Origin of the sequence: Nocardia sp. MH4 (assembly GCF_019266065.1) — a bacterium.
In the GTDB taxonomy this organism is placed as follows: Bacteria; Actinomycetota; Actinomycetes; order Mycobacteriales; family Mycobacteriaceae; genus Nocardia; species Nocardia canadensis.
The window spans coordinates 1-54764 of the sequence record NZ_LPNR01000113.1 but is presented as its reverse complement, the minus strand read 5'-3'; the positions used below and the strand labels follow the sequence as shown (position 1 = coordinate 54764).

The window sequence follows — 54764 nt, the reverse complement described above, 5'->3', positions numbered from 1 at the left end:
TCTTCAAGCTCACCGAGGAGGAGACCACCCGTCTGCTCCGCATGGAGGACGAGCTGCACAAGCGGATCATCGGCCAGGAGGATGCCGTCAAGGCCGTCTCCAAGGCGATCCGCCGCACTCGCGCCGGCCTGAAGGATCCGAAGCGCCCCTCGGGCTCGTTCATCTTCGCCGGTCCGTCCGGTGTCGGTAAGACCGAGCTGTCCAAGGCGCTGGCGAACTTCCTGTTCGGCGACGACGACGCGCTCATCCAGATCGACATGGGCGAGTTCCACGACCGCTTCACCGCGTCGCGGCTCTTCGGTGCCCCTCCCGGGTACGTGGGCTACGAAGAGGGCGGCCAGCTCACCGAGAAGGTGCGCCGCAAGCCGTTCTCCGTGGTTCTGTTCGACGAGATCGAAAAGGCGCACCAGGAGATCTACAACACCCTCCTGCAGGTGCTCGAGGACGGCCGTCTCACCGACGGTCAGGGTCGTACGGTCGACTTCAAGAACACCGTGCTGATCTTCACCTCGAACCTGGGCACCTCCGACATCTCCAAGGCCGTCGGCCTGGGCTTCACCCAGTCCAACGCCGAGGGGTCGAACTACGAGCGGATGAAGCTCAAGGTCAACGACGAGCTGAAGAAGCACTTCCGCCCCGAGTTCCTCAACCGCATCGACGACGTGATCGTGTTCCACCAGCTCACCAGCGAGCAGATCGTGATGATGGTGGACCTGATGATCAACCGCGTCGCCAAGCAGCTGAAGAACAAGGACATGGCGATCGAGCTGACCGACCAGGCCAAGAGCCTGCTCGCCAAGCGCGGTTTCGACCCGGTCCTGGGTGCGCGTCCGCTGCGTCGCACGATCCAGCGCGAGATCGAGGACCAGCTGTCGGAGAAGATCCTCTTCGGCGAGATCGGCGCGGGCCAGACCATCGTGGTCGACGTCGAGGGCTGGAACGGCGAGGGCCAGGGCGAGGACGCCAAGTTCACCTTCGCCGGCAAGGCGAAGCTGACCAAGGCTCCCGCGGGCGACGACAAGCCCGAGGTCGTCCTGACCGGCGCTGCCGAGGGCACCGCGCCCGAGGCCGCCGCCTCCGGCGAGTAACCAGCTGAACCGAACGAAGCCCGCTCCTGGATTTCCAGGGGCGGGCTTCGTCGTTCGATCGGTCAGCCGAAATGCTGGAGGAAGCCGGACCCGCGCTCGGCGGCGTATCGGAACACGTGCTCGAGGCCGTCGTAGTGGTGGCGCAGGTAGTGCAGTCCGCTCTCGCCGTCGCGGACCCAGATGTTCGGGTACACCTCCGCCGCGTCCATCGCCGCAGGATCGAAGAACAGGGCCAGCTCGTCGAACGGGTAGCGGCCGAGGACCTTCGCCGTGGCGGACACGTCGTCCGGGTGCCAGGCGAAATAGTTGTCATCGGCCAGCGGACGGCCGGTCTCGATCAGATCGATCCCGATATTCGCCTGGGCCAGCAGGTATTCCAAGCCGGCCCACGCCTTGTCGAGGTAGCCGCTCGGTCCGCCGTCCTGGACCCGCAGGCCGTCGAGAAAATCGTCCGGCCACTCGGTCGTCGTGGCCAGCCGCTCCAGCTCCACGGCACTCACCCTGGTGAACGACATGATCACCCCCATGGAGAACTCCTTTTCCGCCCGGTGATGTCCGCCGAAGCTAGCAGTGGTCACCGACACCGCGCGCACGGTATCGAATCCGGCTGGGCGCCGCGATCTTTCGCTCGGGCCGATTGCTAGGTTCGTCGATGTGTTCGGGTGGGTAAAGGCGCGTGGCGCCGCAGTGATCGTGCGAGCGCGCCGACGCGAGCCGGGTGCTGCGCGCCGCGGCGCCGACGCTGCGCGCCCAGCCGTTCGAGGCGCCCTTCTTCACCTACACCGCCAACAGCCAGCAGTACCTGAACGGCGACGGCATGAAGCTCGACCTGTCCAAGGCGACCGTCACGGTGACCGACGATCCGCAGAATCCGCGCTACATCGTCGGTCTCGTCGTCGAGGCCTACTGGAGCGCCATCTACTGACGCCCGAGCGCGAGGTCGAGGATCGGCGCGAACGCCTCGGTCAGTTCGCCGGGGACGATCAGTTCGTCGATTCCGTAGCGCGCGCTGCGGGATTCGAGGATGTCCACAGCCGCCTGGGGATCGCTGGGGAGAAGTCCGGCGGCGCCCGCGTCGCGGAGCTTGTCCGCGGTGTGGCCGAGGCGGGCGCTGAGCCAGTGCGGCAATCGCTCACCGACACCGACCAATTGGAGGGTGCACCGCACGTCGCGGTCGGTGTGTTCGGCGATCGCGGCGACCATGTCGGCCAGTTCGTCCTCGGTGGCATCCGGGGCGGCGGCCAGCAGGATCCGGTCGGCGTGAGCGGCCGCGGTGGCGAGCATGCGCGGGCCGTTCGCGGCGATCACGAGCGGCGGGGCCGGGTCGACCTGCGCCCGTATCGCGGTCGCGGTGTCGATCAGATGCCGTCGTCGTTCGCTCGCCGAACCCCAGGGCATGCCGAGCCTTTCGGCCTCGCCGCGGGCGTCGGGGCGGCCGGTGCCGAGGCCCAGCTCGAATCGGCCGTCCGAAAGCAGTTGTAGCGCGGTGACTTCCCGCACGGTCGCTCCGATGGTGCGCAAGGGCGCCGCGAGGACGTTGGGCCGCAGTCGCAGCTGCGTCGTCACCGCGGCCGCAGCGGCCAGCGGGGGCAGTGGTGAGGGGGTGGAGAGCGTGTCCGGCAGCAGGACGGTGGCATAGCCCCGCTGCTCGGCGTCGACCACCGCGCGCGTCCACTGGGCCCCGGACCGGGGCGTCAGCACGATCCCGAATCGCATCGCGATCTCCTACTTCTGCTCGCGACGGCGAGGTTCGCTGAGCACGGCGAGCCTGCTGCGGTACTCGGACTCGCTGATCTCGCCCCGGGCGAACCCGGTGCGTAGCGCCCCGATCCCGCCGCCGCGCCCCGCGCACCGCCTGCGTGCGAAGAACAGCACGGCGATCACGGTGATCCAGAACAGCAGCGGGAAGATCCAGAAGAAGGGCCAGGGATGCCAGCCCCCGGCGTAGTGGTCGGCCAGGAGGGTCAGCGTCGTCGCGCTGTCGAAGGTGTTCATGACTTCAGCCTGCTCGCGACGGCCGCCGCGGGCATCGGCCGCGCGACCCGATCCCGGCTACGTCCACGGGCGTAGTGCCGGGCGCTGTTTCGCGGCCGCACCGGCTCCGAGCTGCCTTGGTACCGTGAATCCGTCGGAGATCCCCCCCGGAGGATGTGCACGGTGACGCTGATCGAATCTGGTGCGAGCGGCCTCGACAATGTGCTCGCCGGCCTGCAATGGCGCTTCGCGGGCCGGGACGAATTCGCGCTCACCGCGGGCGGTGGGGAGTTCATCGCCGGTGAGCCGAGCGCGCTCGTGGTGACGGAGGGCCTGGTCCGGGTCGAAGGTCTGGGCACGGCAGAGGATCTGGCCTGCGGTGACTTCCTGTTCGTTCCGCGTGCGGACCGCTTCGCGATCACCGCCCTGTCGGAGGGCACCGTGCTGCGGGTGCGGCTCGCATCGGCCGCGACCAGTGGCGCGATGGACGCGCTGCCGCAGCGGGTGCTGCTCACCGAGTTCGTGCGACACGCGCCACTGGCCGCGACCATGTTCGAGCATCTGGTGCGCGAATGCCCAGATCCGTTCGGTGTGCAGGGCGACCGGGTCGCGACCCTGATCGCGTCGATGGCGATCGAGTCCTGGCATGCGCGCGGGTGCGCGCCCAAGCGCTGGTTGTTGCGGGTGAACGAGCCGGGAGTGGCACGCGCGGTGGCCGCCATGCACGCCGATCCCGGGCAGGAGTGGACGGTCGAGGCGTTGGCGCGGGTCGCGCTGGCCTCGCGGTCCGGGTTCGCGGCGCGGTTCCAGGCGGCCACCGGGCTCACGCCGGGGCGGTATCTGACGAAGCTGCGGGTCGAGCGGGCCCAGGTGTACCTGGCCGAGCACAACGTGTCGGTCGGCGCGGTGGCGCGGCGGCTGGGTTACCGCTCCGAGACCGCGTTCGGCCGGGCCTTCCGCAGGCATACGGGCCACACGCCGTCGCAGTGGCGGCGCGTGGCCCGCTCGGCCTGAGCTAGGACCGCGCGGCGCGGCTGAGCGAGACCCGCACCAGCACGCCGCCGAGCACCGCCGCCAGCGCCGCGAGCCCGTAGGTCGCCGCCAGGCCGATGCTGTCGACCCCGCGTCCGCCGACCGCGGAACCGAGGATGATCGCCAGCTGGAAACCGCCGACCACCAGCCCGCTGCCCGCCTCCATCCGCTCGGGCAGCACCCGCGACACCCACACCTGCACCAGGTTGAGGATGCCGCCGAACGCGCCGCCCCACACCACCACCGCGACATAGCCGAGCACCGGCACCGCGCCGGAGACGACGATCGCCAGCAGCGACAGCCCGATCGCCGTCGGCACCGCGACCAGCAGGACACCGAGCTTGCGGTCGGCCAGCGAGCCGAGCAGGAAATTCCCGAGCAGGCCGCCGACACCGAACAGCGCGAGCAACACCGGAATCGCCGACGGTCCCGCCTCGAGCAATTCGGCCAGCGCGGGCCGGATGTAGGTGAACCCGGCGAAATGCCCGCCGATCACCGCGACCACGCTGACCAGCCCCAACGCGACCCCCGGCGCCCGCAGCGCCGCGCCCATCGCCGCGAACCCGATGCCCTTGCTCGGCGCGATCGGCGGCAACATCACCCGCACCGCCACCGCGGCCACGACGGTCAGTCCCGCCGTCACGACGAACACGGTCCGCCAGCCCGCGTACGTGCTCAGCAGCACGCCCAGCGGCACCCCGGCCACGGTCGCCACGGTGGTGCCCGAGTTCACGATCATCATCGCCTTGCCCAGACGGTGGGCCGGCACCAACTGCGCGGCGATCACCAGCGCCATCGACCAGTACCCGCCGACGGCCACGCCGAGCAGCAGCCGCGCGAGCAGCAGCAGCGCGATATTCGGCGCCACCGCCACCAGCACGTTCGACACCGCGGCGCCGATGGTGAGCACCAGCAGCAGCGTGCGCCGGTCGGCCTTCGGAAACAGCGAGCCCAAACCCAGCGCGGCGAGCAGCGCGGTGAGCGCGGTTGCGCTCACCGCGAGCCCGACCACCCCCTCCGGTACCCGCAGGTCCTCGGCCAGCGCGGTCAGTACTCCCGGTGGCAGGAACTCCGCGGTCACCAGCGTGAAGCTGCCCAGGAACATGGTGAGCAGCGCGGGCCATGCGCGGCGGCCGGTCTCCGGCGCCGCCTCGATGGTCGATGTCGTCGTCATGCCCGGTGCAACAACGTTTCTCGCCCCCGCTCGCGACCCAAACGCCACGGGAACCGACTCGAACGCCAGGCTTCACGCGAAGCTCTGCTGTAGCCCTTCGCCTCGATATCCAGGGGCGCCCGGTGAAGAACAGATCGACACCGGCGGGGACCGTCCGCCGTGCCCGCTTCCCGGCCTCCGGCCTAGCACGTAGTGGGGAGGACCCGGGCTATTGCCAGCCCGGGCGGACCAAACCGGATTCGTAGGCGAGGACGACCAGTTGGGTGCGGTCTCGGGCGTCGAGTTTGGTGAGGATGCGGCTGACGTGGGTGCGGGCGGTGGCGGGGCTGAGATAGAGGCGGGCGCCGATCTCGGCGTTGGTGAGGCCCTCGGCGACCAGGGTCATCACCTCGCGTTCGCGGTCGGTGAGGTCGGCGAGGGCGGCGGGCGGGGGTTGTTTGGCGTGGGTGGAGAACTCGGCGAGCAGGCGACGGGTGACGCCGGGGGAGAGCAGGGCGTCGCCCTCGGCGACCACCCGGACCGCGCGCAGCAGGTCGGCGGGTTCGGTGTGTTTGACCAGGAACCCGGCCGCGCCCGCCCGGATCGCCTCGAAGACGTATTCGTCGAGTTCGAAGGTGGTGAGCACGACGACGCGGACCTCGGCGAGCTTGGCGTCGTCGGCGATCATCCTGGTGGCGGCCAGGCCGTCGAGGATGGGCATGCGGATGTCCATGAGCACCACGTCCGGGACGAGCGCGCGGGTCATCCGCACGGCCTGCTCGCCGTTCTCGGCCTCGCCGACGACCTCGATGTCGTCCTGCGCGTCGAGCAGCGCGACGAACCCGCCGCGCACCAGCGCCTGATCGTCGGCGACGAGCACCCGCGTCTTGGCCGCGCCGGACTGTTCACTCATGCGCTCGCCTCCGTGCCGCCGGACGCGGATCCCGCCTGCGCCGACACCGGCCGGGCGGGCAACCTGGCCGCCACCCGGAACCCACCGGACGGCCGCGGCCCGGCGGTCAGCGCGCCGCCGAGCGCGTGCGCCCGTTCCCGCATCCCGATGATCCCGTTCCCGCCTGCCCCGGTGCGCACGGCCGTACCGGTGGGCCGGGTGTTGTCGACGGTGATGTCCACCGATTCGGGCGTGTAGCGCAGGGTGATCAGCGCGGCGGCGCCCGGCGCGTGCCGCACCACATTGGTCAGCGATTCCTGGATGATCCTGGCCGCCGCCACATCGATCACGCTGGGCAGCTTCTTGGGCGTGCCGATGATCTTGGTATCGACGGCGAGACCGGTCGCGCGGGTGCGTTCCAGCAGGGTGTCGAGGTCGTCGAGCGACGGCACCGGCGCGCGCGGGGCCGGCCGCGGCGGCGGGACGGGTGCGACCGGCGGCGGCGAATCGGCCACGGCGGCACCGGTATCGACGGGTTCGGTCACCACGGGCGCGACCGGCGCACCGCTACGGATGGCGTGCAGCAGGGTGTGCACCTCGGCCAGCGCCTCCTTGGAGGTGGTCTTGATGGTGGCCAGCGCCGCCGCGGCCTGCTGCGGTTTGCGGTCGAAGAGTTCCAGCGCCACCGAGGACTGCACATTGATCAGCGAAAGACTGTGCGCGAGGACATCGTGCAGTTCCCTGGCGATGGCCAGCCGCTCCTCGCTGGCGGCCCTGGCCCGCTGCGCCTCGTCGTCGCGGCGCGCCGCCTCGGCCCGTTGGCTGCGCGCGACCACGACGGCGCGCCGCTGCCGCACGCCCTCGGCGATCGCGACCAGGATCCCCATCCAGGCCAGCAGCCCGAAGACCTGCCAGGCGCCGGTCTCGCGCCCGAGCAGCGCGGGTACCGGCCAGACCATGGTCAGGTAGCCGACCACGACCAGAGGATAGGTACGCCAGCGTGATCCGTTGACCGCCGCGCTCACGAACGCGATCACCAACGACAGGAAGATCGGCCCGTACCCGTAGTCGCGCAGCACATACGCCACCGCCGCCAGCAGCGCGACCAGCAGCACCGGCTCGGGCAGCAACCGCCGGAAGCCGAGCGCGATCGGACCGGCGAGCAGCAACAGATACGCGAACGCGTCGAGCGAACGCACGCCGGTCTGATGCGCGTTCGCCCCGGAACTGCCGGCCAGCTGGATCAGCGCGACCACACCAGCCAGGCCCCAGTCCTGAACGACCGAGCCACGCTCCCACTTCGCAGACGCTCCCACCTCTGTCACCCTATTGCGTGGTCGCGCCGCTCGCGTCGGCCTGCGCCCGTAATTCCGGCGCGAACCCCGTCACCACGCCGGATCGGCCGCTCGGGCGCCCGCCGAGGCGAATATTCAGCGGCGCGGACGCCGAGGGTAGGCCGCGCGGCGTAGCGCGGGAGACGCTGCGCGACGGATGCCCGAGGACCCCCGTCGCGCGGATTCTGATTCCCATGAACGATTCGATCGTGGTCACCGACGGGCTGACCAAACGCTATGGCGCCCACCTCGCGGTGGACGCGGTGAGTATGCGGGTCGCCGCGGGGGAGATCTACGGCTTCCTCGGCCCCAACGGCGCGGGCAAGACCACCACCCTGCGCATGCTGGCGGGCCTGATCCGGCCCAGCTCGGGCACCGCCCTGGTGCGCGGCCTGGCCCCGGGCGACCCGGCGGTGCTACGCCGCATCGGGGTCCTCATCGAGGGCCCCGGCTTCTACCCTTACCTCTCGGGCCGCGACAACCTGCGCGTGCTCGCCCGCTACCGGGGCCATCGCGCCGCCGACGTCGAGCGGGCGCTGGCCCGGGTGGGCCTGGCCGACCGCGCCGACGACCGTTTCCGCACCTACTCGCTCGGCATGAAGCAGCGCCTCGGCGTCGGCGCGGCCCTGCTCGGCGACCCCGATCTGCTGATCCTGGACGAGCCGACCAACGGCCTCGACCCCGCCGGACTGGCCGAAATGCGCACGCTCATCGTCGATCTGGCCGCCGACGGGCACACCGTGCTGCTGTCGAGCCATCAGCTCGCCGAGGTGCAGGAGATCTGCCATCGGGTCGGCGTGATCTCCGGCGGCCGGCTGCTCGCGGAGTCGACCGTGGCCGAATTGCGGGGCAGCGCAACGCTGATCGTGCGCGCCGAACCCGCCGACAGCGCGCTCACGGCGATCCGCGCCGTCGCACCCGCCCGGGCGAGCGTCGACGGGATCAGGGTCGAGACGACGGCCGCGACGGCGCCCGCGGTGGCGCGCGCGGTGGTGGCGGCGGGCGCCGATCTGCTGGAACTGCGGGTCGACGAGAAATCCCTGGAGGAAGTGTTCTTCGAGATGACGGCTGTGGAGGTCGCGAAATGACCGGTGTGACAAGGGATCTGTGGGCGAGCATGCGCGCGGAGGCGGTGCGGCTGGGTCGCTGGCCCGCCTTCTGGATCGTCCTGGGCGTCTGGCTCCTGCTGAACCTGACCTTCGCCTACCTGTTCAACTACCTCGCCTACACCTCGGGGGAGGGCGGCGCCATGTCCGACGGCCTGCCCCGCGACGTCCTGCTCGGCCAGCTCTTGCCCGCCGCTGTCCCCGAGGTCTTCACCCAGGGTATGGCGATGTTCGGCGGCGCGCTGATGCTGGTGCTCGGCGCGCTCGCGGTCGGTAGCGGCTACGGCTGGGGCACCTGGAAAACCGTCTTCACCCAGGGCCCGAGCCGTCCGGCGGCCATCGGTGGGCTGCTGCTGAGCCTGCTGGTCGTGGTGGTCGCGCTGGTCTGCGCGGCGTTCGCCGTCGATCTCGGTGTCGCCTCGCTCATCGCGGTGAGCGAGGGCCGACCGCTGGTGCTGCCGACGCTGACGCGATCCGTGCTCGGCATCGGTTCCGGCGCGGCCATCCTGGGCATGTGGACGCTGGCCGGCGCCCTCGTCGGCGCGATCGCCCGTGGTCCGGCGCTCGCCGTCGGCCTCGGCCTGATCTGGGTGCTCGTCGTCGAGAACCTGCTGCGCGGAGTGGCGGGCGTCTTCGGTCCGATCGAGACGGTCACCGACCTGCTGCCGGGTACGGCCGCGGGTTCGCTGGCGGGCGCGATGCGCACGGTCGGCGGCCCGGCGACCCCCGGTGTCCTCGACATTCTCAGCCGCGGCGAGTCACTGGCCCTGCTCGGCGCGTACGTGCTGGTCTTCGGCGGCGGCACGATCTGGCTGATGACGCGCCGCGACCTGACCTGACGCTCAGGGCCACCCGACCGGGTTCGACACCGACTCGCGGGAGATGCCCGAATCCGTCTCGGGGAATCCACCGTAGAGCTTGTCGTGCAGGTGGGCGAAGAAGTAACACAGCTCCTCGCACTCGGCGTCGGGCACGGCGACCTCCGGGTCGGCGCGCACGGCGTCGTAGTGGTCGCGGCCCATGGCGACGATGAAGCCGCGGGCGTACAGGAAACCGTCGTCGGAGCCGTCGGTGATGGCCTGGATGTCGGCGCGGTCGATCTCGTAGAGCGCCCGCTCGGCGACGCGATCCAGGGCGGTCAGTTCGGCGCTGGTGAAATCGGTGCTCAGCGAGCGCAGGGCATCGATGAACCGGCCGAGGAGGTCGTGGTCGTACTCGCCGTCGAGCAGGGCGCGCCGGGAATCGGCGGAACCAGCGCGCTCCCAGGCGGTTTCGATCAGAGCCCAGAATCGGGCGGCTTCGGTTTCGGTCGGAAGTGTCGTCACCCGCGTGACGGTAGCCGCAGGGACCGACAGTTCAGGGCCGGTCGAGCAGCTTGTGGGCGAGCACGCTCAGCCCGTCGACGATCTGCGCCGCCGACAACCCGCGCTCGCGCTGTTGCAGATAGACCTCGGCGGCCAGCGGTGCGAGGACCGGGTCGACCAGGGAATCCGGGTGGGCTACACCGGCGTCGACCAGCAGCGCCCGGACATGCGCCGACCAGAACCCGTAGGCCCCGGTCGCGAAGCGCGCCCCACCGGTCTCGGCTCCGAGGACGAGATGCGCGTGGGCCGTGAGCAATTCGATCATCGCGGCATAGAACGCCGCGAGCCGCTGCGCCGGCGGCGCGCCCGGGCCCAGCGGCGGGTCGCCACGCAGGAGGTGTTCCTGCAGCGTGCGCTCGTGTTCGTCGAGCAGGGCGACGGCGATGGCGGTGCGGTCGGGGTAGCGGCGATAGAGGGTGCCGCGGCCGACGCCCGCCGCCTTGGCGATGTCGTCCATGGTGACCGTGCGCGGGTCGCGGGTGGCGAAGAGTTCGGCGGCCGCCGCCAGCACCTTGGCCCGGTTGCGGGCCGCGTCGGTGCGCTCGGCGGGCTGCGGTGCGTCCAGCGCCGCGCCGGTGAGCAGGTCGGATCGAGGCTCCATGCGCTCGACTGTAGCCCAGAATCGAATATGTGGACAAGCTGTCCACTTGTGTCCTATGGTCGGGACATCAACAAGCGGACATGATGTCCAGTTCTCGAAAGGCTCGGCCATGACACACCTGCTGCACCTCGACGCCAGCGCTCGTCCCCACTCGGTCAGCCGCAGGCTCGGCGCGGAATTCGTCGAGTCCTGGCGCGCCGCGGAGCCGGACGGCCGCTACACCTACCGCGATCTGGCGACCGATCCGGCGCCGTTCATCGGCGAGGGCTGGACCGAGCTCTGTGACGCCGTCCTCGCCGCGGGTAGCACCGACCTCGACCGGCTCCCGGAACTGGCCGTGACACCCGCCGCCCAGGCCGCGTGGCAGATCGTGGAACCGCTGCTCACGCAGGTGCTCGCCGCCGACGTGATCCTCATCGGCACCCCGATGTACAACTACTCGATTCCGGCCACGCTCAAGGCCTGGCTCGACCAGATCACCTTCCCGCGAATGTCACTGGGGGAGCGCAGGTTCGTGGTGGTCAGCGCGCGCGGCGGCGCCTACTCGCCGGGTGCGCCCAAGGCCGCGTTCGACTATCAGGAGCGCTACCTGCGCGACTTCTTCGCCGGCCACTACGCCGTCACCGACACCGTGTTCGTCCACGCCGAACTCGCCAACGCCGTCCAGGATCCGAACCTGGCCCACCTGCGCGACGCGCACGAGGCCTCGCTCGCCGCGGCGCTGACCGACGTTCGCCTGCTCGCCAAGGATTACGTGAAATGAGCTGGGTAGTACTCGGCCTCGCCGGCCTCGTCGAGATCATCTGGTCGCAGACCATCAAACCCACCGAGAACTTCACCAAACTGGGGCCGACGCTGCTGTGCATCGCGCTCGGATCGCTCGCGGTGTATCTGCTCTCGCGGGCCATGCACACCCTGCCCGTGGGCACCGCGTACGCGGTGTTCACCGGGATCGGCGCGCTCGGCGCGATCAGCCTCGGGGTCCTCGTGCACAAGGACCCGCTCAGCGCGGGCCGGATGCTGGCGCTGGCGCTGATCCTGGGCGGGATCGTGCTGGCCCGCGTCACCAATCCCGAGTGACGCTGTCGCGCACCCGATGCGGCGAACGGCCGGTCCGAGCCGGTAAGGTCGGCTGATGGACCAGCCAGTTCGCCCCCCGGATCTGTCTGCGCGACCGCACGAGCTCACGGTCGAGCGCGTGATGAAAGCCTCGCCCAGTCTGCTCTACGCGGCCTGGACCCAGGGCCTGGACCTGTGGCTGGCGGTTCCCGGATCGGTGCTCGGACGGCCCGGCGTCAACGAACCCCTGTACTTCGACACCGGCACGGCCGACAAGCGCAATCCGCACTACGGCCGCATCCTGCTGCTGGAGCAGAACCGCCGGGTCGAGTTCACCTGGGTCACCGCCGCCACCGACGGCGTGGAGACCGTGGTCGCGGCCGAATTCCTCAAGCAGCCCCGCGGTATCCGGCTGCGCCTGCGGCACTCCGGGTTCCCCACCGCCGCTATCCGCGACCTGCACCAGCAGGTGTGGCCGGAGATGCTCGAACGCCTCGACGAAGTCACCGGTACCGTCGCCTGAGGCGCGAACCCGGGCCGGATCGAGCCGGGATCCGAGTAGGTTCGTCATCGGACGCAACACCCAACGAATCGAAAGGATCGGCATGCCGACTCGTAGCGCACGCACCCTCTGGGCAGGCGGACTGCAGGATGGTTCCGGGCAGGTCGAACTGGTCAGCTCCGAGGTGGGCAAGTTCGACGTGACCTTCCCGCGTCGCGTGGCCGACGCCGCCGATGGCACCAGCCCGGAAGAGCTGATCGGCGCCGCGCATTCGTCGTGCTACTCGATGGCGCTGTCGGCCGAGATCGCCAACGCGGGCGGCACGCCGGAGAGCCTGGACGTCACCGCCGATGTGACGCTGGGCCCGGACCCGGCCGGCGGCTTCCGGATCAGCAAGATCAAGCTGACCGTGCGCGCCGTCGCCGCCGGTCTCGACGCCGAGGGCTTCTCCGCCGCCGCGACCGCCGCGAAGAACGGCTGCCCGGTCAGCAAGGCCCTGGCGGGTGTGGCCGAGATCGAGCTGGACGCCGCACTGATCTGATCACCCTGGTGGGCGGCATCTGGGACGCAGATGCCGCCCACCGGCGCGTCCGCCGGGCTAGCGCTGGGTGAACCAGCGGTGCGCCGCCGGCGTGTACATGGCTGGAATCGCGATAACCACCGCCAGGACGTGGACGGTACGGCAGCCGGCCAGCACCGCCGACGACGGCGACAGCCCGGCGAACAGCGCGCCGAAATCGTCGGTGGACAGCAGGACCGCCAGCGGCTCGATGATCAGCGAGACCAGGCCGACCACGCCGATCCCGACGGTGAGCAGCGCCCGCGCGACGCGACTGCCGTGCACCATGTACAGCGCTACCGCCGCGACGACGAGATAGATCGCCAGCCGCGGCAGCAGCCCCGACGCGGTCGCCGCGAACTCACCCCCGCCACGCACGGCGCGCAGCAGTCCTTCGGCGGCGCCGGCGGCGAGCGCGGTGACGAGACCGCCGAACGCGACACTCACCGCGCGCGGCCGGGAGTCGGAAACGGAAACGGAAAAGGCAGTGCCGGTCATGTCACCGACACTGCCTTCACGCGATACCCGCGAGGATCACCCTGCGGTAGCGACCCGCTCTGCTACCGGAGTGCTACGCCGCGAAGCGAATTCGGTCAGCGCGGCGAACGCCAGACCGAGCGAGACCCACAGCGTGGTGGTCTCGGCCAGCGACGCCACCCGGAACCGCCACAGCAGCGTCGCGGGGAAGTCGTCGGCCACCTCGTTCACGCCCGGCAGCAGCACGTAGCCGACCGTGGTGACCAGCACGAACGCGAGCACGCCCGCGATCAGCCGGAGCGTGTCCAGCTGTCCGGCCAGCGCCCCGTACGCGGCGACCGACGCCGCGACGGCGAGCAGGCCGAGCACGACGGCGGCGACCCACAGCCAGGTGCGGTCGTTGATGGTCTCCGGATCGCCCACCGCCGGTGGGTTGGCCGGATATTTGAAGAACGGCACCGCGACGATCGCGGCCCACGCGAATCCCGCCGAGGCCAGCGACAACGCGACTCCCGACAGCGTGGTGAACCGGCGGGCGACGTTGACGGCCGAGGCGAACAACGCGCCGAACGCCATCCCGGCCAGGCCGAGGGCGAGGAACTGACCCGCCTTCTGACCGTTCCGGCTGACCAGCGGTTCTTCCTCGTCGCCGTGCGAATGGCCCTGGGGTTCGGCCGCCTCGTGCGGATGATCGGCCGGGGCGGCGGCAGCTTCTTCGATGGCGATCGCGGCGTCCACCTGGGGCTCGCCGACGAAGTAGCCCACTGTCGCGGCCAGCAGGCCGGCGATCAAGCCGGCCAGCAGGCCACGTAACAGCAGGGTTTTGAGCGATCCGGTCAGTGGCACGGAACACCCAGCAGGTGACGTCCGTCGTGCATCAGCTCGTGCAGGAACATCCCGCTACGCGAGACGGCCCCCTGATCGAAACCGACCAGGTACAGGGCGAGCAGTGCAAGCAGAACGACACCGACCGTGACGAGCACGGTTGCCAGGGTGTCCAGGCCGGTAGACCGGCTGGGTGAATGCGCGATAGCCATTCGGGTCCTCCTCAGGGATACGCGTCCCATGGTCGAAGTGTGGTGCGAAGGTGCCGGTGTCTGGCTCTCCGGCACCGGGGACCCGGTACGTGGATACAGTGGCGCGACCGCTCCGGATTCTCACCGGAATTACCGCGCACCCTCGCGTATGTTCCCTCGCACTGTGACAGTCGCCAGGCGCCCACGTCAATACGCGCATCCGCATGTCCAGCGGAAACGCCGATGTCAGGCCTTCGCGGGGACGTCGAGGACGACCTCGAACTCGAGCAGCGACGCACCGGTCGAGACCGGCTTCGGGCGCTCGCCCTCGCCACCGCTGCCCGCGTGCGCGGCCCGGGCCGGACCGTCGCGCCACGCGGCGAAGGATTCCTCCGAATCCCATTGCGTCACCACGAAATACCGGTTGTCGCCGGCCACCGGGCGCAGCAACTGGAAGCCGAGGAAACCGGGGGAGTTCTCCACCGCGTGCGCGCGGGCGGCGAACCGCTTCTCCAGCTCCGGGCCGGCACCTTCGGGGATCTCGATCGCATTGATCTTCACAACAGCCATGAGCCGACAATACGACCGCGCGGGAAACATCCCGGTCTGGGGCACAATCGGCAGGGTGTTGTACGACGAAGGCGGGACCGGCGTCCCGATCCTGCTGCTGCACGGGCTGATGGGCAGCGCGCGCACCTGGACCGATCAGCTGCCGTGGCTGCGCGAATACGGCCACCTCTACACCGTCGACGCCGCCGGGCACGGCCGGACGCCACCCGCCGAGCTCACCACCGAGGCGTTCGTCGCCGATCTCGCCGAGCTCACGGCCGCGATCACCGAGCCGATGGTGATCGTCGGGCATTCGATGGGCGCGATCCACGGCTGGGTCTTCGCCGCCACTCACCCCGCGCGGGTCCGCGCCCTCGTCGTCGAGGACATCGCCCCCGATTTCACCGGCCGCACCGCCGCGCACTGGGCCGAGCTGATCCACTCCTGGCCGCAGCCCTTCGCCGACGAGCGGGCGGTGCTCGACTACTTCGGGCCGGTCGCGGGCACGTATTTCCTGCGCGCGTTCATCTCGGGACCCGACGGCTATCGGCTGCACGGCGAGGTCGACACCTTCCGCGCCATCTCCGAGGAGTGGGGGACCAGGGACTTCTGGACCGAATGGAAGTCGCTGGAAATTCCCACGCTGCTGATCGAGGGCGAGCACACCATCACCCCGCCGGGGCAGATGCGCACGATGGCCGAGGTCCACCCGGACGCGGAGTACGTGGTCGTCGCGGGGGCCGCGCACCTGGTGCACGACGAACAGCCCGAGGCCTATCGCGACCTCGTCGGCCGCTTCCTGCGCCGCGTCGTGGGCTAGCCCGTCGCCCCGCCTTCGCCGGCCAGCGCGAACAGGCCGTCCTCGGTCTGCTCGATCAGGCCGTCGACCAGCAGCGAATCCAGTGCCCGCGCCCGCTGGCCGGGGTCGCGGGTCCACGCGAGGTCGAGGCGAACCCGCTCCACCGGCCCCGACGCGTCGCGCAGGACATCGAGCAGCCTGCCGCGTGCCTGCCGATCGGTGCCCTCGTACTTCTGCACCTTGCGGGCCACCGCGGCGGCGGGCTTGCCCGCGTCGACCCACGCGCACGCGGGCAGCGGGCAGTTCGCGCAGTCGGGGTTGCGGGCGGTGCAGATCAGCGCGCCCAGCTCCATCAGCGCCGCCGAGAACTTGGCGGCGCGCGGCACGGAGATCGGCAGCAGGGCCGCGGTTTCGGCGAGATCGCGCGAGGACGGATTGCCCGGCTCGCGCCCGTGCACGGCCCGCGCGACCACCCGGCGGACATTGGTGTCGACCACCGGGACGCGCTGACCGTAGGCGAAGCAGGCCACCGCGCGGGCGGTGTAGTCACCGATACCGGGCAGGCTCAGCAGCACCTCGACGTCGGTGGGCACCACGTCGCCGTGCTCGACGGCCAGCACTCGCGCGCACTCGTGCAGCCGCAGGGCCCGGCGCGGATAGCCCAGCTTGCCCCAGGCCCGCAGCACCTCGGCCTGCGAGGACGCGGCCATCGCCGAGGGCACCGGCCACCGCGCCACCCATTCCCGCCAGATCGGCTCGACCCGCACCACGGGGGTCTGCTGCAGCATGATCTCGCTCATCAGGATGTGCCAGGCGGTTGCCTCCGGCTGGCGCCACGGCAGGTCACGTGCCGTTTCGGTGAACCAATCCACCAAGACTTCCGCGTCGATACTCACTGTTCCCGTTCCGCCTCAGCCAGGCCATCTTTGCCGACGCGTAACGCGGCGGACTCGCTGGTAACCCTCGGCCTGTGCACAATGATCGGTATGCCTGGTTCCAATCCGATAAGCGCCTGGAAGTCGTTGCGCGAAGGCAATGAACGCTTCGTCAACGACACCCTGCTGCATCCTAGCCAGGGCGCCGCCGACCGAGCCAAGCTCGTCAGCGGCCAGCATCCGCACGCCATTCTGTTCGGCTGCGGTGACTCCCGGGTGGCCGCCGAACTGATCTTCGATCAGGGGCTGGGCGACATGTTCGTCGTGCGGACCGCGGGTCACGTGGTGGACAGCTCGGTGCTCGGCTCGATCGAGTACGGCGTCGAGGTGCTCGACGTGCCGCTGATCGTCGTCCTCGGACACGACAGCTGCGGCGCCGTGAAGGCCACCATCGACGCGCTCGACGGTGGCGAGGTCCCCGGCGGATTCATCCGCAGCGTGGTCGAACGCGTCACGCCGTCGATCCTGGTCGGCCGTCGCGAGGGCCTCACCTCGATCGACGAATTCGAGGCCCGCCACGTCGTGGAGACCAGCAGGCTCCTGATGCAGCGGTCGATGATCATCTCCCAGCGCGTCGCCACCGGTCAGTGCGCGATCGCGAGCGTCACCTACAAGCTCGAGGACGGCCGCGTGCACCTGCGTCGCGTCGTCGGGAACATCGGCGAGGTGGTCTGAACCGGGCGATCGGTTCGGTTCACCCCCACGACACGCCGAGGTCATCGAGCGCGGCTCCGCGCGGTGCGCTTACCGTTGAGGCGTGCTGGAACCGAATGGACCGCTGCCACCGGAGATCTACTGGCGTCGCCGCGCACTCGCCATCGGCGTCATCATTGTCGCGCTCGCGATCGTGATCTGGCTCGTCACGATGGTGGCGCGCGGTGGTGGCTCGTCCGGCGATACCGCCGCGGCCACGTCGACCACCACCGCGGCGGGCAGTTCGGCGTCGACCAGCAGTTCGGCCGAGTCGAGCAGCGCGACGTCGAGCAGCGCCGCCGCCACTTCCAGCGCCGCGGCGAGCAGTTCCGCGGCGGATCAGCCCGCGGCACAGCCGTGCAGTGATCAGTCGCTGGCCCTGAAGGTGACCGTCGGCCAGCCGACGTACCGGGTGGGTGATCAACCGGGGTTCGGCACGGTCATCACCAATATCTCCTCGGCGCCGTGTTCGCGCGATCTCGGTCCCGGCCCGCAATTCCTGGTCTACACCCTCGACGGGCAGCGCCGTCTGTGGGCGAGCAACGACTGCAACCCGGATGGACCGCCGGAAGTGAAGACGCTCAAGGCAGGCGAGCAGCTGTCCTACAAGGGCACCTGGTTCGGGACGACGTCCCAGCCGAACTGCGCCGGTGATCGCCTCCAGGTGCCCGCGGGCGCCTACATGGTGGTGGCGCAGCTCGGTGCGGTGCGCAGCGCCGCCGAGCCGTTCAACCTCGCGACCTAGCCCTCGGCGCCGGTGCGTGTCCGGCATTGTGCGGGTGCGCTGTAAGTCACATGTTCAAGTCGGGTGGATTTGCAGGCTTCGCATGCTCACCGACTATGTCAATGGTTGTTGGCACGGGAATGGCCGATATCGGCCATATCCCGGGTTTGCCGGAGTTATTCCACGGGGACCGGATCCCGGGGTGCGCGCGATTTGCGGAGCTGCGCCAAGCGCAGCGCCGAGCGGAGATCGCCGACCTCGTGGATACGCATCGAACCGGTCTTGGTTTTCTCCGAACCAGGCGGCACCAGAGCGGTGGTGAAACCGAGTCGCTCGGCCTCGGCGAGCCGCCGGCCCAGCCCGGTGACCTTGCGGACCTCGCCCGCCAGCCCGACCTCACCGAGGATCACCCAGCCCGCGGGCAGCGCGATATCCGCCTCGGCGGAGGCGATGGCCAGCGCGATGGCCAGGTCGGCGGTCGGCTCGATCAGGCGCATGCCGCCGACGGTGGCGGCGTAGACATCGTGTTTGCCGAGAAACACCCGCCCACGGCTCTGCAGGACGGCCAGCACCATGGCGACGCGGTTGTAGTCCAGGCCGCTCACCGCGCGCCGTGGCTGCGGGATCTCGGTCTTGACGGTCAGCCCCTGCACCTCCGCGACCAGCGGGCGTTTACCGTCCATCGCGACGGTCACCGCCGTGCCGGGGACGGTGTCGGTGCGGTGGTGCAGGAACAGACCCGACGGATCGTCGACGCAGGCGATGCCGTCCTCGTGCAATTCGAAACAGCCCACTTCGTCGGCGCTGCCGAAACGATTCTTGATGCCGCGGATCATGCGCAGCGTCGAATTCTTGTCGCCCTCGAATTGCAGCACCACGTCGACCAGATGCTCGAGCGTGCGCGGGCCTGCGACATTGCCGTCCTTGGTGACGTGGCCGACCAGCAGCACCGCGATTCCGGTGGCCTTGGCCAGCGAGGTCAGCGCCGCGGTCACCGCGCGGACCTGGGTGACACCGCCGATCACGCCGTCCACCTCGGGCGCCAGCATCGTCTGCACCGAGTCGACCACCAGCAGCGTCGGCCGCACCTGTTCCACGTGCCCGAGCACGATCGACAGGTCCGATTCGGCGGCGAGATACACCCGGTCGTGCACCGCGCCGGTGCGATCGGCGCGCAGCCGCACCTGCCCGGCGGACTCCTCGGCCGTCACGTACAGCGAGGTTTCGTCGCGCTGGGCGGCCCACCGGTGCGCGACCTCGAGTAGCAGGGTCGACTTGCCGACGCCCGGTTCGCCCGAGAGCAGCACCACCGACCCGGGCACCACACCGCCGCCGAGCACCCGATCCAGCTCGCTGACCCCGGTCGAGCGGGCCTGGGTGACCTTGGCGTCGATCTGCGACAGTGGCGCCGCCGCCGTGCTCGGCAGCATCGCCCGCCTGCCCGGCGCCGCGGCGGCCGCGGAGACCGCCACCTCGTTCACCGTCCCCCAGGCGCCGCAATCCGGGCACTTACCCACCCATTTGGACACCTCGTGCGAGCACGCGGTGCACCGGAAGACTGCTTTGGTCTTGGCCACACGCGCACCCTACGGACCGGCTCCGACAAAAAGAAAAGCCGCCGCGGACCACCGCGACGGCTTTCTGTTCGGCCTGGTCTCAGTGACCGGCGCCCTCGGGGGCCGGGCCGGACTTCTCGTTCTCGACGCGGTCGACCTCGGCGGCGTCGACCGGGACCGACACCTGCACGGTGCCCGCGTCCTTGAAGTTGAAGGTGACGTTGTAGGTCAGGCCCGGGTAGATCTGCTTGCTCAGGCCGGTGATCTCGATCGTGCCGGGCTTGGCCTCGGGATCGATCGAGGGGACGTCCTGACCGGTCGCGGACGTGGTCGGGGCCGCGGAGGTGGTCGGGGCCGCGGAGGTGGTCGGCGCGGCGGAGGTGGTCGGGCTGGCGCCGTGGTGATCGTCGCCCTGCGCGTCACCGGTGACCTTGACCGGGCCGGCGACGACGATCTGCTGCGGCTTCAGCACGAACTTGGGGTCGCCCGCCGGGCCGGTGAGCTTGACGGTGCCCAGGTCGGTGGTGACGCTGGTCAGCTCGTCGGTGACGGTCTCGCTGCCGTTGATGATCGACAGCGCGATCACGGCCTTGCCGCCCTTGTCGTGCTCGGCCGGGGAAGCCGGGTAGACGATGTGCACGTTGCGCAGGGAGATCGGGCCCACGTCCGCGTGGTTGCCGTTGATCGCGGCGGCCTGCGACGAGGTCTGGGTGTGCTGGCCGGCACTGCAGCCGCTCAGGGCGATACCCGCGGCAGCGGCGAGCGCGGCAACCGTCGCCATGCGACGTCGCGCCGACGGGGCGGTCACAGCTTTCAGGGCAGTCACGGTTTGTCCTCCATGTCGACCGGGCTCACTCCGTCCACACAGCGGATCGGAGGGTAGTAACTAGGCAGCGTAGTAGTTCGCTTCGCGCGCGTGGCGTCCGGGCTCGCGACGCGCGGGCGCGGAAGTAACAGTTCGGTGTCTCGCGCCGGGTTGCCGGAGTGGTGCCGGGGGAGTGCGACGCGGATACGGCTCGCTGTGCTGGTGGTTAACCCGTTCTGGCGCAACACAATGCACACCAATTCCGCGTTGTCAACCCCTACGATGGCCTCGTTGTGGCCCTGACCTGCACAGTTGATCGCGCCGTTATCGAGTCGCATGTTAAACTGTGAACATCGAAAGGGGCACGGGACACATGATTTTTAAGGTCGGAGACACCGTCGTTTACCCCCACCACGGAGCGGCGCTGATCGAAGCAATCGAGACCCGCACCATCAAGGGTGTGCAGAAAGAGTATCTGGTCCTGAAGGTCGCGCAAGGCGACCTGACCGTTCGGGTTCCCGCGGAGAACGCCGAATATGTCGGCGTCCGTGACGTCGTCGGCCAGGAGGGTCTCGACCGCGTCTTCCAGGTGCTGCGCGCGCCACACACGGAGGAGCCGACCAACTGGTCCCGCCGTTACAAGGCCAACCTCGAGAAGCTCGCCTCGGGCGATGTGAACAAGGTGGCCGAGGTCGTGCGCGACCTGTGGCGTCGTGAGCAGGATCGCGGCCTGTCCGCCGGTGAGAAGCGGATGCTGGCCAAGGCTCGCCAGATCCTCGTCGGTGAGCTCGCGCTCGCCGAGGGCACCGACGACGGCAAGGCCGAATCGCTGCTCGACGAGGTCCTCGCCGCGGCTTCCTAGAGTGCGACCTGTCGTAGCACTGGTCCCTGCCGCCGGTCGTGGCGTGCGCCTGGGTGAATCCACCCCGAAGGCGTTCGTCCCGGTCGGCGGCACACCTATGGTCCGGCTGGCCGTCGACGGGCTGATCGCGTCCGGTGCGGTGCACCGGGTCGTCGTGGTCGTGCCCGCCGAGCTGGTCGAAGCCGCGTCCGCTCTGCTGTCAACCACCTCGCTGACCGGCGGTTCGATGCCCCCTGTGCCGGTGCAGGTCGTCGTTGGCGGCGCCGAGCGCACCGATTCGGTGCGCGCCGGGATCGCGGCCGCGCCCGATGCCGCGTTCTATCTCGTGCACGATGCCGCTCGCGCGCTCACTCCACCGGAGCTGATCGCGCGAGTGGCCGCCGAGCTGCAGGCGGGCAGTCCCGCCGTCGTGCCCGCCCTGCCGGTCGTCGACACCGTGAAATCGGTCGACGACGCGGGCGTGGTCACCGGCACCCCCGAGCGCGCCCACCTGCGGGCTGTCCAGACTCCCCAGGGCTTCGCCGCCGACCTGCTGCGCGAGGCGTACGCCACCGAGGTCGGCGCGACCGACGACGCCGGCCTGGTCGAACGCCTCGGCGTCGCCGTGCGCACCGTCGCAGGCGACCCGCTCGCCTTCAAGATCACCACCCCGCTCGACCTGCGCCTGGCCGACGCGTTGCGCGCCGATCGCGCCGCCGACGTTCCTCGGCCCGCCGAGCAGGCGGTCGCGCGATGAGAGTCGGCATCGGCAGCGATGTGCACCCCATCGAGCTCGGTCGTCCCTGCTGGATGGCCGGTCTGCTGTTCCCCGACGCCGACGGCTGCGCCGGGCACTCCGACGGCGACGTCGCCGCGCACGCGCTCTGCGACGCGCTGCTCTCGGCCGCCGGTCTGGGCGACGTCGGCGCGGTGTTCGGGGTCGGCCGTCCCGAATGGGCCGGGGTCACCGGCGCCGCCATGCTCGCCGAGGTCCGCAGGCTGCTGACCGAGGCGGGCTTCACGGTCGTCAACGCCGCGGTGCAGGTCATCGGCAATCGCCCGAAGATCGGCCCTCGTCGCGCCGAGGCCCAGAAAGTGCTCGGCGAACTGCTCGACGCGCCGGTCTCGGTTTCGGGCACCACCACGGACGGTCTCGGGCTGACCGGCCGCGGCGAGGGCATCGCGGCCATCGCCACCTGCCTGATCACGGCATGTTCGTAGCCCGCACGGGCCTCGAAGATTTCCTGCCGCACCACGCGTTCTCGCCGCTTCGTCCGGCCGTCGGACAATCACGGCGAGCCACGAACCGGCCGGTCATCTCCACCACCATCCCACCGACTAGGATCGAATGCCGTGACCTTGCGCCTTTTTGACACCGACACGCGGACCCTGCGGGAATTCACCCCGCTGGTCCCCGGCCGTGCTTCGGTGTATCTGTGTGGGGCCACCGTGCAGGGTCAGCCCCATATCGGGCACGTGCGCAGCGGCGTCGCGTTCGACGTGCTGCGCCGCTGGCTGCTCGCGCACGACTACGACGTCTGGTTCATCCGCAATGTCACCGATATCGACGACAAGATCCTGAACAAGGCCGCCGAGGCGGGCAGGCCGTGGTGGGAATGGGCCGCCACGCACGAGCGCGCTTTCGACGCGGCCTACGAGGTGCTCGGCGTGCTGCCGCCCTCGGCCGAGCCGCGCGCCACCGGCCACATCACCCAGATGGTCGGGCTGATGGAACGGCTGATCGAGCGCGGTCACGCCTACGCCGCCGACGGCGACGTCTACTTCGACGTGCTGAGCTGGCCGAACTACGGCGAGCTGTCCGGCCACAAACTCGACGACGTGCACCAGGGCGAGACCCCGACCCGCGGCAAGCGCGATCCGCGCGATTTCACGCTGTGGAAGTCGGCCAAGCCGGGCGAGCCGAGCTGGCCGTCGCCGTGGGGCCCCGGCCGTCCCGGCTGGCACCTGGAATGCTCGGCGATGGCCGAGTTCTATCTGGGTCCCGAATTCGATATCCACTGCGGTGGAATGGATTTGATTTTCCCGCACCACGAGAACGAGATCGCTCAGTCCAAGGCGGCCGGTGACGGTTTCGCCCGTTACTGGCTGCACAACGGCTGGGTGACGATGAGCGGGGAGAAGATGTCGAAGTCGCTCGGCAATGTGCTCTCGGTGCCCAATGTGCTCAGCCGGGTCCGGCCGGTGGAATTGCGGTTCTATCTGGGCAGCGCGCATTACCGCTCGATGCTCGAATATTCGGACAAAGCGCTCGACGACGCGGTCGCCTCGTATCAGCGCATCGAGGCATTCGTGCATCGTGTGCTCGATCGGGTCGGCGAGGTCCCGATCGGTAAATGGACCGACGGATTCGCCGCCGCGATCGACGACGATCTGGCGATTCCGAAGGCGCTCGCCGAAATTCACCACGTGGTGCACGAGGGTAATCGCGCGCTGGAAGCGGGCGCGGTGGAGACCGCGGCGGAGCTGGCCGGTCAGGTCCGGGCGATGCTGGGCATCCTCGGCGTCGACCCGCTCGACCCGCACTGGTACACCCCGGCCGACAACTCGGCGGCACTGGACGCGCTCGATGTGCTGGTCCGCTCCGAGCTGGATCGCCGGGCGAGCGCGCGGGCGGAGAAGAACTGGGCAGAAGCCGATGCCGCACGGGATCGGCTCGTGGCGGCGGGTATCGAGGTCACCGATACCCCGCAGGGGCCGGAATGGTCGCTGGGCGCAGCTAGCGGAAAGGCGAACTGATGGCAGGCAATTCACAGCGACGCGGAGCGATCAGGAAGGGCGGCACCAAGAAGGGTGCCGTCGTCGGTTCCGGCGGCAAGCGCCGTCGCGGCCTGGAGGGCCGGGGCGCGACGCCGCCCGCCGAGGCCCGCACCAAGCATCCCGCCGCCAAGCGCGCCGCGGCCGCCGCCAAAGCCAAAGCGGCGCAGTCCCGTCCGACCGGCAAGGGCGGTGTACCCCGCGCGGGCCGTAAGTCCGACGACGGCCCCGAGCTGGTGCTCGGCCGCAACCCGGTGCTCGAGTGTCTGCGTGCCGAGGTGCCCGCGACCGCGCTCTACGTGGCCGTCGGCACCGAGAACGACGACCGGCTCTCCGAGAGCGTGCAGCGTGCCGCCGACATGGGCATCTCGATCCTGGAGGTGCCGCGCACCGATCTGGATCGGCTCAGCGCCAACGGTTTGCATCAGGGCGTGGCCCTGCAGGTGCCGCCGTACCGCTACGCCCACCCCGACGACCTGATGGATCGGGTGAAGGTCTCCGGCGAGCCGGGTCTGCTGGTCGCGCTGGACAACATCTCCGATCCGCGCAATCTCGGCGCGGTCATCCGCTCGGTCGCCGCGTTCGGCGGTCAGGGCGTGGTCATCCCGCAGCGGCGCAGCGCCAGTGTCACCGCGGTGGCGTGGCGGACCAGCGCGGGTGCGGCGGCGCGCCTGCCCGTCGCCAGGGCGACCAACCTGACCCGCACGCTGAAGGACTGGGCGTCGCAGGGATTCCAGATCGTCGGCCTCGACGCCGGCGGTGACACCCCGCTCGACGAGTTCGACGGTAGCGTGCCGACCGTGGTCGTCGTCGGTTCCGAGGGCAAGGGCCTGTCGCGGCTGGTGCGCGAGAACTGCGACTCGATCCTGAGCATCCCGATGGCCGGTCCGGTCGAGTCGCTCAACGCCTCGGTCGCCGCCGGTGTGGTCCTCGCCGACATCGCCAGGCAGCGTCGGCTGGGTTGAGTTGTCGGAGCGCCGGCGCGCTCGAGGTCGCGGGCCCTTGTGTCCCGCCGGTCAGGCACCGCCGCTTGCTCCTTCGTCGCCTACGCACCGGCGCCTGATCGGCGGAACGGCCGCGTCGGCCGACTACGTCGGCCCGCCCTTCTCCGAGGTCGGGACATGGTGGCTGGGTTTGTTTTCGGTGGCCGCGCGCGTAGTGCAGCGTCAGCGGCCCTCGTGCACAGTAGAATTCGGTGCGTGGCGATACCCAACCAGCCGATCGGTGAGACGGTCGAGCACCCGCAGGCCAACCTGATCCTCGTGCTCGGGCTGCTCAGCCCGTTCTGCTGCGGGATCTTCGGGCCGATCGCGTGGGTGCTCGGCAAGCGAGCCCTCAACGAGATCGACGCGTCCTACGGTGCCCTGTCCGGGCGCTCCCAGGTGATGATCGGGTACATCGCGGGCATCATCGGCACCATCTTGATGGTGCTGTTCGCGATGCTCTACCTCGCGGGGTCCTGCAACGGGAACTTCTGAGCCTCAGTCCAGGCTGGGGCGCCCCTCGGGGGCGTCCCAGGCGGGCCACTCGGCGCTGATACTGCCGGTCCACTTGGGCTGACGGCGCTCCTTGAACGCGGCCATCGCCTCGCCGCCGTCGACGCTCTTGGCGACGTGGGCGTTGAGTTCGGATTCGAGCTGCCCGACGACGGCGGGCGTCATGCCGAGGCTCTCCCAGATCAGCCGCTTGGTCAGTGCGACCGGCAGCGGCGCTGGCCCGTTGGCGATGTCGTGGGCGACCGCCATCGCGGTCGGCAGCACCTCGCCCGCGGGCAGGCTGGCATTGGCCAGGCCCATCGACTTGGCCTCGTCACCGTCGAAAGTGCGTCCGGTGAGCATGATGTCGGCGGCGTTGGCCAGCCCGGCCAGCCGCGGCACGGTCCAGTGCGCGTAGCCGTCGGCGAGCACGCCGCGGCGGACCTGGCTGAGCCCGTAGACGGCATCGCGGGCGAAATACCGCAGGTCGCACTGCAGGGCCAGGGCCAGCCCGATGCCGACGGCATGGCCGTTGACGGCCGCGATCACCGGCTTGCGGACCTGCCACGGCGGCGGATCCAGCGTCACCTCGCCGTTGACCCGGGCGGACAGATCCGCGCCCGCGCAGAAGGCGGGCGCGGTGCCGGTGATGACGACGGCGCGAATCGAGTCCTCGCTGTCGCACCGGCGCAGGGCCGCGCTGAGCTCGGCGGCCATCGTCGGGGTGACGGCGTTCTGCTGCGCCGGCCGGTTGAGCGTGAGCACGGCGACTCCGGCAGCGACATCGACGAGCAGTTCCGAACTCATGGGATCGAATGGTACTAGCGGCGCGGCGTCGGCGCCGGAAGTGGCGGCTCGCGCAACCACGTCGTCATCGGCCCGGCGCGGGATCGGATTGTGCTTCACTCCCGCAGCAAGTGCTTGCCGATGGCGTACTTGTGGACCTCGGTCGGGCCGTCGTAGAGCCGGAACGCGCGCATGTCCCGGAACAGCATCTCCACCACCGTCTCGTCGCTGATCCCGATCCCGCCGAGCACCTGCACACAGCGGTCGGTGACCTTGAACAGTTCCTCGGAGACATAGGACTTGGCCATCGACGATTCGTGCCTGGCCTGCTGGCCCTGATCCATCAGCCAGCAGCTGTGCCAGATGGTCAGCCTGCACTGGTGCAGTGCCACCTCGTTGTCGGCGAGCATGAACGACACGCCCTCGTGCTCGCCGATCGGCTTGCCGAACGCGGTGCGGGTGCGCGCGTAGTCCAGGGCGATGCTCTGCGCCCGTTCGGCCGCGCCGAGCCAGCGCATGCAGTGGGTGAGCCGGGCGGGCGCCAGCCGCAGCTGGGCGTAGCGCAGGGCCTGGCCGGTGCGGCCGAGCACGGCCGAGGGCGGCAGGGTCAGGTTCTCGAACCGCACGACGGCGTGCCCGCCGACGTAGTTGCGGTCCATGGTGTTCATGATCCGCTCGATGACGATGCCTTCGGTGTCGCCGTCGGCGAGGAACAGCGTCGGCCCGGCGGGCAGGTGCGGGTTCTCGGTGAGGCGCGCCATGATGATCCAGGTCTTGGCCCCGTCGGCGCCGGTGATCAGCCACTTGCGCCCGTTGATCACGAAGTTCTCGCCGTCGAACACCGCCTCGGTGCGCAGCTGCCCCGGATCGGAGCCCGCGCCGTCGGGTTCGGTCATCGCGAACACCGAGCGCTGCTCGCCGCGGATCATCGGCATCAGGTACTGCTCGACCTGATCGGGGTCGGCGACCTTGCCGAGCAGGAACATATTGCCCTCGTCGGGCGCGGCGCAGTTCATCGCGACCGGGCCGAGCGTCGACCAGCCCGCGGCCTCGTAGACCACGGCCTGCTCGACGTGGGTCAGGCCGAGCCCGCCGTATTCCACCGGGGCCTGGACGGTCAGCAGCTTCTCGGCCCTGGCCAGGTCGACGAGTTCGGCGCGCAGGTCGTCGGTCGGCCCGTGCGCGGTCAGGCGCGGATCGCGTTCGAACGGCACGATCTGTTCGGCGACGAAGGCGCGGACTCGATCCCGCAGGGCGGCCAGATCTTCCGGGACGGCGAAGTCGATCATGCTGTGTAGTCTGCTCGCCCGTGCCCCGGTTCGGGCAATTTCGGCCCCAAGTGGCACCAAATTTCAGCGAGCGGCGACCGGCCGCCGACTGCGGTGGCCGATGACCCGGCACACCAGATAGATCGTGAACGAGATCCCGGTGACGAAGGTCGACACCGGCACTCCGGGCGCCAGCGACAGCAGCAGCCCGCCCACGGCGGCGACCTCGGCGAACACCAGCGACAACACCGTCGCCCGCAGCGGGCTCGCGGTCAGCTGCGCGGCCGCCGCGGCCGGGGTGATCAGCAGCGCGAGCACCAGCAGCGCGCCGACGATCTGCACGCCGAAGGCGGCGGTGATGCCGAGCAGCACCGCGAACACCACCGACAGCGCCCGCACCGGCACCCCGCGCGCCACCGCGACCTCGGGATCGGAGCTGGCGAACAGCAGCGGCCGATAGATCACCGCGAGCACGGCCAGCACGGCCGCGGTGCAGGTGACCAGCAGCGCGAGCCCGTCGTAGCCGACGCTGGCGACCTGGCCGGTGAGCAGTGAGAACTTCGAGCCCGCGCGGTCCGGGGCGAGCCACAGGAACAGCACCGACAGGCCGAGGCCGAACGAGAGCACCACCGCGATCACCGAATCGCGTTCGCGCGCACGGGAACCGAGCCAGCCGAACAGCACGGCGGCGACCACCGACCCGGCGATCGCGCCGATCCCGACGCCGACCCCGGCCAGCAGCGCCGCCGACGCGCCGGTCAGCGAGAGCTCGCTGGTGCCGTGCACGGCGAACGACATCTGCCTGCTGACGATCAGCGGCCCGATCAGTCCGGCGAGCAGCCCGAGCAGCGCGCTCGCGAGCAGCGCCTGCTGGACGAAGTCGTAGCCGAGCAGGTCGGCGGTGGTGCCGACGTCGAACATCTGGTGCAGAACCTTGTCGAGCTTGTCCATCAGGCGGTACCGCCGAGCGCGTCCATGTCGTCGCCGGTGCCGACGACGACGAGCCGATCGCGCACCCGCAGCACCTCGACCTCGGTGCCGTAGAGCTCCGAGAGCGTCGCCGAGGTCATCACCTCGTCGGGAGTGCCGATCCGGAACTCGCCGTCGACCAGGTAGAGCACACGGTCGACCATCGGCAGGATCGGGTTGATCTCGTGGGTCACGAACAGCACCGCCGTGTCGTGTTCGCGGCGGCGCTTGTCGACGAGTTCGGCGACCAGCCGCTGATTGGCCAGATCCAGGCTCAGCAGCGGTTCGTCGCAGAGCAGCACCGCCGGGTCGCCGACGAGGGCTTGGGCGACCCGCAGCCGCTGCTGCTCGCCGCCGGAGAGCGTGTCCAGCGGGGCGTGCGCGAAGCGCTGCGCGCCGACCGCGGCCACGGCGGCCTCGATCTTGCGCGCCCGCTCCTTGCGGCCACGCCAGCCCAGGCCCCACCGGTGCCCGTCGACGCCGAGCCCGACCAGATCGCGGCCGCGCAACTGCACCCCGGCGTCGATCGTCTTCTGCTGCGGGACGTAGCCGACGCCCGGATTGCCGGTGCCCGCCGGCTTGCCCGCGACTTCCGCACGGCCCGAACCCAATTCGAGGAGCCCGAGCAGTACTCGCAGCAGCGAGGTCTTGCCCGACCCGTTGGGGCCGAGGACGGCGATGAATTCACCGGGCGCCACGTCGAGATCGAGGTCGCGCCACAGCGTGCGCTCGCCGAACGCCAGCGTCGCCGCGCGCAGACGGATCGCCGGGTCGGTGCTCGCCCGTGGCGCACCCGCCGCGGGCGTGGTGCCGCCCGACGTTGTCGCCGGGTGCGCCGCGGTGACGGTCCCTGCCGCTTCCTCGGTCGTGGACATGGCGATCAGCGCAGCGCCGCGGCGAGCGCCTTGGCGTTCGCGGTCTGCCACTGGACGTAATCCACCCCGGCGGGCAGGGTTTCGGTCACCTCGACGACGGCGACGCCCGCGGTCTGCGCGGTGGCCCGCAGGTCCTGGGTGATCTTGTCCTGGGTCTGGGTGTTGTAGATCAGCGCCTTGACCTGCTTGCCGGTGATCAGGTCGCGGGTGGCGGCCACGGCGGCGGGCGCCGGGTCGGTCTCCTGCTCGATCGCTTCCTGGAACTCGTGCGGGGTCTTGTCCTGCGCGGTCGCGGCCAGCAGCAGGTAGTGCGCGAGCGGCTCGGACTGGGCGACGGGCGCGTTCGGGTGCTGGGTGGCGATGGTGCCGGTGATGGTGCTGACGCCGATCAGCTGGTTCTTGAAGGCGGTCGCGCGCTCGGTGTAGGCGGCGGCGTTGGCGGTGTCGACCTCGCCGAGCTGGGCGGCGATCCGGTCGGCGACCGCGGCGACGGTGGTGACGTCGTACCAGACGTGCTCGTTGTCGTCGCTCTTGTCGGCCCGCTGCTCGAACGCCTCGACGGTCCGCTTGTTCTTGCCCGAGATGGCCTTCTCGATGAACTCGTCGTAGTGCCCGCCGTTGAACACCACGAGATCGGCGTCGCTGATCTCGGCGGTGTCGGTGGCCGAGGTCTCGAACGAGTGCGGGTCGGCGGCGGGATCGCTGATGATCGAGGTGACCCGGACATCCGGCCCGGCGACCGCGGTCGCGATGGAGCCCCACACATTGGTGGAGGCCACGATCGACAGACCGTCGGAGTCCTTCGAGCCGCCCCCGCAGGCAGTGAGGACGACCGCAGCCGCCACTCCCGCCGTGAGACCGGCACACATGCGGGCGAATCGACTGTTCACGCGGTACTCCTGGCCGTGCGCGATCAGGCACGGGGTGCTGTGCCCTAGATCATAATGGAAATCGTTACCGTTTTACTTTAGCAGGAACGAGTACTCGGTACGAACCACACGGAAAAGCCGGGCTCGGAGTCCGAGCCCGGCTTTCCGGTACGCCGTCAGACCGGGACGTCGGCCGGCTGGCTGAGCAGCGGGGCGCAGCGCAGCAGGCCGAGGTGGCTGGCTGTAGGGCTCGGGCGAGCGAGCGGAGTCAATGGTGCCTGCCGCCCTGTTGAAGAGCCGAGGCTCATCCGTAGTACTTGTGCGCTGTCTCGGGAAGTTCCCCCGTCGACCCGATCTTACGCAGGATTGCTAGTGCGATCTGCCGGAGGAGGTTGGGATCGACGCCCTGCGCTGAGCCGGTTCGCCCCCCGTCGACTCCCAAGGTCAGGTCGCCGATCGAAGTACCGTTCTGCGTGCATGGTCGTACAGTCATGGTGTCCGGATACACACGAACAAAACCCTCATGTTTGACTGCGCCCCCGTAATCGGACTCCCAGCGATAAACGGTTGTTCTCGGCTGCCGCCAAACTCCGATCGAATAGGCCATCCTGTCCCTCTCAACGGACCAGCGACGGGCTGATTCAACGGCTTTAGCGCCGGCGATCAGTCCGCCGACCCCGGTCAAGCAGGTCGCGATGACGGTGATGGCGACGTCTATCGCGGCCTCTTCGATAATAGATTCGATGAATCCTTTGATCTCGTCGCGGAGTTCCTGGATGGAGTCTTTGTAGTCGGTGCACGACTTGCTGATCTGGATGCACGCGGTGAGGAGCTCGCCGATCGAGGTCTCGATGGTTTTCAGGTCCTGCCGGACCTGGGCCGCATCGGTGGAGGTCACGCCCTCGAACAGACTGGCGGCGATAGTGATCTTGTCCTTGGCGTTGGTGTTCTGGTAGATCCGACCGAGGCGGTCCCAGGCGTCGGCGGCTTTGGCCAGGGTGTCCGTATTACCGTCGGGGAGCGGGCAGTTGATGGCGTCGAGGACGTCGATCGCGGTTTGCGCCAATCCCTGTGGAGTGCCGCCGGCCGCCGATGCCGGGAGGGCGTAGGGCCCGAAGGTCGCGGTTGATGCCTTGTCCGCAGGTCGTTCGGGCTGTGCGGCGCCCTTGAGATTGGCGTCGGATTGGGCGTGCTTGAAGCCGATATCGTTGAGCGCGGTGCCGTAGGCCCGCAGAGTCTCGTACGTATGGCCGTAGAAGGCAACCGCGTCGCGGGCCGACTGGTCGTAGGACGCCGCCCACGCCCGCCCGTCCTCATCACGGCCTGCCATCATGCCGTAGCCGTTGAGCTCGCTGAAGATGTAGGTGAAGCTGTCGAAGAGGGCGGCGGCAGCGTCGAAGCAGTTGACTGCGGATTGGTAGTAGACCTTCGGATCCACGTCCACTCGCGACACGGTCGGTGTCATACTCCCAGAATTTTCAAAGTCTCGATGCCTGCATCGGTATAGCTCTGGTGTGCGGATTTGGCGGCTGTTTCCAGCGCTTCCAATCCTTCCTGCATGTCGGTCACCCCGGCGCGCCACTCCGTGTGCGCTTCGCGGTATGCGGCCGCGGCCTCACCGGACCAGACGTCGTCGACTTCTTTCGACTTCGCGTCGAGCGCTGTCAGCACATCGGCAACTGCTGCCAGATACCCGCGCATACGCGCAGTCAACTGTTCCAGCTGGTCGAGATCAACCGAGAATGCAGGAGGTTCAGTAGTCATCAGGCATCGATGTGGTTCAGATGTTCAGCTGGTAGGTCTCTGCGGCGTTCGACTCATCGGTCGACTGCAAGGTCTCGGCGGTCACTCCGAGCTTGTCGGCCAAGTCGAACAGCGCATCCCAAACCTGGTCGGCACCCTGGTGGAACTCTTCCCATCCGGCAGTGAACACGCCGGCGTTGTTCCCGGACCAGGTATCGATCGTTGCGCGCATATCGGTCACCAGTGATGCGTACCCAGCCTTGCATTCCGACGCCACCTGATAGGCCAACCGTCCGAACGCCTTGACCACCTCAGGTTCGACCGAGAGCGCCGAAGAATCCGTCGTCGACATCGCGAATTGCCCCCCGGGTACATGCTTGGCCAGAACGCCGACAAGCCGGGCTCGGAGTCCGAGCCCGGCTTGTCTGATGACCTTTTACACCAGGACGTCGGCCGGCTGGCTGAGCAGCTGAGCGCAGCGCAGCAGGCCGAGGTGGCTGTAGGCCTGGGGGTGGTTGCCGAGGGAGCGTTCGGCGACCGGGTCGTACTCCTCGCTCAGCAGGCCGGTCGGCCCGGCGGCCGCGACCAGCTGGGCGAACAGCGCCTCGGCGTCCGAGCGCCTGCCGATGAGCAGGTAGGCCTCCACCAGCCAGGCGGCGCACAGGTGGAACCCGCCCTCGCCGCCGGGCAGGCCGTCGTCGTGGTGATAGCGGTAGACCGTCGCACCGCTGCGCAGCTCGGCCTCGGTCGCGACCACCGTGGCGGCGAAACGCGGGTCGGCCGGGTCGATCAGCCCGCTCAGGCCGATGTGCAGCGTCGCGGCGTCGAGGTCGGTGCCGTCGTAGGCGGCGGTGTAGGACTGCACCTCCTCGTTCCAGCCCTTCGCCTTCACCTCCTCGGCGATGACGTCGCGCAGCGCGGCCCACTCGGGATCGACCGGGCGATCGAACCGCGCGGCCAGGGTCAGCGCGCGATCGATCGTGAGCCAGCCCATCACCTTCGAGTACACGTGGTGGCGCGGGTTGCCGCGGATCTCCCAGATGCCGTGGTCGGGCTCGGTCCAGCGCCGCTGCACCGCAGAGACCATGGCGTGCACCAGTTCCCAGTCGGCGTCGGGCAGCGCCTTGACCGCCTCCACCGCGCCCTGGCGTTCGCGCTCGTGCGCCATCGAGGTGATCAGGTCGACGATCGGCCCGAACACATCGAGCTGCACCTGCATGTTCGCCGCGTTGCCGACGCGCACCGGCCGCGAACCGGCGTAGCCGGGCAGCAGGTCGATGACGGCCTCGGGCGGCAGGGTCTCGCCGTAGATCGTGTACAGCGGGTGCAACCGCTCCGGGCCGGGCAGCGTGTCGAGGACGCGATGCACCCAGCCGAGGAATTCCTCGGCCTCGGTGAGCGAGCCCAGCGTCACCAGCGCCTGCGCGGTCAGCGAGGCGTCGCGCAGCCAGCAGTAGCGGTAGTCCCAGTTGCGCACGCCGCCGATGTCCTCGGGCAGCGAGGTGGTGGCCGCGGCCAGGATCGAGCCGGACGGGCGGTGCACGAGCCCGCGCAGGGTCAACGCGGAACGCTTCATCAGATCCGGCTTGAGCGGGGGCAGCTGCAGCCCCGCCGCCCACTGCGACCAGTACTGCTCGGCCAGCTGCCTGCGCTGGTGCTCGGGGGTCATCGAGGGCGCCAGATCGGCGGTGCCGCAGCGCAGTTCGAGGATCACCGGCGCGCCGGACGGGTCGACGACCGCGCGCGCCTGCTCATTGGTGCCGTCGGAGCTGATCTCCCACGCCACCCCGGGCGAGCGCAGCACCATCGGATCGTTGGTGCCGCTGACCCGCAGGCCGTTGGGCACCGCCTCGATACGCACCGGCACCTGACCGAATTCCGGTCGCGGCGCGAACGTCACGACGGCCTTCGCGTCGCCGGTGATCACCCGGGTCAGGTCGGTGCGGTCGGGGGCGACGTCGTGCGGCAGGTAGTCGGTGACCTGCAGGCTGGCCCACCGGGTCTGGACGGTCATGGTGCCGTCCACGTACCGCTGCGACAGCGGCAGACCGGATCGCTCCGGCGCCACCGTGAAGTGTCCCGCGCCCGCACCGCCGAGCAGGTGCGCGAACACCGCCGCGGAATCCGGCTCGGGGTGGCAGAACCAGGTGACGGTCGCGTCCGGGGTGAGCAGCGCGACCGAGCGGGGGCTGGCCAGCATGCTCAGCCGTTCGATCCGGGGCGCGCTGGCACCGGCCAGCCAGGTCCGGCGTTCCTCCACCAGGAACGCCAGCGCGCGCGCCACGTCCTCGGTCGAGTCGACGCGCAGCTTGGCCAGGCTCTCGCCGTCGCCGACCTTGATGCCGACATCGGGACCCGACAGCACCCGGAACGCCTTCTCGTCGGTGACGTCGTCGCCGAAGAAGACTGCGGCCGAGGCGCTTTCCTGATGCCGAATGGTGTCGAGGGCGGTGCCCTTGTCGGTGGGGATCACCGCGAGCTCGATCACCGCCTTGCCCTCGGTCACCTGCACGCCGACCCAGCACGCCGGACCCTGGCGCGCGGAATTCAGTGCGCGCCTGCCGATCTCGGGGCTGGCGTTGCGCACGTGCAGCGCGGCGCTGGCCGGCTTCATCTCCACGGTCACGCCGGGATTCTCGGCGGCGATCTGGGTGAACGCGGAGTTGATCTCCGTCAGCAGTTGCTTGGCATCGTTGTCGATCGCGTGCACGAAGCCCACGTCGAACTCCGAACCGTGGCTGCCGATCAGCTGCACCTCGACCGGCAGGCGCGAGAGCGCGGCCAGATCGCGTAGGGCCCGACCGGAAATCACCGCGGCGGTCGTGTTCGCCAACCCCGCCAGCGCGCGTAACGCGCTGACCGATTCCCGTTGGGGAAACGCTTTCGCCGGGTCGGACACGATCGGGGCGATAGTCCCGTCGTAGTCCGAGGCAACCAAGAGCCGTGGCACGCGCGCAACCGACGCCAGTGCACGGCGGACATCCAAGGGCAGATCCTGTGCGCTCACGCATCCAACCTAGTGATCGGAGGAGTTGATCAGGGGGCGCGAAAAACAATACTGCGTCAATTTTGCCGCGCGAGCGGCGCGGCGGGTTGTGCGCTCCGACGGCGCCCGGTTCCTCGCGACCGCGTCGCTAATTCCGGGCCTTTCGCCCATCGAGGCGGACCGGGTTCGCCGAGCTCATGGTGCCCGCGAGCCCGGCGGAGAGGCCCTCGGGCCCGGTAGATGCATGGTTCCGCATATGCGACGTCGGCTATGCATCTTCCCAGGGGAAGGCGCACAGCCGACGTGTGTCAACGGGCATGGGTGATTTGTGGTCTATCCGCGATCGCCCAGCAACAGGTCGACGGTGAGCTCGAGTCGTTCCGTGACGTCGGTCGCCGAAGCGCGGCGGGTGAGCCACGCCACGAGGTTGGACAGCCACACGTCGGAGATGACCCTGGCGATGGCGAGCTGACGCTCGTCGGGTTCGCCGTCGCTCATCGCGCGGGCGAAGACCCGGTCCATCACCTTGCCGACCCGATCGACCTCGGCCGCCGCCGAGGCGTCGGCGAACATGAAGGCGCGGGTCATGGCCTCGGTGAGCAGCGGGTCGCGCTGCATCATCCGGGTGATCTGGGTGAGCAGGCCGTGCATGCGCTCGGACGGGCCGTCACCGGGTAGGGGGCGGCGCTTGCCCTCGAACTGCTCGAATTCCCTGGCCAGCGCGGAGACCAGCAGGTGCACCTTGGACGGGAAGTACCGGTACAGGGTGCCGACGGCGACGTCGGCCCGTTCGGCCACCGCGCGCATCTGGACCGCGTCGTAGCCGCCCTTGGACGCCAGCGACAGGGTGGCGTCGAGGATGCGCTTGCGACGCTCACGCTGTGCGTTGGAGCTCAGCTCGTCCTCGGACAGTGTCGTCACGGTGGGCGTGGGGGCCGGACTGTCCATCGTGGAAACCCTTTCGCTGCGAGCGCCTGAAAACACGGGCCAAGTGTAGGTCTCTTGACTTACACCCGGCCCGGATATTAGAACATGTTCTAGGAGTGGGAGCCACGCCGGAAGGGCGGTTTTTCTTGTGACCATCGCCACCACTGACGAGCATAAAGCCGCCGCGGAGTCGCTGCGGGGCTGGGCGAGTTCGGTCGCGCCGATTGCAACAATGCGGGCCGGCGGTGCCGGTAGCTGGCGCCAGTACTGGCCCGCGCTGACCGAGTTCGGCCTCTTCGAGGTCGCGCTCGACGAGCAGCACGGCGGCCTCGGCGGCACCGTCGCCGATCTGGCCGTGCTGCTGGAACAAACCGCCGACGACCTGGTCGGCGGCCCGGTACTGGCCACCGCGCTGGCCGCGCTGATCACCAGGGGCGCGGTGACCGACGGCGCCCCGTGCGCCATCGCGGTGCCCACCGAGGAGCTCACCGCGAAGGCGGAGCGCACCGATGACGGCTGGATCGTCACCGGCACCTGGGACCACGTCTACGGCGCCGACGCCGACACCCAGGTGCTGCTACCCGCGAACACCGTCGACGGCGTGCGCTGGCTGCTGATCCCGGCGGCCGATGTGACGATCACCACGCTGGCGAACGCCGATCAGACGGTGCCGCTGGCCCGGATCACCGCCGCCGACGTGGCGGTGGCCCAGTCGCACGGCTTCGAGTCCGCGGCCGACGTCACCGATCTGTTCGTCGCCCTCGCGGTCGCCGAGCTGGCCGGCGTCGCGGGCTGGTGCCTGCGCACGGCGGTCGACTACGCCAAGGTCCGCGAGCAGTTCGGCAAGCCGATCGGCAGCTTCCAGTCGATCAAGCACATCTGCGCCTGGATGCTGTGCCGTACCGAGCTGATCCGCGCCGTCGCCGCCGACGCGGCCGCGGCCATCGACGAGGGCGGGGCCGAGCTGCCGATCGCGGCCGCCGTCGCCGCGGCCACCGCGCTCGACGCGGCTGTCGACACCGCCAAGGACGCCATCCAGGTGCTGGGCGGCATCGGCTTCACCTGGGAGCACGACGCGCACTTCTACCTGCGCCGGGCCAGTGCGCTGCGGCAGCTGCTCGGCGGCTCCGCGCGCTGGCGGGCCAGGGTCGCCGAGCTCACCAGGGCCGGGCAGCGCCGCACCACCGGTGCCGAGCGCGTGCTCGGTGACGTGGCGGGCGACTCCGCGCTGACCGCCGAGATCGCCGCCATCGGCGCGCTGTCGCCCGAGCAGCGGCAGCGGGCGCTGGTCGAGGGCGGCTTCGTGATGCCGCACTGGCCGAAACCGTATGGGCGCGAAGCCGATCCGATGACCTGCCTGCAGATCGCCGAGCAGCTGCGCCGCGCCGACCTGACGACCCCCGATCTGGCGGTCGCGGGCTGGGCGGTGCCGACGCTGCTGCGCTACGGCACCGAGACGCAGATCGAGCGGTTCGTCTGGCCGACCCTGCACGGCGAGGTCACCTGGTGCCAGCTGTTCAGCGAACCGGGCGCGGGCTCGGATCTCGCCGCGCTGCGCACCACCGCCGAGAAGGTCGACGGCGGCTGGGTGCTGCGCGGCCAGAAGGTGTGGACCTCGCTGGGATCGGAAGCGAACTGGGGCATCTGCCTGGCCCGCACCGATCAGACCGTGGCCAAGCATCGTGGGATCAGCTACTTCCTGGTCGACATGCACGCCGCGGGCGTACAGGTGCGTCCGCTGGTGACGATCACCGGGGAGGCCCGCTTCAGCGAGGTCTTCCTCGACGAGGTCTTCGTTCCCGACGACGGCCTGGTCGGTGCGCTGAACAACGGCTGGAAGATCGCCAGGACCACCCTGTCGGCCGAACGCGTCGCCATGGGCGGCGGCGGCATCGGCGGCGCGCTGGAGGCGCTGCTGGATCGTTTCCCGGTCGGCGGATGGGGAACCGAACTGCGTGAGGACCGTTTCGGGGAGCTGATCGCCGCCTCGATTGCTGGCTCTTTGCTGGAACAGCGAATCGCGGTGGCGACGATGGCGGGCGTCGACGCAGGCGCCCAAGCCAGCGTGCGCAAACTCGTCGGTGTCCGGCATCGGCAGGACCTGGCGGAGTACGCCCTGGAACTTTCTGGCCAAGACGGTTCCCTGGAAGACGAAGCCCTGAAAGAATTCTTGCTCACACGCTGTCTCTCCATCGCGGGCGGTACCGAGCAGATCCTGTTGACCGTGGCCGCCGAACGGATTCTCGGCCTGCCGCGCGATGCGGACAGTTAGCTCGATGAGGGAGGACGCCGTGGATTTCACCCGCGACGAAAGCGCCGACGCCGTAGCCGAGGTGGTCGTGAGCCTGCTCGAACGTGAGCAGGCCCGAGATATGGAATTGTGGCCGAGCCTGATCGACTCCGGCCTGCTCGCGGTCCCCGTGCCCGAGCAGTTCGGGGGCGACGGCATGGGCCTGCTGGAGGTATCGGCCCTGCTCATGGAGCTGGCCACCGACGCGGTGGCGGTGCCCGCGCTGCCGACCTTCGGGTTCGGCGTGCTGCCGCTGCTGCCGTCGCTGTCGGCGGAGCTGGCCGGCCGCGTGGTCGCCGAGGTCGGCAAGGGCACCGTGCTCACGGCCGCGCTGAGCGAGCCGGGCGCGCCGTTCACCACCGCGCCGATCACCAAGGCGGTCCGCGACGGTGACACCGTGCGGATCACCGGCCGCAAGGTCGGCGTGATCTACGCCGAACAGGCGCGCTGGATTCTGGTGCCCACCGACGCGGGCGTCGCGCTCGTGGAATCGGTCGCGCCGGGGCTCGAGCTCCTGCCGGTCGCCGGGTCGGCCGGGATCCCGGAGGCGACGGTGGTGCTCGACGACGTCGAGATCCCCGCCGATCAGCTGCTGCCCGCCGACGTGCTGCCCCGGCTGCACCGCTACGCGCTGGCCACCATCGGCGCGGTCGCCGACGGGCTGCTCAAGGGCGCGCTCACGCTGACCGCCGAGCATGTGCGCACCCGCGAACAGTTCGGCAGGCCGCTGGCCGAGTTCCAGGCCGTGGCCCAGCAGATCGCCGATCTGTACGTGGTCTCGCGCACGCTGCACGTGGCGGCGGAATCGGCGTGCTGGGCACTGGCCACCGACGACGCGTCGCCCGAACACCAGCACCGCGTCGACGAGGACCTCGAGGTGCTCGCCTACTGGGCGGCGGCCGAAGTTCCGCGCGCCATGCAGAAATGTCATCACCTGCACGGTGGACTGGGCGTGGATATCACCCACCCGATGCACCGCTACTACTCACAGGCCAAGGATCTCGCCCGTCTGCTCGGTGGCGAGGGCCTGCGCCTCGACCTTCTGGGAGCAAGATGTTCATCGATCTGACCGCCGAACAGCGGCGGTTGCGCGAGGAATTGCGTTCCTATTTCGCCGATCTCGTCACGCCGGCCGAACACGCCGCGATGGCGATCAACCGGCACGGCGACGCCTACCGCGAGGTGGTGCGCCGGATGGGCCGCGACGGCTGGCTCGGCGTCGGCTGGCCGAAGGAATTCGGCGGCCAGGGCTTCGGCCCGATGGAACAGCAGATCTTCTTCAACGAGGCGGTGCGCGCCGATGTGCCGCTGCCCCTGGTGACGCTGCTGACCGTCGGCCCGACGCTGCAGAAGTACGGCACCGACGCGCAGAAGAAGAAGTTCCTGCCCGGAATCCTCTCCGGCGACATCCATTTCGCGATCGGCTACTCCGAGCCCGAAGCGGGTACCGACCTGGCGGCGCTGCGCACCACCGCGGTGCGCGACAGCGACGGCGACTGGATCGTCAACGGGCAGAAGATCTTCACCACCGGCGCGCACGAGGCCGACTACGTCTGGCTGGCCTGCCGCACCGGTTCGGTGGAATCGCGCCACCGCGGCATCACCATCCTGATCGTCGACACCAAGGATCCGGGCTACTCCTGGACCCCGATCATCACCTGCGACGGCGCCCACCACACCAACGCCACCTATTTCGACGATGTCCGGGTGCCGGCGGAGATGCTGGTCGGCGAGGTGGACCGGGGCTGGCGGCTGATCACCACCCAGCTCAACCACGAGCGGGTCAGTCTGGGTCCGTCGGGCAAGATCGAGCAGCTCTACGACCGCCTGCACGATTGGACGGCGCGGCATCAGCTGCTCGGTGAGCCCGAGGTCCGGCGCGCGCTCGGCCGGGTGCGCACCATGGTGCGGCTCAACGAGTTGCTGAACTGGCAGGTCGCGGCCGCGGATCCGGCCGCAGCGCAGAACACCGTGATCGCCGACGCCTCGGCCACCAAGATCTTCTCCACCGAGTCGCTGCAGGAGGCGGGCCGCGTGGTCGAGGAGATCGTCGGCCGTTACGGCGATCCGGCCGAGCCCGGCACCGCCGAGCTGCTCGACTGGCTGGACCGGCGGACCAAGCAGAACCTCGTCGTCACCTTCGGTGGCGGCGTCAACGAGATCATGCGCGAACTGGTCGCCTCCGCGGGCCTGGAACTGCCGCGCGTCCCCCGATGAACTAAGGAGCAGGGCGTGCCGGAAAGCATCACCCCCGAAGACATTCCCGAAGCGCTGGCGAAGCTGGCCGCGGCAGGCGAGTCCGCGCCGCGGGCCGGGCGCGACCCGGTGAACCAGCCGATGATCCACAACTGGGTCGAGGCGATCGGCGACACCAACCCGATCTACGTCGACGAGGCCGCGGCCAAGGCCGCCGGTCACCCCGGCATCGTGGCCCCGCCCGCGATGGCCCAGGTGTGGACGATGAACGGGCTGCACGGCGTGCGCACCGCCGACGATCCGCTCGGCCTGGCCACGCAGCTGCTCGACGACGCGGGCTTCACCTCCGTCGTCGGCACCAACTGCGAGCAGACCTACCACCGCTACCTGCGACCGGGCGAGGAGGTGACCGTCGCCAGCCGGCTCTCGGAGTTCAAGGGCCCCAAGCGCACCGGGCTCGGCGACGGCTGGTTCCTCACCTTCACCACCACCTGGTCGGTCGGTGACGAGGTGGTCACCGAGATGCTGTTCCGCATCCTGAAATTCGTGCCCGCGGCCAAGGAGGCCCCCGCGGCGTCCGACATCGCGGTCGCGCCCGCCGAGCGGGTCGGTCCGGTCATCTCCAAGGACACCGAATTCTTCTGGGCCGGTACCGAAATCGGTGAGCTGCGCATCCAGCGGCTGCCCGACGGTTCGCTGCGGCATCCGCCGATTCCCGCCCTGTGGCAGGACAAGGCCGAGACCACCGACTACGTCGTCGCCGCGGGAACCGGCACGGTGTTCAGCTTCGTCGTGCACCACGCGCCGAAGGTGCCCGGTCGCGACCTGCCGTTCGTCGTCGCCCTCGTCGAGCTCGACGAAGGGGTGCGCATGCTCGGTGAGCTGCGTGGCATCGAACCGGGCGAGGTCGCCGTCGGCGTGCCCGTCCGGGTCGCCTTCGAAAAGCTAGCCGACGGAACAGTTCTGCCCTACTGGGAGGCCGCGCAGTGACCGCCACGACCGAACCCGCCGCCGTCGCGGTGGGCGACAAGCTACCCGAGCTGGTGATCCACGCCGATCCCACCTTCGTGATCAGCACGGCCCTGGCCACCAGGGATTTCCAGGACGTGCACCACGACCGCGACAAGGCCGTCGAGCGCGGGTCCAGCGACATCTTCGTCAACATCCTCACCGACACCGGCCTGGTGCAGCGCTTCGTCACCGACTGGGCCGGGCCCAGCGCCCTGGTGAAGTCGATCGCGCTGCGCCTGGGGGTGCCGCTGTACGCCGGTGACACACTGACCCTCTCGGGCACCGTCACCGCGGTGTCCGGCGCGCTGGTCACCCTCGATGTGCGTGGCCGCGACAGCCTCGGTGAGCACATCACGGCGACCGCGGTGATCGCCCTTCCCTCTCTGGAGAACTCATGACGGGCCTGTCCGGGCATGCCGCCATCGTCGGCATCGGCGCCACCGATTTCTCGAAGGACTCCGGCCGCAGTGAGCTGCGACTGGCCGCCGAGGCGGTCAGCGCGGCGCTGGCCGACGCGGGTCTGACGCCCGCCGACGTCGACGGCCTGACCACCTTCACGATGGACACCAACACCCAGGCCGCCGTGGCCAGGGCCGTCGGCATCCCGAGCCTGAAGTTCTTCAGCCACATCGGGTACGGCGGCGGCGCGGCCTGCGCGACCGTGCAGCAGGCCGCCATGGCGGTGGCCACCGGAGTCGCCGACGTGGTGGTCGCCTACCGCGCGTTCAACGAGCGCTCGGGCGCCAGGTTCGGGCAGTTCTCGCCCGCGCTGGCGGCCGCGCCGACGTCCTCGGGCATCGACGCGGGCTGGGCCTACCCGCAGGGTCTCGGCACCCCGGCCGCGCAGGTCGCGATGGTCGCGCGCCGGTACATGCACGTCACCGGCGCGACCAGTGCCGACTTCGGCGCGGTCGCGGTGGCCGATCGCAAGCACGCCGCGGTGAACCCGAACGCCTTCTTCTACGGCAAGCCGATCACGTTGGAACAGCACCAGGATTCGCGCTGGATCGCCGAACCGCTGCACCTGCTCGACTGCTGCCAGGAGTCCGACGGCGGCGTGGCCATCGTGGTCACTAGTGCCGAGCGCGCCCGCGACCTGCCGCAGCGTCCCGCGATCATCGCGGCCGCCGCCCAGGGCAGCGGCGCCGACCAGTACGTGATGACCAGCTACTACCGCGACGCGATGACCGGCCTGCCGGAAATGGGCCTCGTCGGTGACCAGCTGTGGGCCCAGAGCGGCCTGAGCGCGGCCGATATGCAGGCCGCGATCCTCTACGACCACTTCACTCCCTTCGTGCTGATGCAGCTCGAGGAGCTGGGTTTCTGTGGACGTGGCGAGGCCAAGGACTTCATCGCCGACGGCGCCATCGAGGTCGGCGGCAGGCTCCCGCTCAACACCCACGGCGGCCAGCTGGGCGAGGCCTACATCCACGGCATGAACGGCATCGCCGAGGCGGTCCGCCAGATCCGTGGCACGTCGGTCAACCAGGTCGCGGACCTGGAGCGCATCCTGGTCACCGCGGGCACCGGCGTTCCCACCTCGGGGCTGGTGCTCACTTCGTAGGCTCGACCGGGTGACCCCACGCCACCTGGTCGACGTCCACCTGCTGCTGATCCGCGACGGCGCGCTCCTGCTGAGCCTGCGCCGCAGCGGTGACGAGTACGACCACCGGTGGCATCTGCCGTCGGGAAAACTGGAGATCGGAGAGTCGGTGACGGCCGCCGCCGCACGGGAAGCCGCGGAGGAGGTCGGGGTCGACATCGACCCCGCCACGCTGCGGCTGATCCATGTCGCCCACGTGACCGCGCCCGGCCGCGACGCGCGGCTCGGGCTGTTCTTTCGCGCCGATCGCTGGCAGGGCGAGCCTTTCAATCGGGAACCCGATAAATGCTATGCGGTGCAGTGGTTTACGCCGCACGAACTCCCCGCTGATCTGATCGAATATTCCGCTCTCGGAATCGCGGCGATGAATTCGAAGGAGCCTTATTCCGAATTCGGTTGGGCAGACGCCTGATCGGATGGGGAAGCGTGCTCGGCCGATTCGGCCACACCGGTCAGGAATATCGACAGGGGGCGGGTGAGTTGCTCGATGCTGTCGGTCGTACCCGCCGGTACCTCGGCGCGCACGCCGGCGACCCGGTCGAAGACGAGACCTTCCAGTAGTGCGAGGAAGTCGCAGGCCGTGTCGCCGGGCCGGGGTGAGCCGAGGGCGGTGAACAGCTCGGTGGCCCGGTCGACGGAGAACAAACTGCCTGCCAGGCGGGCGCGGAGCTCGGGTTCGGAGAGCGTCTCGACGATCAGCGCATGCCGGGCGATCAGCTCGTTGCGGCGCCGGGCGAGCAGCTGATCCAGCCAGGCGGCGACCCCGCGCGCGACCGCCTCCGGTGCCCCTTCCCGGTCGGCGGAGGTGGCCTCCGCTGCGGGTTTGCTGCGCGGACCGGGCCCGCCGCGCGCCGCGGCGAAGTCGGCGCGCGAGCGTGCGGTGATCCCGTCGGCGACCGCCTCGACCAGCGTCTGCCTGGTGCGGAAGTAGTAGGACGTGGAGCCGAGCGGTAATCCCAGCCGGGCATCGAGGGCGCGATGGGTGAGGGCGCGAATCCCGCTGGTCGCGATGAGGTCGATCGCGCCCGTCACGATCCGTGCGCGCCGGTCTGTGGACATCGTCACCTTCCCTGGTCGCCGATTCGCCGATCCTCTACAACTGTAGAGGACGAGGAGGTTGGCATGACATCCGAAGCGGTTGTTCTCGATCCGGCGCAGGTCACGGCTGCCGCGGCGCTGGTCGCGCTGCTCGACCGGCACGGCAGGCCACGCAAGCGGCACCGCGGCGTCTACCTGCACGGCAGGCCGGGCCGGGGCAAGACCATGGTGATGGACCGGTTCTTCGCGGCCGCCGCACCGGAGCGCAAGCGCCGCTACCACTTCCACACCTTCTTCGCCGAATTGCACGCCACCACCCACGCCCTCGGTTCGATCGAACGGGCCGTCACCGCGCTCCTCGGCGAGGCCGACCTGGTGTGTTTCGACGAGTTCCACGTGCACGACATCGGCGACGCCATGCTCATCGCCCGGCTGCTCGACACCCTGTTCGCCGGGCGCCGGACCCTGGTCGTCACCTCGAACTACCCGCCTGCCGAGCTGCTGCCGAATCCGCTGTTCCACGACCGATTCGTGCCGACCATCGAGCGCATCCTCGCCCACCTCGACGTCGTCACCCTCGACGGTCCGCTGGACTACCGCACCATCGGCGCCCATCGGGACAGCGGTTTCCTCGCGGGCCGGTACGTTCTGGACGCCGAAGCGCCGACGGCGCGGGGCCAGGACCTCGACCTGGGTGACGGCCGAACGGTGCGCGCGCTCGCGGTCGCGCCGGACGCCGTCACCTTCGACTTCACGCACCTGTGCGGCGCCCCGACCAGCGCCGCCGACTATCTCCGTCTGACCAGGCGATTCGGCCGGTGGACGCTGCGTGGGGTCCCGCCGCTGCGCGAGGTGCCGCCGGACTGGGCGATGCGTCTGGTCAACCTTGTCGATGTCCTCTACGACGCCGACCTGCCCTGCACCATCCACGCCCGCGAGCCCGCGCCCGAGCTGACCGCGGGCGTGCCGGCGGTTCCCGATCTGGCCAGGACGGCGAGCCGACTGGGGGAGTTGCCGCTGGTCGACGCGGCGATCGTTCGCACCGCGTAACAAGACACGGAATTCGGGGGGACAATAAAAGGGGAGGTCATCCAAACTATCGATTTCCTCCCGAGCGAACCACTCGGCGTGTAACTATGTGGCTGTTTTGTGCAGGCTCTGGGGTTTGGTGGTACAGCTGTGATCGGGGTGAGTCAGCCCATTCCGCGGGCGATCGTCGTGATCGCACTGCTCGTCGCTGCGACGATCGCGTTGCAGGGTTACCTCCCCGGTGCCGGACCCGCCGAATCGAACAGCACGCCCTCGCCACTGTTGGTGGCGGTGATGCCGGTGCTGCTGCTGGTATCCGTGGTGATCCTGGTCGCCGGGGTGATCGCCAGTCAGCATCGCCTCCCGCTGGCGATGCCGCAAGCCGAACGCGAAGCGGCGCCGCGTTTCCGGTGGCGCAGGCTGGCTCTGCTGGGTCCGATCGTCCTCGCCGCGATCGCGTTGGTCTTCGCGGGCGGTGTGACCGCGCTGTTCCTGCTGCCCGGCGCCCGCCCGATGCGCCCGGCCGCCGAGACCCTGCCGGAAGGCTCCGGCCCCGTCCCGACGCCGACCGACGCCCCCGCCCCCGATCCGGGCACCGGCGCCGCCGAACTCACCGGCACCGCGCTCATCATCGCGGCCGTGCTGGCCGTGGTGCTGATCGCGGTGGCGCTGCTCGGGCTCGTCGTGGTCGCGGTCGCCACCCGGCGCGAACCCGCGCCCGCCGCCGCCGTCCAGCCCGAGGTCACGCCCAGCGCGGTCGACTCGCTCACCAGGGCCGCGGAGATGGGCCTGGCCGCGATGAACGCGCCCGGCCAGGACCCGCGCACCGCGATCATCGCCTGCTACGTGGCCATGGAGCGCGGACTGTCCAGCGACCGCGCCGCCCGCCCGCAAGCCTCCGACACCCCCATGGAAGTGCTGGCCCGCGCTTTCGAAAGCGGTGTGCTGCACGATGCTTCGGCGCGCGAGCTGGTCGCGCTGTTCGAGGAGGCGCGGTTCAGCCCGCACTCGATGCTCGAGTGGCAGCGCATGCGCGCCGAACAGCTTCTCCGCATCGTCCTGTCGGATCTGCAGCGAAGGTTGGTACCGGCATGAGCGGTCAGCGCCAGGAGTCGGCAGCTCGCGTCACCGCGCGGGGCGCCCGAGCCTGCCGAATGGAGTCAGCATGACATCACCGGAATCCGGTGCGGCGGTGAACCGTTCGGCCGTCATCGTCACCGCGGTCGTGGTGGTGCTGCTGATGGAGGTCGCGCTGGTGCGGTTGGCCCGCGACACCGTGCTGCTCGCCGTCGCTCTGCCGGTGGCGCTCACGCTGGCCACGCTGTTGTGGTCGCTGCGGCATCGCGTGGTGCGCGAGGAACCGCTGACCGAGTACATCGACAACGGCCCGGCCGAGATGCTCGGCCGCTGGCACGCGCGCGCGGAGATGCTGACCGCCCGCGCCGACGGCACCCGCGCCGACTGGGACCGCCACCTGCGGCCCCTGCTGGCCAAGGAATTCGAGTTGTCGACCGGCCTGCGGGTCGCCAAGAACCGGCGGGCCACCGAGGTGGCCGGGCAGCTGCAGTTCGGACCCGAACTGTGGCGCTGGGTCGACCCGGCGAATTCCGCACTGCGCGACCAAACCGGTCGCGCGCCGGGAAAAGAGGCGCTGGACGAGATCCTGCGCCGATTGCAGACGATGTGAGGGGTTAGAGGCCACCGATGACCATGCCGTTGAACGTGACCGTCCAGCGCTCCGACGCCGTGCTGCGTGAGCTGGGCCGAGTCGTGGTCGGCAAGCGAGATGAGTTGCAGCTCATCATGATCGCCGTGCTGTCCGGAGGACATGTTCTCATCGAGGACCTGCCAGGTCTCGGTAAGACGCTGATCGCGCGGTCCTTCGCGGCCGCGCTCGGCCTCGATTTCACCCGCGTGCAGTTCACGCCTGATTTACTGCCCGCCGACCTGCTCGGCTCGACGATCTACGACATGTCGTCGGGCCGGTTCAACTTCCGTCGCGGTCCGGTTTTCACGAATGTTCTGCTCGCCGACGAGATCAACCGCACCCCGCCCAAGACGCAGGCGGCGCTGCTGGAGGCCATGGCCGAGGGGCAGGTGAGCATCGACGGCGAAACCTTCCTGCTGCCACAGCCGTTCATCGTGCTGGCCACCGACAACCCGATCGAGTACGAGGGCACCTACCCGCTGCCGGAGGCCCAGCTCGATCGGTTCGCGATCCAGCTGCGTCTGGGCTATCTGTCCGAGCAGGACGAGACGCAGATGATCCGGCGCAGGCTCGAGCGTGGCGCGACGCCGCCGCAGGTCGGCCAGGTCGTCGACGCGCAGGGGCTGATGGAGATGCGGCAGTCGGTCGAATTCGTCACCGTGCATCCCGATGTCGTGAACTACGTGGTGGCGCTCGCCTCGGCCACCCGCAGCCACCCGCAGGTCGAGGTCGGCGCCAGCCCGCGCGCCGAACTCGATCTGGTGCAGATGTCGCGCGCCCGGGCCCTGCTGCTGGGCCGCGATTACGTGATCCCCGAGGATGTGAAGGCGCTGGCGGTGCCCGCGATGGCGCACCGCATCACCCTGCGTCCGGAGATGTGGGTGCGCCGCATCCGGGGTGAGGACGTCATCGCCGAACTGTTGCGCCGGCTACCGGTGCCCCGCGCCACCAGCACATGAAGCACCGCGACGAATCCAGGACGGTCGAGGTCGACCTGCGCTGGCGGCCCGCCCCGCTGGTGTTCATCCTGGCCGGGTGCGCCGCGGCGGCGCTGGTCGTCGCGGTGTTGCGTGGGCAATGGCAGCTGGTGGTCTTCGCCGCCCCGATGCTCGGCGTGCTCGCCACCGCGCCCTGGCAGCAGAACCCGACCAGGATCCAGGTCGACGGCAGCGGCACCGTGCGCTGCTTCGAGGGCGAGGTGGTCGGCTGCAACGCCGCGGCCTTCGTCGAGAGCGGACACGCGCTGCTGCGGATGACACCGATGCCGCTGACCGGCCTCGAACTCGAGATCGAGGAGGCCCACGATTCCGGCGGTGCTCCGGCCGGCCTGGAGCTGGCGCTGTCGGCGGCGCGCTGGGGCCGGTATCCGGTGCAGGTCAAGGTGTCCGCGCTGAGCCCGGCCGGGCTCGCGGTGGCCACCGCCGAGCTGCCCGCCGCCAAGCTGTATGTCTACCCGATCGCCGATCCACATCGAATGCGCCTGCCGCGCACCGAACTTCCCGACCGGATCGGCACCCATCTGACCCGCAAGCACGGTCCCGGTGTCGAATACGCCGACATCCGCGCCTACGCGCCCGGCGACCAGTTGCGCACCGTGAACTGGCCGGTCAGCGCGCGCCGCGGCAGGCTCTACGTCACCGAACGATTTACCAATCGCTCCGCCGACGTGGTCGTCCTGGTCGACACCTCCCAGCAGGCGCCCGGCCCGGCCACCGCCTCGCTGGAGCTGTCGGTGCGCGGCGCGGCGCAGGTGGTGCAGTCCACCCTGCAAGCCGGGGACCGGACCGCGGTGGTGTGCCTGGGGGATTCGCCGCGCTGGCTGCGCCCCGATATCGGCCGCAGGCAGTTCTACCGGATCGTCGATACCGTGCTCGGCGTCGGTGACGAGCACGTCGAGACCACCGGCACGCTGGCCCCGCACGCCGCGGTGCCGATCGGCGCGATCGTGGTCGCGTTCTCCACCCTGCTCGACACCCAGTTCGCGCTCGCGCTGATCGACCTGCGCAAACGCGGTCACGTGGTGATCGCCGTCGACGTGCTGCGCGGCACCCCGTTCGAGGACGGTCTCGACCCGACCATGGCCAAGATGTGGCAGCTGGAGCGGGCCTCGATGTATCGCGACATGGGCACCGTCGGCGTCGACATCATCGCCTGGCCCGCCGACACCAGACTCGACCAGGCCATGCGCCTGCTGCCCGACCATCGCCGAACAGTGCGGGTGCGCCGATGACCAGATTCCTCGCCCTGCTCGCCGGCCTGCTGCTGGTCGCCGCCGTCGCCCTGATCAACCCGTATGCCGGGGTGGCCGCGCTCGCGCTGGTCATCGTGAGCTGGTGGTGGCGGCCCGCCGCCGTCGCCGCGGTGCTGGTGGTGATCGCCGCGCTCGCGTTCGCCGACGTCGGGGTCGTCGCCGCGGCCGCGACGGGCCTGGTCGCCACCACCTACCTGCTCAACGCGGCCGTGCTGCACGCGCCCGAAGGCGTGGTGCCGACGACGATTCCGTCGGTCGGCGGCGCGGTGCTGTTCACCATCGCCGCCGCCACCGCCGCCCTGGTCCCGGTGGAACTGGTGTGGGCGCCGCTGGCCGCGCCCGTCCTCATCGTCCTCATCTACGCACTGCTCGTCGGCGGCCTCACCCAGCGTCCGCCCGCCGGGTAGCCGCGCGCTACCCGATCAGCGCGCCCAGCCAGTGCTCGGGCTCCAGCCAGACCGTGACGTGCTCGCCCAGCTGCTCGTGGGCGAAGACCAGGTACTGCTCGAGGGCGTCGCCGCTCAGATACCGGCCGGCCATCTCGGCTATCTGCGCGGCGGTCGACGGCCGCACATCGGCGACCGCTCCCTCGACCGACACGTACTTCACCTCCGGCGCGACGGTGTCGACCATCAGGCCGAATCGCCCTGCCGCGGTGATCGCTTGCATCTTCGCCGACGTGGGCAGGGTGGTGATCCACGGTCGGCCACCAGGGGTGTAGGCGTACCAGATGGGAACGGTGAGCGTGCCCCGATCGGGGGTAGCTACCGACAGCGCGGCCACATGCGGTCGCGCGAGAAACTCTTGCTTTTCCGAGTGTGTGAGCGCCATCGTCCGATGGTCGCACCGCGCACCGACAACTCCGGTGCGCGAGCGAACGCCCTGGTGACGAGGCCGGCGTGGGCAGGACCGGCACCAGGGCGTCGCCGGATCAGGCGATCGTCAGCGCGATCTCGCCGAGCACCGGCGCGTCCTCGCGCTCGACCACGGTGGCGGCGCCGATCAGCTCGTCGCCCTCGCGCCAGACCTTGATCCGCAGCGTTTCGCCCGGGTACAGCACCCCGGCGAACTTGGCCCGGAAGCCGCCGACCCGGCTCGCGTCACCGTCGAGCAGGCCGTCGGTGAGCGCCTTGCAGACCACGCCGTAGGTGCACAGGCCGTGCAGGATCGGCGCGGGGAACCCGGCGCCCTTGGCGAACTCCGGGTCCGAGTGCAGCGGGTTGCGGTCGCCGCAGAGCCGGTAGAGCAGGGCCTGCTGCGGCAGGGTCGGGGTGACGAGTTCCGCGTCGGGCGCCCGGTCCGGCAGCGCGGCCTTGGCGCTCGGGCCACGCTCGCCGCCGAAACCACCCTCGCCCCTGGCGAAGATCGAGGACCGGACCGTCCACAGCGGCTCGCCGTCGGAGCCGACCACGGTGTCCTCCCGCACGATCACCGCGTTGGCGCCCTTGTCCCAGATCTCGCTGATCCGGCCGGTGCTGGTCGCCTTGCCGCTCGCCGGAATCGGCTTGTGCACCACCACTTCCTGGTGTCCGTGCACGACCTTGGCCAGGTCGATCTCGATACCGGGGAAGCTCACCTTCGGCGCCTCGGTCTCGCCGAGGGTCGGGGCCACCGTCGCGAAGGTCGGCAGTACCTGGGGGGCGCGGTCGTCGAGATAGGTCAGCTCGACCGGGTCCGTCGGGTGCGCGCCGGCGCCGAGGCCGAGGTGGTAGAGCTGCACGTCGGTGGGCGTCCAGCTGAACTCCCGCGTCGGTGTCGGCGCACCGAGCGCGGTCTGGAGGTCGATGGGCATGGTGCTTACTCCTGCGTGGTCGGGAACTGTGCGTGCGTCACGCGGTGGCCTTGGCCTTCTCGGCGATGTCGAGCACCGCGAGGTAGGCGAAGGTGATCGCGGGTCCGATGGTCGCGCCGGGGCCCGCGTAAGTGTGGCCCATCACCGGGGCGCTGGTGTTGCCCGCGGCGTAGAGGCCCTCGATCACCGAATCGTCTTCGCGCAGTACGCGACCGGCGGTGTCGGTGACCAGGCCGCCCTTGGTGCCGAGGTCGCCGGGAACCATCTTGGCCGCGTAGAACGGGCCCTGCGAGATCTCGGCCAGGCACGGGTTGGGCTTGACGGTGGGGTCGCCGTAGTAGCGGTCGTAGTGGCTGTTGCCGCGACCGAAGTCCTCGTCCTTGCCCGCGGCGGCGAAGCCGTTGAACCGGGTGACGGTGGCGCTCAGGCTCTCGGCGGGCACACCGATGCGCTCGGCCAGCTCCTCGATGGTGTCGGCCTTGACGATGTAGTCGTTCTCCAGCCAGCGCGAGGGGAAGCGCTGACCCGGTTGCAGCCCGGCGAAGATGTAGCGGTTGCGGTAGCGCTGGTCGAACACCAGCCAGGCCGGGATGTTCTCGCCCGGACCAGCGCCCTGGCCGTATTCACCGCCGTACATGGTGTGCACCGCCTCGACATAGGGCGCCGACTCGTTGCCGAACCGCTCGCCGCGGTCGTTGACCATGATGGTGCCGGGCAGATTGCGCTCGGCGAGGGCGAACCAGGGCTTGCCGCCCTTGAAGATGGTCGGACCCCACCAGGCGTCCTCCATGAATCCGACCGTCGCTCCCGCTGCCATGCCCGCGACGATGCCATCGCCGGTGTTGGCCGCGGCGCCCGTTGTCCACTCAGTGGTTATCGGCTGCCGCTGGTACTTGGCGCGCATGTCGGCGTTGTGCTCGAAGCCGCCGCTGCCCAGAACCACGCCGTAGCGCGCGGTGAAGGTGACCGGCTCGCCGTCGACGGTGGCCTTGACCCCGGTGACCTTGCCGTCGGTGACCACCAGATCGGTGAGCGGGGTGTTGAGCAGCACCGGAACGCCCGCGTCGAGCAGGCCCTTGCGCATGGCGGCGATGATCGCCTGACCCATGCCGAGCAGGTGCTTGCCGGTGAACTTGGCCAGGTAGGTACGGGCGCCGACGCGCAGTGCCCGCATCATGCCCTTGGGGTGACGCTTGATCAGGTTGAGCCGGACGAAGTCGGCCTGCATGACCACCACGTTCAGCGGCGCCTTGGCGTAGGGCGGTTCCAGGTTGGCCAGTTCCGCCCCGAGCACCTTGCCGTTGAACGGCGTCGGCTCGCACGAACGCCCCTGGCCCAGGCCGCCCGGAGCCTCCGGGTAGTAGTCGGAGTAGCCGGGCACCCACTTCATCTTCAGCGGGGTGTGATCGAGGACGAAGTCGAAGGCCTCGGCGCCGCGATCGAGGTAGGTGTCGATCTTCTCCGCGGGCACCACGTCGCCGATGATGCTGTGCAGATAGGTGCGCGCGTCCTCGCGGTCGTCGGGTCGGCCGGAGGCTTTCAGCGCCTTGTTGCCCGGAATCCAGACGCCGCCGCCGGATCGGGCCGTCGACCCGCCGTAGTGCGCGGCCTTCTCCAGCAGCACGACGCTCAGTCCCTTGTGGGCCGCGGCGAGGGCGGCCGTCATCCCGGCGGCGCCGCTACCGACGACCACCACATCGTATTCCCGATCACTCATGTGCAACACGTTATAGAAGCGTTTGGCGGTTTGACAGTCCAAACTGGAACTTGTTCCAGTGGGCTCGGCGTTTCCGCTCCACATACTGGAACGTGTTATAGAAATCACGCACGGTGGCATTGTATTGTCAGGTGAACGGCTGACGATGCTCCGGGAAACCGGTTACAGTTTTGACGTCGTGATCCATCCCGCCCGTGCTGCCTAGGAGGTCCGCGTGCTGCCCGACGCGGTACGAACTCAACTCGCCGACGAACTGGCCCGCGCCGAAGACGATCGCGTCGCCGTGTCGCCGCTCGTCGACCGGTTTCCCGATATCGACGTCGTCGACGCCTACGAGATCCAGCTGCTCAACATTCAGCGTCGGCTGAAGGCGGGTGCCAAGGTCGTCGGCCACAAGGTGGGGCTGTCGTCGAAGGCGATGCAGGAGATGATGGGCGTCGACGAGCCCGACTACGGTCATCTGCTCGCCGAGATGGAGGTCTTCGAAGACGTCCCGGTCGACACCTCGAAGTACCTGCTGCCGCGCGTGGAGGTCGAGGTCGGGTTCGTGCTCGGCGCCGACCTGCCCGGCGAGGACTGCACCGAGGCCGATGTGCTGGCCGCGACCGTCGCCTACGCGCCCTCGATCGAGCTGATCGACTCGCGCATCAAGGACTGGAAGATCGGCCTGGCCGACACCATCTCCGACAACGCCTCCTCGGCCGGTTTCGTGCTCGGCAAGGAGCGTGTCGCCCCGGGTGACATCGACATCAAGGCCATCGATGCCGTGCTGACCCGCAACGGCGAGGTCATCGCGGAGGGTCGCAGCGACGCCGTCCTCGGTGACCCGGTGATCGCGGTCGCGTGGCTGGCCCGCAAGGTTGCGACCTTCGGGGTGCGGTTGAAGAAGGGCGACATCGTGCTGCCCGGTTCCTGCACCCGCGCCATCGACGCCCGCCCCGGTGACGACTTCCTCGCCGAGTTCACCGGACTCGGTTCCGTCCGTTTGCGTTTCAGCTGAACCAGACTTCCCAAGGAGTACACCGTGACCAGCAAAGTCACCGCCGCGATCGTGGGGTCCGGCAATATCAGCACCGATCTGCTCTACAAACTGCTGCGCTCGGACAAGATCGAGCCGCGCTGGATGATCGGCATCGACCCGGATTCGGAGGGGCTGAAGCGGGCGCGCGGGCTGGGTCTGGAAACCTCCGCCGAGGGCGCGGACTGGCTGCTCGCCCTCGACGAGAAGCCGGATCTGCTGTTCGAGGCCACCTCCGCCTACGTGCACCGCGCGTACGCGCCGAAATACGAGGCCGCGGGCATCCGCGCCGTCGACCTCACCCCCGCCGCGGTCGGCCCGGCCGTGATTCCCCCGGTGAACCTGGACTCGCTGCGCGATGCCATGAACGTCAACATGATCACCTGTGGTGGCCAGGCCACCATCCCGATGGTCGCGGCCGTGTCGCGGGTCGTGCCGGTCGCCTACGCCGAGATCGTGGCATCGGTGTCCTCGGTGTCGGCCGGTCCCGGAACCCGTGCCAACATCGACGAGTTCACCAAGACCACCTCCAAAGGTGTCGAGACCATCGGCGGCGCGCAGCGCGGCAAGGCCATCATCATCTTGAACCCGGCCGAGCCGCCGATGATCATGCGCGACACCATCTTCTGCGCCATCCCCGAAGACGCCGACCGCGATGCCATCGCCGAGAGCATCTTCGCGATGGAGAAGTCGATCCAGGAATACGTGCCCGGCTACCGGCTGCTCAACGATCCACAGTTCGACGAGCCGTCGGTGATCTCCGGTGGCATGGCCAAGGTGTCGATCTTCGTCGAGGTCGAAGGCGCCGGCGATTTCCTGCCACCGTACGCGGGCAACCTCGACATCATGACCGCCGCCGCCACCCGCGTGGGTGACGTGCTGGCCGACCAGATCATCTCGGCTCGGGTGTAAGGAGATTCGACCATGAGCAATATCCTGAAGCCCTTCTCGGGCGAACTCGATGTGCGTGTCACCGACACCTCGCTGCGCGACGGCTCGCATCACAAGCGGCACCAGTTCACCGTCACCGAGGTGCGCGATATCGTTGCCGCCCTGGACGGTTCGGGCGTCCCGGTCATCGAGGTGACCCACGGTGACGGCCTCGGTGGGTCCTCGTTCAACTACGGTTTCTCGAAAACCCCTGAGCAGGAACTGATCAAGGCCGCCGCCGAGACCGCCAAGCAGGCCAAGATCGCCTTCCTCATGCTGCCGGGTGTCGGCGTCAAGGAAGACATCAAGATCTCCCAGGACAACGGTGCGTCCATCTGCCGCATCGCCACGCACTGCACCGAGGCCGACGTCTCGATCCAGCACTTCGGCCTGGCGCGCGAACTCGGCCTCGAGACCGTCGGCTTCCTGATGATGGCCCACTCCACCAC

General features: G+C 69.6%; 62 protein-coding genes and 1 pseudogene (1 of these 63 running past the window's edge). 34 read left to right on the top strand and 29 right to left on the bottom strand.

From position 1 onward, the window contains the following. A protein-coding gene (locus tag ATM97_RS24960) for an ATP-dependent Clp protease ATP-binding subunit (protein ID WP_218720626.1) crosses the window boundary here: on the top strand, nt 1–1088 show its 3' end. The gene continues 1480 nt to the left of window position 1, outside the view; only the last 1088 of its 2568 coding nucleotides appear in the window; its start codon lies off the left edge, out of view; the stop codon is at nt 1086–1088. A gap of 62 nt (nt 1089–1150) precedes the next feature. Here ATM97_RS24960 and ATM97_RS24955 read toward each other — a convergent pair whose 3' ends face one another. After that, nucleotides 1151–1666: a YfbM family protein gene (locus ATM97_RS24955; protein WP_218720625.1), complete on the bottom strand. Its 516-nt coding sequence runs from the start codon at nt 1664–1666 to the stop codon at nt 1151–1153. A 140-nt stretch (nt 1667–1806) separates the two neighbouring features. On the opposite strand from ATM97_RS24955, the gene ATM97_RS24950 reads away from it, so the two are divergent. Further along, nucleotides 1807–2013 (top strand): hypothetical protein, encoded by a 207-nt coding sequence (locus ATM97_RS24950; protein ID WP_218720624.1) that lies wholly within the window; start codon nt 1807–1809, stop codon nt 2011–2013. On the opposite strand, the gene ATM97_RS24945 is transcribed toward ATM97_RS24950, so the two are convergent. Continuing rightward, entirely contained in the window at nt 2007–2804 is a 798-nt protein-coding gene (locus ATM97_RS24945) for an LLM class flavin-dependent oxidoreductase (protein ID WP_218720623.1), read from the bottom strand. The two genes, ATM97_RS24950 and ATM97_RS24945, sit on opposite strands and share 7 nt — an antisense overlap. Nucleotides 2805–2813: 9 nt before the next feature. Continuing rightward, nucleotides 2814–3083, bottom strand: coding sequence for a hypothetical protein (locus ATM97_RS24940; RefSeq protein WP_218720622.1), 270 nt, complete (start codon nt 3081–3083; stop codon nt 2814–2816). Nucleotides 3084–3236: 153 nt separating this feature from the next. On the opposite strand from ATM97_RS24940, the gene ATM97_RS24935 reads away from it, so the two are divergent. Next, nucleotides 3237–4076, top strand: coding sequence for a helix-turn-helix domain-containing protein (locus ATM97_RS24935; protein ID WP_218720621.1), 840 nt, complete (start codon nt 3237–3239; stop codon nt 4074–4076). A gap of 1 nt (nt 4077) precedes the next feature. Here the strand turns inward: ATM97_RS24935 and ATM97_RS24930 are convergent, their stop codons facing one another. The 3 genes from ATM97_RS24930 to ATM97_RS24920 all read right to left on the bottom strand — a co-directional run bounded on the left by ATM97_RS24930 (nt 4078) and on the right by ATM97_RS24920 (nt 7455). After that, nucleotides 4078–5268, bottom strand: a complete 1191-nt coding sequence (locus tag ATM97_RS24930; RefSeq protein ID WP_218720620.1) for an MFS transporter — start codon at nt 5266–5268, stop codon at nt 4078–4080. Nucleotides 5269–5476: 208 nt separating this feature from the next. Beyond that, the gene (locus ATM97_RS24925) at nt 5477–6160 is read right to left on the bottom strand and encodes a response regulator transcription factor (RefSeq protein ID WP_218720619.1); all 684 of its coding nucleotides are present in this window, start codon (nt 6158–6160) and stop codon (nt 5477–5479) included. Next, complete coding sequence (locus ATM97_RS24920; RefSeq protein WP_308248608.1) at nt 6157–7455, bottom strand: histidine kinase; 1299 nt, start codon at nt 7453–7455, stop codon at nt 6157–6159. The genes ATM97_RS24925 and ATM97_RS24920 overlap by 4 nt, the downstream gene beginning before the upstream one ends. A gap of 212 nt (nt 7456–7667) precedes the next feature. Between ATM97_RS24920 and ATM97_RS24915 the strand changes: the two genes are divergently transcribed. Both ATM97_RS24915 and ATM97_RS24910 read left to right on the top strand, forming a co-directional pair. Next, a complete protein-coding gene (locus ATM97_RS24915; RefSeq protein WP_218720618.1) occupies nt 7668–8561 on the top strand; it encodes an ABC transporter ATP-binding protein in 894 nt (297 codons plus the stop codon). After that, the gene (locus ATM97_RS24910; protein WP_218720617.1) at nt 8558–9418 is read left to right on the top strand and encodes an ABC transporter permease subunit; all 861 of its coding nucleotides are present in this window, start codon (nt 8558–8560) and stop codon (nt 9416–9418) included. Before ATM97_RS24915 ends, ATM97_RS24910 begins: the two co-directional genes overlap by 4 nt. A gap of 3 nt (nt 9419–9421) precedes the next feature. On the opposite strand, the gene ATM97_RS24905 is transcribed toward ATM97_RS24910, so the two are convergent. Then, a complete protein-coding gene (locus ATM97_RS24905) occupies nt 9422–9904 on the bottom strand; it encodes a DUF4240 domain-containing protein (protein WP_218720616.1) in 483 nt (160 codons plus the stop codon). Between the two features lie 31 nt (nt 9905–9935). Next, nucleotides 9936–10544 (bottom strand): TetR/AcrR family transcriptional regulator, encoded by a 609-nt coding sequence (locus tag ATM97_RS24900; protein WP_218720615.1) that lies wholly within the window; start codon nt 10542–10544, stop codon nt 9936–9938. A 109-nt stretch (nt 10545–10653) separates the two neighbouring features. Here ATM97_RS24900 and ATM97_RS24895 point away from each other — a divergent pair, with 109 nt between their 5' ends. From ATM97_RS24895 to ATM97_RS24880, 4 genes are all read left to right on the top strand, one after another. Further along, nucleotides 10654–11307, top strand: coding sequence for an FMN-dependent NADH-azoreductase (locus ATM97_RS24895; protein WP_218720614.1), 654 nt, complete (start codon nt 10654–10656; stop codon nt 11305–11307). Further along, complete coding sequence (locus ATM97_RS24890) at nt 11304–11624, top strand: multidrug efflux SMR transporter (protein ID WP_189029701.1); 321 nt, start codon at nt 11304–11306, stop codon at nt 11622–11624. The genes ATM97_RS24895 and ATM97_RS24890 overlap by 4 nt, the downstream gene beginning before the upstream one ends. Nucleotides 11625–11679: 55 nt before the next feature. Then, nucleotides 11680–12126 carry an SRPBCC domain-containing protein gene (locus ATM97_RS24885; RefSeq protein ID WP_255588351.1) on the top strand — a complete coding sequence of 149 codons (447 nt, stop codon included), beginning with the start codon at nt 11680–11682 and terminating at the stop codon, nt 12124–12126. A gap of 82 nt (nt 12127–12208) precedes the next feature. Continuing rightward, nucleotides 12209–12646 carry an OsmC family peroxiredoxin gene (locus tag ATM97_RS24880; RefSeq protein WP_218720613.1) on the top strand — a complete coding sequence of 146 codons (438 nt, stop codon included), beginning with the start codon at nt 12209–12211 and terminating at the stop codon, nt 12644–12646. Between the two features lie 57 nt (nt 12647–12703). On the opposite strand, the gene ATM97_RS24875 is transcribed toward ATM97_RS24880, so the two are convergent. From ATM97_RS24875 to ATM97_RS24860, 4 genes are all read right to left on the bottom strand, one after another. Continuing rightward, complete coding sequence (locus ATM97_RS24875) at nt 12704–13162, bottom strand: hypothetical protein (RefSeq protein WP_218720612.1); 459 nt, start codon at nt 13160–13162, stop codon at nt 12704–12706. A 36-nt stretch (nt 13163–13198) separates the two neighbouring features. Continuing rightward, nucleotides 13199–13987, bottom strand: a complete 789-nt coding sequence (locus ATM97_RS24870) for a CbtA family protein (protein WP_218720611.1) — start codon at nt 13985–13987, stop codon at nt 13199–13201. Further along, nucleotides 13978–14178 (bottom strand): CbtB-domain containing protein, encoded by a 201-nt coding sequence (locus tag ATM97_RS24865; protein WP_019044677.1) that lies wholly within the window; start codon nt 14176–14178, stop codon nt 13978–13980. Before ATM97_RS24865 ends, ATM97_RS24870 begins: the two co-directional genes overlap by 10 nt. A gap of 225 nt (nt 14179–14403) precedes the next feature. After that, nucleotides 14404–14727, bottom strand: coding sequence for an antibiotic biosynthesis monooxygenase (locus ATM97_RS24860; RefSeq protein ID WP_218720610.1), 324 nt, complete (start codon nt 14725–14727; stop codon nt 14404–14406). Nucleotides 14728–14782: 55 nt separating this feature from the next. Between ATM97_RS24860 and ATM97_RS24855 the strand changes: the two genes are divergently transcribed. Further along, nucleotides 14783–15526: an alpha/beta fold hydrolase gene (locus tag ATM97_RS24855; RefSeq protein ID WP_218720609.1), complete on the top strand. Its 744-nt coding sequence runs from the start codon at nt 14783–14785 to the stop codon at nt 15524–15526. Here ATM97_RS24855 and ATM97_RS24850 read toward each other — a convergent pair. Beyond that, the gene (locus tag ATM97_RS24850; protein ID WP_218720608.1) at nt 15523–16401 is read right to left on the bottom strand and encodes an A/G-specific adenine glycosylase; all 879 of its coding nucleotides are present in this window, start codon (nt 16399–16401) and stop codon (nt 15523–15525) included. The genes ATM97_RS24855 and ATM97_RS24850 overlap by 4 nt on opposite strands. A 90-nt stretch (nt 16402–16491) precedes the next feature. On the opposite strand from ATM97_RS24850, the gene ATM97_RS24845 reads away from it, so the two are divergent. Further along, a complete protein-coding gene (locus ATM97_RS24845; RefSeq protein WP_218720607.1) occupies nt 16492–17115 on the top strand; it encodes a carbonic anhydrase in 624 nt (207 codons plus the stop codon). A gap of 82 nt (nt 17116–17197) precedes the next feature. Next, nucleotides 17198–17878: a hypothetical protein gene (locus tag ATM97_RS24840; RefSeq protein WP_218720606.1), complete on the top strand. Its 681-nt coding sequence runs from the start codon at nt 17198–17200 to the stop codon at nt 17876–17878. Between the two features lie 155 nt (nt 17879–18033). Here the strand turns inward: ATM97_RS24840 and radA are convergent, their stop codons facing one another. Together radA and ATM97_RS24830 are read right to left on the bottom strand one after the other, a co-directional pair. Then, the gene (gene radA, locus ATM97_RS24835; protein WP_218720605.1) at nt 18034–19434 is read right to left on the bottom strand and encodes a DNA repair protein RadA; all 1401 of its coding nucleotides are present in this window, start codon (nt 19432–19434) and stop codon (nt 18034–18036) included. Between the two features lie 79 nt (nt 19435–19513). Beyond that, complete coding sequence (locus ATM97_RS24830) at nt 19514–20239, bottom strand: hypothetical protein (RefSeq protein WP_308248607.1); 726 nt, start codon at nt 20237–20239, stop codon at nt 19514–19516. A 352-nt stretch (nt 20240–20591) separates the two neighbouring features. On the opposite strand from ATM97_RS24830, the gene carD reads away from it, so the two are divergent. The 6 genes from carD (at nt 20592) to ATM97_RS24800 (ending at nt 25312) form a co-directional block, all read left to right on the top strand. After that, the gene (gene carD, locus ATM97_RS24825; RefSeq protein ID WP_019044685.1) at nt 20592–21080 is read left to right on the top strand and encodes an RNA polymerase-binding transcription factor CarD; all 489 of its coding nucleotides are present in this window, start codon (nt 20592–20594) and stop codon (nt 21078–21080) included. A 1-nt stretch (nt 21081) separates the two neighbouring features. Beyond that, a complete protein-coding gene (gene ispD / locus ATM97_RS24820) occupies nt 21082–21816 on the top strand; it encodes a 2-C-methyl-D-erythritol 4-phosphate cytidylyltransferase (protein WP_218720604.1) in 735 nt (244 codons plus the stop codon). Continuing rightward, nucleotides 21813–22280 carry a 2-C-methyl-D-erythritol 2,4-cyclodiphosphate synthase gene (gene ispF / locus ATM97_RS24815; protein WP_218720603.1) on the top strand — a complete coding sequence of 156 codons (468 nt, stop codon included), beginning with the start codon at nt 21813–21815 and terminating at the stop codon, nt 22278–22280. The genes ispD and ispF overlap by 4 nt, the downstream gene beginning before the upstream one ends. A gap of 132 nt (nt 22281–22412) precedes the next feature. Further along, nucleotides 22413–23816: a cysteine--tRNA ligase gene (gene cysS, locus ATM97_RS24810; protein ID WP_218720602.1), complete on the top strand. Its 1404-nt coding sequence runs from the start codon at nt 22413–22415 to the stop codon at nt 23814–23816. After that, the gene (gene rlmB / locus ATM97_RS24805) at nt 23816–24799 is read left to right on the top strand and encodes a 23S rRNA (guanosine(2251)-2'-O)-methyltransferase RlmB (RefSeq protein ID WP_218720601.1); all 984 of its coding nucleotides are present in this window, start codon (nt 23816–23818) and stop codon (nt 24797–24799) included. The genes cysS and rlmB overlap by 1 nt, the downstream gene beginning before the upstream one ends. 234 nt (nt 24800–25033) lie before the next feature. Next, a complete protein-coding gene (locus ATM97_RS24800) occupies nt 25034–25312 on the top strand; it encodes a DUF4190 domain-containing protein (RefSeq protein WP_218720600.1) in 279 nt (92 codons plus the stop codon). Nucleotides 25313–25315: 3 nt separating this feature from the next. Here the strand turns inward: ATM97_RS24800 and ATM97_RS24795 are convergent, their stop codons facing one another. The 10 genes from ATM97_RS24795 to kstR form a co-directional block, all read right to left on the bottom strand. Continuing rightward, the gene (locus ATM97_RS24795) at nt 25316–26116 is read right to left on the bottom strand and encodes an enoyl-CoA hydratase/isomerase family protein (protein WP_218720599.1); all 801 of its coding nucleotides are present in this window, start codon (nt 26114–26116) and stop codon (nt 25316–25318) included. 95 nt (nt 26117–26211) lie between these two features. Next, entirely contained in the window at nt 26212–27384 is a 1173-nt protein-coding gene (locus ATM97_RS24790; RefSeq protein ID WP_218720598.1) for an acyl-CoA dehydrogenase family protein, read from the bottom strand. A 63-nt stretch (nt 27385–27447) separates the two neighbouring features. Further along, a complete protein-coding gene (locus tag ATM97_RS24785) occupies nt 27448–28314 on the bottom strand; it encodes a metal ABC transporter permease (RefSeq protein WP_218720597.1) in 867 nt (288 codons plus the stop codon). After that, on the bottom strand, nt 28314–29207 hold the full coding sequence (locus ATM97_RS24780) for a metal ABC transporter ATP-binding protein (protein ID WP_218720596.1): 894 nt from the start codon (nt 29205–29207) through the stop codon (nt 28314–28316). Before ATM97_RS24780 ends, ATM97_RS24785 begins: the two co-directional genes overlap by 1 nt. A gap of 5 nt (nt 29208–29212) precedes the next feature. Beyond that, on the bottom strand, nt 29213–30076 hold the full coding sequence (locus ATM97_RS24775) for a metal ABC transporter solute-binding protein, Zn/Mn family (protein ID WP_218720638.1): 864 nt from the start codon (nt 30074–30076) through the stop codon (nt 29213–29215). 304 nt (nt 30077–30380) lie between these two features. Next, nucleotides 30381–31520, bottom strand: coding sequence for a hypothetical protein (locus ATM97_RS24770; protein WP_218720595.1), 1140 nt, complete (start codon nt 31518–31520; stop codon nt 30381–30383). Between the two features lie 17 nt (nt 31521–31537). Then, nucleotides 31538–31840 (bottom strand): WXG100 family type VII secretion target, encoded by a 303-nt coding sequence (locus tag ATM97_RS24765; protein ID WP_218720594.1) that lies wholly within the window; start codon nt 31838–31840, stop codon nt 31538–31540. Nucleotides 31841–31856: 16 nt separating this feature from the next. Further along, nucleotides 31857–32171 carry a WXG100 family type VII secretion target gene (locus tag ATM97_RS24760; protein WP_218720593.1) on the bottom strand — a complete coding sequence of 105 codons (315 nt, stop codon included), beginning with the start codon at nt 32169–32171 and terminating at the stop codon, nt 31857–31859. Nucleotides 32172–32255: 84 nt separating this feature from the next. After that, nucleotides 32256–34826: a trehalose-phosphatase gene (gene otsB / locus ATM97_RS24755; RefSeq protein WP_218720592.1), complete on the bottom strand. Its 2571-nt coding sequence runs from the start codon at nt 34824–34826 to the stop codon at nt 32256–32258. A 312-nt stretch (nt 34827–35138) separates the two neighbouring features. Continuing rightward, on the bottom strand, nt 35139–35753 hold the full coding sequence (gene kstR, locus ATM97_RS24750; protein ID WP_218720591.1) for a cholesterol catabolism transcriptional regulator KstR: 615 nt from the start codon (nt 35751–35753) through the stop codon (nt 35139–35141). Between the two features lie 127 nt (nt 35754–35880). On the opposite strand from kstR, the gene ATM97_RS24745 reads away from it, so the two are divergent. The 7 genes from ATM97_RS24745 to ATM97_RS24715 are packed head-to-tail and all read left to right on the top strand — an operon-like array spanning nt 35881 to nt 43244. Beyond that, nucleotides 35881–38004 carry an acyl-CoA dehydrogenase gene (locus ATM97_RS24745; protein ID WP_218720590.1) on the top strand — a complete coding sequence of 708 codons (2124 nt, stop codon included), beginning with the start codon at nt 35881–35883 and terminating at the stop codon, nt 38002–38004. A 4-nt stretch (nt 38005–38008) separates the two neighbouring features. After that, nucleotides 38009–39091 (top strand): acyl-CoA dehydrogenase family protein, encoded by a 1083-nt coding sequence (locus ATM97_RS24740; protein WP_218720589.1) that lies wholly within the window; start codon nt 38009–38011, stop codon nt 39089–39091. Further along, nucleotides 39076–40239, top strand: coding sequence for an acyl-CoA dehydrogenase family protein (locus tag ATM97_RS24735; protein ID WP_218720588.1), 1164 nt, complete (start codon nt 39076–39078; stop codon nt 40237–40239). The genes ATM97_RS24740 and ATM97_RS24735 overlap by 16 nt, the downstream gene beginning before the upstream one ends. Before the next feature lie 15 nt (nt 40240–40254). Further along, the gene (locus tag ATM97_RS24730) at nt 40255–41208 is read left to right on the top strand and encodes a bifunctional MaoC family dehydratase N-terminal/OB-fold nucleic acid binding domain-containing protein (RefSeq protein ID WP_218720587.1); all 954 of its coding nucleotides are present in this window, start codon (nt 40255–40257) and stop codon (nt 41206–41208) included. Next, nucleotides 41205–41627 carry a MaoC family dehydratase gene (locus ATM97_RS24725; RefSeq protein ID WP_218720586.1) on the top strand — a complete coding sequence of 141 codons (423 nt, stop codon included), beginning with the start codon at nt 41205–41207 and terminating at the stop codon, nt 41625–41627. Before ATM97_RS24730 ends, ATM97_RS24725 begins: the two co-directional genes overlap by 4 nt. Next, nucleotides 41624–42793 (top strand): lipid-transfer protein, encoded by a 1170-nt coding sequence (locus tag ATM97_RS24720; RefSeq protein WP_218720585.1) that lies wholly within the window; start codon nt 41624–41626, stop codon nt 42791–42793. Before ATM97_RS24725 ends, ATM97_RS24720 begins: the two co-directional genes overlap by 4 nt. A 10-nt stretch (nt 42794–42803) precedes the next feature. Next, nucleotides 42804–43244: an NUDIX domain-containing protein gene (locus ATM97_RS24715; protein ID WP_218720584.1), complete on the top strand. Its 441-nt coding sequence runs from the start codon at nt 42804–42806 to the stop codon at nt 43242–43244. On the opposite strand, the gene ATM97_RS24710 is transcribed toward ATM97_RS24715, so the two are convergent. Then, a complete protein-coding gene (locus tag ATM97_RS24710) occupies nt 43214–43891 on the bottom strand; it encodes a TetR/AcrR family transcriptional regulator (protein WP_218720583.1) in 678 nt (225 codons plus the stop codon). The genes ATM97_RS24715 and ATM97_RS24710 overlap by 31 nt on opposite strands. Nucleotides 43892–43954: 63 nt before the next feature. Here ATM97_RS24710 and zapE point away from each other — a divergent pair, with 63 nt between their 5' ends. The 6 genes from zapE (at nt 43955) to ATM97_RS24680 (ending at nt 49265) form a co-directional block, all read left to right on the top strand. Next, nucleotides 43955–44920: a cell division protein ZapE gene (gene zapE / locus ATM97_RS24705; RefSeq protein WP_218720582.1), complete on the top strand. Its 966-nt coding sequence runs from the start codon at nt 43955–43957 to the stop codon at nt 44918–44920. A gap of 138 nt (nt 44921–45058) precedes the next feature. Further along, a complete protein-coding gene (locus tag ATM97_RS24700; RefSeq protein WP_308248606.1) occupies nt 45059–45994 on the top strand; it encodes a DUF4129 domain-containing protein in 936 nt (311 codons plus the stop codon). Nucleotides 45995–46064: 70 nt separating this feature from the next. Then, nucleotides 46065–46586, top strand: a complete 522-nt coding sequence (locus ATM97_RS24695) for a hypothetical protein (RefSeq protein WP_218720580.1) — start codon at nt 46065–46067, stop codon at nt 46584–46586. Between the two features lie 17 nt (nt 46587–46603). Next, on the top strand, nt 46604–47566 hold the full coding sequence (locus tag ATM97_RS24690) for a MoxR family ATPase (protein WP_218720579.1): 963 nt from the start codon (nt 46604–46606) through the stop codon (nt 47564–47566). Further along, nucleotides 47563–48837, top strand: a complete 1275-nt coding sequence (locus tag ATM97_RS24685; protein WP_218720578.1) for a DUF58 domain-containing protein — start codon at nt 47563–47565, stop codon at nt 48835–48837. Before ATM97_RS24690 ends, ATM97_RS24685 begins: the two co-directional genes overlap by 4 nt. Continuing rightward, nucleotides 48834–49265 (top strand): hypothetical protein, encoded by a 432-nt coding sequence (locus ATM97_RS24680; protein ID WP_218720577.1) that lies wholly within the window; start codon nt 48834–48836, stop codon nt 49263–49265. Before ATM97_RS24685 ends, ATM97_RS24680 begins: the two co-directional genes overlap by 4 nt. Nucleotides 49266–49272: 7 nt before the next feature. On the opposite strand, the gene ATM97_RS24675 is transcribed toward ATM97_RS24680, so the two are convergent. From ATM97_RS24675 to kstD, 3 genes are all read right to left on the bottom strand, one after another. After that, entirely contained in the window at nt 49273–49689 is a 417-nt protein-coding gene (locus tag ATM97_RS24675; protein ID WP_218720576.1) for a pyridoxamine 5'-phosphate oxidase family protein, read from the bottom strand. 100 nt (nt 49690–49789) lie between these two features. Further along, complete coding sequence (locus tag ATM97_RS24670; protein ID WP_218720575.1) at nt 49790–50650, bottom strand: MaoC/PaaZ C-terminal domain-containing protein; 861 nt, start codon at nt 50648–50650, stop codon at nt 49790–49792. Between the two features lie 37 nt (nt 50651–50687). Continuing rightward, nucleotides 50688–52367, bottom strand: coding sequence for a 3-oxosteroid 1-dehydrogenase (gene kstD / locus ATM97_RS24665; protein ID WP_218720574.1), 1680 nt, complete (start codon nt 52365–52367; stop codon nt 50688–50690). A gap of 214 nt (nt 52368–52581) precedes the next feature. Here kstD and ATM97_RS24660 point away from each other — a divergent pair, with 214 nt between their 5' ends. The 3 genes and pseudogenes from ATM97_RS24660 to ATM97_RS24650 form a co-directional block, all read left to right on the top strand. Continuing rightward, nucleotides 52582–53367 (top strand): 2-keto-4-pentenoate hydratase, encoded by a 786-nt coding sequence (locus tag ATM97_RS24660; protein ID WP_218720573.1) that lies wholly within the window; start codon nt 52582–52584, stop codon nt 53365–53367. A 24-nt stretch (nt 53368–53391) separates the two neighbouring features. Beyond that, the gene (locus ATM97_RS24655; protein WP_218720572.1) at nt 53392–54297 is read left to right on the top strand and encodes an acetaldehyde dehydrogenase (acetylating); all 906 of its coding nucleotides are present in this window, start codon (nt 53392–53394) and stop codon (nt 54295–54297) included. Between the two features lie 12 nt (nt 54298–54309). Beyond that, nucleotides 54310–54764, top strand: a pseudogene (locus ATM97_RS24650) (4-hydroxy-2-oxovalerate aldolase); the annotation flags it as partial.

What these genes read in the sequence shown, in the direction of transcription:
- ATM97_RS24945 (WP_218720623.1), bottom strand. Translation starts at nt 2,804, where the DNA reads ATGCGATTCGGGATCGTGCTGACGCCCCGGTCCGGGGCCCAGTGGACG.
- ATM97_RS24940 (WP_218720622.1), bottom strand. Translation starts at nt 3,083, where the DNA reads ATGAACACCTTCGACAGCGCGACGACGCTGACCCTCCTGGCCGACCAC.
- ATM97_RS24935 (WP_218720621.1), top strand. Translation starts at nt 3,237, where the DNA reads ATGTGCACGGTGACGCTGATCGAATCTGGTGCGAGCGGCCTCGACAAT.
- ATM97_RS24930 (WP_218720620.1), bottom strand. Translation starts at nt 5,268, where the DNA reads ATGACGACGACATCGACCATCGAGGCGGCGCCGGAGACCGGCCGCCGC.
- ATM97_RS24925 (WP_218720619.1), bottom strand. Translation starts at nt 6,160, where the DNA reads ATGAGTGAACAGTCCGGCGCGGCCAAGACGCGGGTGCTCGTCGCCGAC.
- ATM97_RS24915 (WP_218720618.1), top strand. Translation starts at nt 7,668, where the DNA reads ATGAACGATTCGATCGTGGTCACCGACGGGCTGACCAAACGCTATGGC.
- ATM97_RS24910 (WP_218720617.1), top strand. Translation starts at nt 8,558, where the DNA reads ATGACCGGTGTGACAAGGGATCTGTGGGCGAGCATGCGCGCGGAGGCG.
- ATM97_RS24900 (WP_218720615.1), bottom strand. Translation starts at nt 10,544, where the DNA reads ATGGAGCCTCGATCCGACCTGCTCACCGGCGCGGCGCTGGACGCACCG.
- ATM97_RS24895 (WP_218720614.1), top strand. Translation starts at nt 10,654, where the DNA reads ATGACACACCTGCTGCACCTCGACGCCAGCGCTCGTCCCCACTCGGTC.
- ATM97_RS24890 (WP_189029701.1), top strand. Translation starts at nt 11,304, where the DNA reads ATGAGCTGGGTAGTACTCGGCCTCGCCGGCCTCGTCGAGATCATCTGG.
- ATM97_RS24885 (WP_255588351.1), top strand. Translation starts at nt 11,680, where the DNA reads ATGGACCAGCCAGTTCGCCCCCCGGATCTGTCTGCGCGACCGCACGAG.
- ATM97_RS24880 (WP_218720613.1), top strand. Translation starts at nt 12,209, where the DNA reads ATGCCGACTCGTAGCGCACGCACCCTCTGGGCAGGCGGACTGCAGGAT.
- ATM97_RS24875 (WP_218720612.1), bottom strand. Translation starts at nt 13,162, where the DNA reads ATGACCGGCACTGCCTTTTCCGTTTCCGTTTCCGACTCCCGGCCGCGC.
- ATM97_RS24865 (WP_019044677.1), bottom strand. Translation starts at nt 14,178, where the DNA reads ATGGCTATCGCGCATTCACCCAGCCGGTCTACCGGCCTGGACACCCTG.
- ATM97_RS24860 (WP_218720610.1), bottom strand. Translation starts at nt 14,727, where the DNA reads ATGGCTGTTGTGAAGATCAATGCGATCGAGATCCCCGAAGGTGCCGGC.
- ATM97_RS24845 (WP_218720607.1), top strand. Translation starts at nt 16,492, where the DNA reads ATGCCTGGTTCCAATCCGATAAGCGCCTGGAAGTCGTTGCGCGAAGGC.
- carD (WP_019044685.1), top strand. Translation starts at nt 20,592, where the DNA reads ATGATTTTTAAGGTCGGAGACACCGTCGTTTACCCCCACCACGGAGCG.
- ispF (WP_218720603.1), top strand. Translation starts at nt 21,813, where the DNA reads ATGAGAGTCGGCATCGGCAGCGATGTGCACCCCATCGAGCTCGGTCGT.
- rlmB (WP_218720601.1), top strand. Translation starts at nt 23,816, where the DNA reads ATGGCAGGCAATTCACAGCGACGCGGAGCGATCAGGAAGGGCGGCACC.
- ATM97_RS24795 (WP_218720599.1), bottom strand. Translation starts at nt 26,116, where the DNA reads ATGAGTTCGGAACTGCTCGTCGATGTCGCTGCCGGAGTCGCCGTGCTC.
- ATM97_RS24790 (WP_218720598.1), bottom strand. Translation starts at nt 27,384, where the DNA reads ATGATCGACTTCGCCGTCCCGGAAGATCTGGCCGCCCTGCGGGATCGA.
- ATM97_RS24785 (WP_218720597.1), bottom strand. Translation starts at nt 28,314, where the DNA reads ATGGACAAGCTCGACAAGGTTCTGCACCAGATGTTCGACGTCGGCACC.
- ATM97_RS24780 (WP_218720596.1), bottom strand. Translation starts at nt 29,207, where the DNA reads ATGTCCACGACCGAGGAAGCGGCAGGGACCGTCACCGCGGCGCACCCG.
- ATM97_RS24775 (WP_218720638.1), bottom strand. Translation starts at nt 30,076, where the DNA reads ATGTGTGCCGGTCTCACGGCGGGAGTGGCGGCTGCGGTCGTCCTCACT.
- ATM97_RS24765 (WP_218720594.1), bottom strand. Translation starts at nt 31,840, where the DNA reads ATGACTACTGAACCTCCTGCATTCTCGGTTGATCTCGACCAGCTGGAA.
- ATM97_RS24760 (WP_218720593.1), bottom strand. Translation starts at nt 32,171, where the DNA reads ATGTCGACGACGGATTCTTCGGCGCTCTCGGTCGAACCTGAGGTGGTC.
- kstR (WP_218720591.1), bottom strand. Translation starts at nt 35,753, where the DNA reads ATGGACAGTCCGGCCCCCACGCCCACCGTGACGACACTGTCCGAGGAC.
- ATM97_RS24740 (WP_218720589.1), top strand. Translation starts at nt 38,009, where the DNA reads ATGAGGGAGGACGCCGTGGATTTCACCCGCGACGAAAGCGCCGACGCC.
- ATM97_RS24735 (WP_218720588.1), top strand. Translation starts at nt 39,076, where the DNA reads ATGTTCATCGATCTGACCGCCGAACAGCGGCGGTTGCGCGAGGAATTG.
- ATM97_RS24720 (WP_218720585.1), top strand. Translation starts at nt 41,624, where the DNA reads ATGACGGGCCTGTCCGGGCATGCCGCCATCGTCGGCATCGGCGCCACC.
- ATM97_RS24710 (WP_218720583.1), bottom strand. Translation starts at nt 43,891, where the DNA reads ATGTCCACAGACCGGCGCGCACGGATCGTGACGGGCGCGATCGACCTC.
- zapE (WP_218720582.1), top strand. Translation starts at nt 43,955, where the DNA reads ATGACATCCGAAGCGGTTGTTCTCGATCCGGCGCAGGTCACGGCTGCC.
- ATM97_RS24695 (WP_218720580.1), top strand. Translation starts at nt 46,065, where the DNA reads ATGACATCACCGGAATCCGGTGCGGCGGTGAACCGTTCGGCCGTCATC.
- ATM97_RS24690 (WP_218720579.1), top strand. Translation starts at nt 46,604, where the DNA reads ATGACCATGCCGTTGAACGTGACCGTCCAGCGCTCCGACGCCGTGCTG.
- ATM97_RS24685 (WP_218720578.1), top strand. Translation starts at nt 47,563, where the DNA reads ATGAAGCACCGCGACGAATCCAGGACGGTCGAGGTCGACCTGCGCTGG.
- ATM97_RS24680 (WP_218720577.1), top strand. Translation starts at nt 48,834, where the DNA reads ATGACCAGATTCCTCGCCCTGCTCGCCGGCCTGCTGCTGGTCGCCGCC.
- ATM97_RS24675 (WP_218720576.1), bottom strand. Translation starts at nt 49,689, where the DNA reads ATGGCGCTCACACACTCGGAAAAGCAAGAGTTTCTCGCGCGACCGCAT.
- ATM97_RS24670 (WP_218720575.1), bottom strand. Translation starts at nt 50,650, where the DNA reads ATGCCCATCGACCTCCAGACCGCGCTCGGTGCGCCGACACCGACGCGG.
- kstD (WP_218720574.1), bottom strand. Translation starts at nt 52,367, where the DNA reads ATGAGTGATCGGGAATACGATGTGGTGGTCGTCGGTAGCGGCGCCGCC.